A 55,003-nucleotide genomic window follows, 5' to 3' on the forward strand; every position below is an offset into this window, starting at 1 on the left:
TTTTCTGTTCAGGTGCTTACTTGCTGGGGTCGCAAACCTTCCACGTGCCGTCCTGGCGTTCGAGGTCGAACGTGCGCCACGACTGCTCGCCGGTGCTCGGCAAACTTGCCTGAACCTGAGCGATCGCGGTGTCGTCGGTGATGCGAACAGCGTCGACGGCTCCGACCTGCGGGATCGTCTTCTGTGCGACGGCATTGTCGTGGACCTGAGCGAACGCCGCGTCGGGAATGGTCCGGTAGTACTCGCCCAGCGCTCCACACGTCGACGTTCGCAGAGTCGCCAGATCGCCGGTCTGCAGAGCGTCGACGTACGTCGAGATGGCGGTCTGAACCTGCGCCTCGGGTGAGCTTTCGCCGCTACCGCTGTTGGACGAGACGAAGACTGCGATGCCGATTGCCGCGAGGACGGCGACGCCGGCCGCAGCCGCCGCGATGTACCAGCCCTTGCCGCTGCGCTTGGTCTTTTCCGGCGCGGCAGGCTCGATGCGAGTCGGCATCGGCTGGGCCGGAGGCGGGGTTGGCGCGACGCCCACCCGTTGAGGCGCGGCGCGCTGCTGCGGTTGAGGCGCGGCGCGCTGCTGCGGTTGAGGCGCGGCGCGCTGCTGCGGTTGAGGCGCGGCGCGCTGCGGCGGTGGTGTGGGGGCCTGCTGCCCCGTCGGGGGCGCCACCTTGGGAATGGCGACGGTTGCCGGTTCCGGCTTGGGCTTGGGTGCCGGTGCCGGTGTCGGTGTTGCCGTGGGTGCCTGAGTTGCCTTGGGGATCGCGACGGTTGGTGCGCTGGCGGCTTTGGCGTCGCCGTCCGCCTTCGAGCCCGTGCCTGCCTTCTGAATCGCCACAGTCGCAGGTTCGACCGGGGCCGACTTCTCCGGCGCACCGTTCGGGGCTGCGCTCTTTTTCGAGTTGTCGTCTTTCGAGTCCGGCACGGGTAACCCTTCGGTCTTATGCGGCAATGACCATGTCAGGGTAACGACCGGTATGTACCCGGCATAACTCCGACCGTCGGCGAGGCGGTCCTGTGGCGGAAAGGCGTAGCGGGCACAATGAGCGCATGACCCAATTCGGTGACCTGCTCGGACCCAAGCCCACTCTGCTTCCCGGCGACGACGACGCGGAATCGGCACTGCTCAACCACGCTGACCCGGCCCAGGTCGCGGCCGACCATCCCACTGCCTCCATCGCGTGGGCCTACCTCGCCGAGGCTTCCCTGGACAAGGGCGAAACCATCACTGCCTACGCCTACGCGCGTACCGGCTACCACCGTGGACTCGACCAACTGCGTCGTAACGGTTGGAAGGGTTTCGGTCCCGTGCCCTACAGCCATGAACCGAACCGTGGCTTCCTGCGTTGCGTCGCAGTCTTGGCGAAGGCTGCGAAGACGATCGGTGAAGCCGACGAGTACGCGCGTTGCCTCGATCTGCTCGAAGACTGCGATCCCAACGCCGCCGAAGCGCTTGGCCTCGGTTAGCAGTTTCCGCCCGAGCCGGGCCGGCATCAAGGACCGGGCTCGCAAATCGGTGCGTCGGCTTCAGACGTCGGCGCTACCGATCATTCAATGTGCCTTGGCGGCCGGATTAGCGTGGTGGGTTGCCACCACGGTGATCGGGCACCATGCGCCGTTCTTCGCGCCGATTGCTGCCGTGGTCTCGCTCGGTCTGTCGCTGGGTGCACGACTACGACGCTCGTTCGAGTTGGTTGCGGGCGTCACGGTCGGCATCGGAATCGGCGATCTGATCATCTCCGGTATCGGGAGCGGACCGTGGCAGATCAGTTTGGTCGTCGTGCTGGCGATGTCCGTCGCGGTGCTTCTCAACAGCGGGCCGATTTTCTCCATGCAGGCGGGAAACTCGGCTGTGCTGGTGGCGACGCTCATCCCGCCGGGTGGCAGCGGCGGTCCGGATCGCATGATCGATGCCCTGGTCGGTGGTCTGGTGGGCATCGCGGTGGTCGCGATCATCCCCACCCACCCGGTACGACGCGCACGCAAGGATGCAGCATCGATCCTCGGAACAGCTTCCGAGGTACTGCAATTGGTGGCAGACGGCCTCGTCGCGAATGACCCGGACCCGATCGTGAAGGCACTGCAGAAGGCGCGCGCAACTCAAGGCGCCATCGACGGGTTGCGCAGTAATCTTCTCGGCGGGCGCGAGATCAGCCGAATCTCCCCGCTGTACTGGAACAGTCGACCTCGCCTCGAAAGGCTCATGGCAACAGCCGATCCCATCGACAACGCGTTGCGCAACATTCGAGTGCTCGCGCGTCGTTCGTTGACGTTGGTCAGAGATGACGAGATTCTCGATCCCCGTTTGGTGGCTCAGGTCGAGCGCTTGTCGAAAGCCGTTGAAGTGCTGAAAGACATGATCCTGGCGGAGCCGGGGGAGCAGCCCGATCAAGCCGAGGCAGCGCGTGTCCTGCGCTCGGTGGCCAAGGAACTGAAACCTGCGATTGTCGAGAACGCGGGCCTGTCCTCGACTGTGGTGTTCGCCCAGATTCGATCGTTGGTGGTCGACCTCCTGCAGGTCGCGGGCATGAAGCGCATCTCGTCGATCGCCACACTGCCGCCGACTGTGCCGCACCCGGCGTACGAGCCGGATCACTGACCTCTGCCCTTTCCCGCTCACTGAGCAACTCATTGTATGTATGCGAATGTATGCATATGCTCTGAGAAGGACTTGGGAGGGAACAGGACAAATGGGAGCAGGGCACGGCCATTCGCATGGCCACTCGGCGGCAGATTCGGTCGGCGTAGGACCGTCACCGCAGCGCATCAGAAAAATGGCGATCGCACTTGCGATCCTCGTCGCGTTCCTCGTGCTCGAAGCCACGGTCGGCATCCTGATCAACTCGTTGGCTCTGCTTGCCGACGCCGGTCACATGCTTACCGACGTGGTGGGTATGGCCATGGGACTGACCGCGTTGCTACTTGCGAAGAAGGGCAGCACCACCGCGGCCAGGACCTTCGGTTGGCATCGCGCCGAAGTGTTGACCGCCATGGCCAACGCGGTGATGCTGCTGGCCGTCGCGGCCTGGGTCTTCTACGAGGCAATCGGTCGGATCGGAAACGAACCCGAGATCCCGGGCGGCGCCCTGATCATCACTGCGGCTGCCGGTCTGGCCGCGAACATCGTCGTGATGCTGATGCTGCGCGGCGACTCCAAGGACAGCCTGGCCGTGCGCGGCGCCTACCTCGAAGTGCTTGCCGACGCCGTCGGTAGCGTCGGTGTTCTGATCGCCGGTGGCCTTGTCCTGCTGTTCAACTGGACGTGGGCGGACGTCGTCGTCGGTGTTCTCATCTCGCTGTGGGTGGTGCCGCGTGCGATCAAACTGGCCGCAGCATCGCTGCGCATTCTGACACAGGCGTCGCCGGCCGACGTCGACGTCGAAGCGGTCGAGGCCGACCTGGCCGCGCTGCCGAGCGTGATGGGTGTTCACGACCTACATGTCTGGACTCTCACCACCGGCATGGATGTCGCCACGGTCCACCTGACCAGTGACGCGAATTCGTCGAACGTTCTGGAATCCGCGCGCACCGTCCTCGAGAGTCACGGTCTTTCCCACGCCACCGTCCAGGTGGAATCGTGTGCCAACGGCGAGCACTGCGAGAAGAACGTCACTTGGTGAAGCGGGTGATCTCCTTGCCCGGCTTCCAGAGGTCTACGTACATGTGCTCGTCGTCGACAGTCGTGTGCACCACCTCGTCGATGTCGAGAACGAAGAGGTGCAGGGGCTTCGGAACCTCGTAGGTGTAGCTTGCCAGCACGGCTTCGAACTCGTCGCCGGTCACCTCGCGTGCGATTCCGGCGATCTTCGCATCGCCGCCTTCCATCGTGTGCTCGCCGGGATTGCTGTGGAGGGCGTAGCGCCCGTCGCGGATGAGGTCCTTCGCCTTGAGCGCGCCGAACATCGAACCGAGCACCAGACGCCCGTCGAGGATTTCGACTTCGGTGCCGCTTGCCCTCGGTGAACCGTCCTTGCGCAGCGTTGCGAGGACATGATGCTTGTGGGCCTCGAATCGCGCTTGGACCGCGTCGGCGAGGGTGGGAACTTCTTCGGAGAACTGCTTCCAGGTGACCATGACGGTCATTGTGCACCCCTATTCCTGACAACTTCTGTCAGTGATTCTCGGTAATGTTCGCGTCATGAGATCCGCGCGGTTGCTCCAACTCATGTTGCGTTTGCAGGGCAGTCGTGGCGTCGTTGCCGATCAGTTGGCCGACGAGTTCGGTGTATCGGTGCGGACGATCTACCGCGACGTGGCCTCGTTGTCGGCTGCCGGAGTGCCGATCTGGACCGAGAGCGGACCGGGCGGTGGCGTCCGTCTGCTCGACGGTTGGCAGTCCAAACTCTCCGGTATGACGGACGACGAGACGTCCGCGCTCATGCTGTTGGGTGTGCCGTCCATCGCCGCGGATCTCGGGCGATCCGACGCCGTCGGTTCGGCGGGGGCCAAACTGCTCCGCACCCTGCCCGGACCGCTGCGCGAGAGCGCGCGCCTGTGGCAGGACCGAATCCTGGTCGACGTCCCAGGCTGGTTCGGCGGCGTCGACGACATCTCCGCGCTTCCGATCGTCACATCTGCCGTGCTCGACTCGCGTCGGCTGCGGTTCATCTATCGCGATCGGGAGCGGACGGTCGAACCGCTGGGGTTGGTCATCAAAGCCGGCGTTTGGTACCTCGTGGCGGGTTTGAACGGACGTACCCTCTCGTTCCGGGTAGGCCGCATCAAAAACGCCGTGGTCGAAGATGATTCGTTCGCCCGGCCGTTGGATTTCGACCTGGCGTCGTGGTGGGCGGCGTCGATGGCCGAGTTCGACCGGTCGCTGCTCCGTTTCCACTGCCGAGTGCGGGTGTCGCCTGAGGGAAGGCGCCGGCTCCCCGATGTGGTGGGCGAGCTTGCCGCTGCTGTCGAAGTGGGACCAGAGGACAACGACGGATGGGTGAGTGCCGAGCTGAAACTCGAGAGCGAGGATGTCGCGCTCTCACAGTTGATCGGGCTGGGCGTAGACGTCGAGGTGCTCGAACCCTCGTCCTTGCGTGACGGGATGCGCACCGTGGCGGAGCGGATGCTTCTCCGCCACGGGTAGGTGATCAGGCCGTCGCAGAACGCTTTGCCAGCAGACGGGTAATACCTAGTTGAGCTGCAACGATGATCGCACCAACCACCAGGCCAAGCGCTGCCGACGCAAGTGTGTTGACGATCCACGCCAATACACCGCCGACTCCGGCGATGTCACTGACTGCTTCTTCGCCATGATGAACGGCATCGTAGAGCGGGTGGAAGCCCAGTTCGTCGATGCCGACCAACAAGATGTGGCCACCGACCCACAGCATCGCGGCGGTACCCACCACCGAGAGCACTGACATCACGTGAGGCATGCCGCGAACCAGGCCTCGGCCGACCTTGTGGGTGAAGCCCGATGACGTCTCGGCGATTTTCAAGCCGATGTCGTCCATCTTCACGATCAGTCCGACGACGCCGTAGACGACCACGGTGATGACCACGGCGACGACGGCGAGAATTACCAACCGGCTCCAGAAACCTTCGCCCGCGATGGTGTTGAGTGCAATCACCATGATCTCGGCGGACAGGATCAGGTCGGTGCGCACGGCGCCCGAAACCACAGCCTCTTCGTCGCGCGGATGCTCGCCGGCCGTTTCGTGGTGGTCACCGTGGCCGAAGATTGCACCCCAGATCTTGTGCACTGCTTCGTAGCTGAGGTAACAGCCGCCGACCATCAACAGGGGAGTCAGCAGCCAGGGAAGGAACTGACTCAGCAACAGAGCGATCGGCAGAATGATCAGCAGCTTGTTGCGCAGCGATCCGATGGCGATGCGCTTGATGATCGGTAATTCGCGTTCGGCCGCGAGCCCGCGGACATACTGCGGTGTGACGGCTGCGTCGTCGATGACTACGCCCGCAGCTTTGGCGGTCGCCTTACCGGTTGCGGCGGCGACGTCGTCGATCGAGGCGGCTGCCATACGAGCCAGGGCTGCCACGTCGTCGAGCAGGGCGAAGAGTCCGCCGGCCATCACAGACCTCCAGTGGAATCAGTGGAAAAAGGTGGCCGGACCGAACCGGTGACGCAATTACTTGATCGCACGAGGTCTCTATCCATGGTCGTCGTAGGTGAGGTCAGGTCACCTGGAACGATACCGGGGGCATCCGTCAGGGACGACCTCGCTCGGTCGATTGCCCTTCGTCACGAAAGGTCTTCCCGACCCGGTGCTCGCATGTAAGACTGCACAGAAGATCGATCGAAACGGGGCACTATGCGTGAACCAGACACTGCACAGGTCGCCAAGACTTTCGACGCAATGGCGGCGCACTACGACCGACAGATCGGGCGCTTCGAACGCTTTGTGCTCGGTGACGCCCGGAAATGGGCTGTGGACCAGGCCCATGGGCGCGTGGTCGAGATCGCCGTGGGAACCGGGCTGAACCTGCCTCTCTACGGGGATGACGTCGATTACGTCATCGGCGTGGATATCTCGAGTGCGATGCTCGATCAGGCCAGGATGAAAGTCTCCGAGGGGGTGAAGACCGAAGTCGACCTACGTCTCGGCGACGTGCAAGCACTCGATGTTCCCGACGAGTGCGTGGACACGTTGGTGTCCACGTACGCCTTTTGCACGATCCCCGATCCGGACCGAGTTGCGAGCGAAGCATTTCGGGTCCTGGTGCCTGGAGGTCGGTTCGTTCTCGCGGAGCACGGGCCGAGCAAGAACATTGTTGCGCGCACATTGATGAAGGCCGTGGAACCGCTTTTCGTACGGTTCGGTGCTGATCACCTCACCCGCGAACCGGTCGGATACCTCGAAAACGCAGGCTTCCTGATCGACGAGGTGCAGCGCAGCGGACGGGGCGGAATCGTGTTTCGGGTGGTGGCGCGGAAGCCGGATCCCGAATGGACGGCGCTCGGTCACTGACGTCCGAGCACCGTCCATGGAGTTTGCTCAGCCCAGGCGCTCCAGGATGGTCGCGTTGGCCAACCCACCTGCCTCACACATGGTCTGGAGCCCGTAGCGCGCGCCGCGCTGTTCCATCGCATTGACCAGGGTGGTCATGATCCGCGTTCCACTGCCGCCCAGCGGGTGACCGAGTGCGATGGCGCCGCCGTGGACGTTCACCTTGGACAGGTCGACGCCGGTGTCCGCTGCCCACGAGAGGACCACTGGGGCAAAGGCCTCGTTGACCTCGAACAGGTCGATGTCCGAAACCGTCAACCCCGCACGGGCCAGGACCTTCTGCGTAGCCGGGATCACCGCGGTGAGCATGTATAGCGGATCGTCGCCGGCGACGGCGAAGCTGTGCAACCGTGCCTTCGGGGTGAGGCCGAGTTTCGCGGCGATCTCACTGGTCGTGATCATCACCGCCGAACTGCCGTCCGAAAGCGGGCTGCTGTTGCCCGCGGTGATGGACCAGTCGATCTGCGGGAATCGCTGTGCGTAGTAGTCGGATTCGAAGGCGGTCCGTAGGCCGCCAAGGGTCTCGACCGTGGTGCCGGGGCGGATCGCTTCGTCGACCGACAGCTGCGGGAGCGTAGCGAGTTCCTTGGTGAAGTACCCACTCTCGGTTGCCAGCGCAGCTTTCCGATGACTCGACGCCGAGAACTCGTCCAGTTGGGTACGGCTCAGTCCCCACTTGGCGGCGATCAATTCGGCGCTGATGCCCTGCGGAACCAGACCGTCCGGGTAACGCTCTTCGAAACCTACCCCGAGTGACTCGCGCCCGACGCTGCTCGAGCCCATCGGCACTCGGCTCATCGACTCGACTCCGGCAGCGACGACGATGTCGTATGCCCCGGCGATGACACCCTGAGCGGCAAAATGAACCGCTTGTTGGCTACTTCCACACTGTCGGTCGACCGTGGTCCCCGGAACCGACTCGGGGTAGCCGGCGGCAAGAAGTGCAGTGCGAGTGACATTCTGGCTTTGCTCGCCGACTTGACTGACCGCACCGCCGATGACGTCGTCGATCAGTGCGGCATCGATTCCGGTTCGCTCGACCACCGCTTTCAGGCTGTGGGCGAGCAGGTCGACGGCATTGATGCCGTGCAGTGCGCCGTTGGCCTTTCCCTTGCCGATCGGAGTGCGAACGGCTTCGACGATAACTGCGTCTCTCATGACAAATTCCTTTCAGGGATGGCGGATTCAGCGGAGACAACTGGGGAGGGTGCAGTAGCCGGGGTCATTCCCAGTGATGCCAGTGCAGAGGCAAGCGCGACAGCGAAAATCACCCACCAGGCCTGACGGAAAGTGTCAGGGGCGACGGAGGAGCCGAGAACCGCGATCAGAACGCTCACGCCGAGAACGGTTCCGATCTGTCGGCTCATGCTGATGATTGCGCTACCGGTGGCTGATCGAGCCGGCGCCAGATCTGCGGTGGCCTGGGACAGAATGGTCGGGAGGGCAAGGCCGACGCCGATTCCGGCGATGATCCAGCCCGGCAAGAGTCCGGTCGCGTAGTTGGGCGTTGAATCGACCGAGACGAGGACCAACACCGTTCCGACAGCCCACAGAATGCTGCCGAGTGCGGCGACGCGTCCGGCCGAGTACCTGCGCGAAAGCGACCCTCCGGCGATCGCGAACAGTGGAACCAGAAGTGGACCCGGCGAGACGGCGAAGCCGGTTCGCAATGCCGAGTATCCCCAAACTTCTTGCAGCCAGAGGATGTTCGAGAGCAGGCCGGCAGCAAATGCCGCACTGAACAAGATGGCGGTGACGTTGGACCAGGCAAATGAGCGGATCTTCAAAAGGTCGGGAGCAATCAACGGAGTGCGATGGCGAGAGTTGCTCCACCAGAACGAGAGTAGGGTGACGGCGGCGACGGCGAAGGCTATCAGAACGCGGCTGTCGGTCCATCCCCAGTCCGGACCCTGGACGAGAGCGAGTGCAAGAGAGCCGATTCCGACTGTGAGTAGGGCGGCGCCGACGAAGTCGATTCCGGCATCGGGTTCTTTGTGTGTCGTATCCGGGACGAGTCGGACTGCCAAGTAAAGCAATACGATCCCCACCGGAACGTTGATCAGGAAGACCCAGCGCCACGACGCTTCGACGAGAATCCCGCCGACGACAGGGCCGAATGCCGCTGCTGCCGCACCGGCCGCCGCCCAGATGCGCACGCCGGATTGGCGTTTCGCAGCCGGAAGTGCGCTGATCAAGAGGCCGAGGCTGGCCGGGGTGAGCGCTGCGGCGCCGACTGCCTGGACGATGCGGAATGCCACCAGTGCCCACAATGACGGACTGAAAGCGCAGGCGGCGCTGGCGAGGGTGAACAGCGCGAGGCCGGCGATGAAGGCGCGCTTGTGCCCGATCCTGTCCGCCCAGCGTCCGAGGGGTATCAACAGTGCGGCGTAGACGATCGCGTAGCTGTTGAGGATCCAGCTGAACTCGCCGAGCGAGTGACCCGGGTAGCTCTTGGCGATGTCGCCGAAGGCCACGTTGACCACAAAAAGATCGAGGCTGGCGACAAACGGCGCCCCCGACAGTATGGCGAGGAGGGGTCCGGTCCGCACCGGCTGGCTATGAAGTTCCATAGTCAGCAATCTAGACTCTGGCTATGGTTATGGCAAGCCAGGGGGTATGGTGAATTGCATGGACGCTGTACGACTGACCGGAGTGCTCGAAGATCGCGACGCCTGGCGGGCCACGCACTGTTCGATCGGGCGGGCCATGGAAGTGGTCGGCACTCGCTCGGCAATGCTGATTCTGCGAGAGGCCTATTACGGCACAAAGCGATTCGACGACTTCGCGTCGCGAGTCGGCATCACCGAGGCGGTCGCGTCGGCGAGGCTGAAAGAACTCACTGAGGCGGGCCTCTTCGAGCGTGTGCCGTACAAGGAACCTGGAAAGCGGACGCGGCACGAGTACGTGCTCACTGAGAAGGGTCGTGACCTGCTGCCGGCAGTTCTGGCGCTGATGCAGTGGGGGGACAAGTACCTGCACGGCGGAAAAGGTGGACCGTTGGAGGTGGCGGACGACGCCACCGGCGAGCGCGTTCGCGTCGAGGTGCGCAGTGAGTCGGGACGTGAAGTGCCTTTGGGGGAGTTGCGGGTATCTGTCAACAAATCGCGCGGGCGATAGCTTTTGGCGCGCTCGAATATTCATGTACTTCAACGGGTCTCGAGTGTTCTTTGCTTTTGAAGTTGTCCGTTATGTCTCTGGTTATCGAAAGTATGTTCGATTAAACTTTGGGTATGGACAGTCGGGATGCGTGGCAGCTGGATGGTGAGGGCCTCAAGAGTGAGGTTCTGGATCTGGTGCGTGTCCGGCATGAGTTGCAGTCGCGGATGGTGTTGTTGATCGTGGAGATGTTTTCCCGTGAGGTTCTCGGCGGGAAGGGTTTTCGGGCGATTGCGCAGTGGTTGCATGGTTCGACGAATTTGGAGATCGGTGAGTGCAGTCTGCTGGTCAGCTTGGCGCGGTTGCTGTTGCTCGAACCTGTTGTGGCGGATGCTTTTCACCGCGGCGATGTGGATGCGTTGAAGGCGCGTCAGGTGGCGTCGTTTTGTCAGCATCCGCCGAAGAACATGACGCCGGCGGATGTGGACAAGGCCCTCGGGATTCTGCTTGACCTGGCGTCGAAGAACATTGCGGATTGTGATGCGGTGCGGGCGGCGATTCGGCGGATCGAGAAGCAGTACGGAAAACGCGAGGACGGTGTTCCGGTGGGGGAGGATTCGGAGCGTAATGAGTTCTATGCCTCGAAAGGCTTGTACGGGCGGGTGTCGGTGAAAGGTGATCTGGATGCCGTGAACGGTGCCCGTCTGATCACGTTGTTGTCGAGTTTGTCGGCGCCGACGCCGGAGAAAGACGGAGTCAAAGACGCCCGTACTCCGGCGTTGCGGCGGGCGGACGGGTTTTGCGAGTTGTTGCGGCGGTACGAGCGGGCGGGGTTGGGTCCGATCGAGGGTGGGGTGAAACCGCACATCACGGTCACGGCCAGCGCAAAAGACATGACCGACCTCAAAGCCTTGAAGGATCTACTGCCGTCCACTCAGGAACTCGGGTTCGCGTGGACGGATTGGGTGGGCCCGATCAGCATCGACACTGCACGGATGTTGGCGTGCGATTGCACGGTCACCCGGATTTTGTTGGATGAGAACGGGGTTCCGCTCGAATGTGGCAAAGAAGCGAGGACCGCGACGGTTCCGCAGGGGCGAGCGTTGGCCGTCCGTGATGGTGGGTGTGCGTTTCCGGGGTGCGGGACACCGCCGGGGTGGTGCGATGCTCACCATATCGTTCACTGGAATGATGGCGGCCCAACAGATCTCGACAACCTGATTCTGTTGTGCGGTCATCATCATCGGACACTGCACCACACCGAATGGCGAGTCGAGATCGGCCCGGATCGGAAGACTGTGTTCTATCCGCCGATGTCGATCGATCCGTTCCAGCATCCGATCGGCGGGAACAGTCCACCGACAGCAGCCTGAACCGCGACAAATCAAGACGCGAGCACCGGGGCACAATCATGCCGCGGTGCTCGAGCCTGCGTTCTGGAGTCTTGGTGGCTGGGCCTCAGCTCAGTGACTTCTTGAACCCGACATGGGAGGCGACAAATCCGAGTCGCTCGTAGAAGTCGTGAGCTTCCTTGCGAGTTTGATCCGAGGTGAGCTGCGCCAAGAAGGCGCCGCGCCGGGCACCTTCTTCGCAGGCCCATCGGATCATCGAACTGCCGATGCCCTTGCTGCGGAAGTCCTCGTGCACGCGAACGGCTTCGATCTGCAGGCGAGTCGCGCCCATCCGGCTCATACCCGGAATGAAGGTCAATTGCATTGTGCCGATTACAGCGTCGCCGACCAGAACGGTGACGAGGAGTTGCGCCGGATCCTCGTCGATTCGTTTGAAGGCGTCTTCGTAGATCGTTCGGGCTTCGGGGTTGGTCGTCTCCCGGGTGCTCCCGATCGGGTCGTCGGCGAGCAAGTCGATCAGTGCTTCCACGTGTCGAATCTCGGCCCGCGTGAGGGTGTATTCCACTCCGCCGGACTGAAATGACGTCGCAATCATCGATGCTCCCCTGAAGAAGAATGAATGTCTGAAATGTCAGACTCTCACGAGTCTCCTCCAGCGCACTCGATCACGTCCAGAAACGCATGAGGGCGTTACCGAGCATGGCGTAGTAGTCGGACACCCCGCTCAATTCGAAGATCCAGTAGATCGCGTCGAAGAAGACGACATTGATCTGCGGGACAAACAGGAGCGCAACCAACAGGAGCAGCCCGTACGGCTTGAACTGGTCGAGTTGGTGCCGTGTGTTGGGTGCGAGGTAGGGCTCCAGTGCGTTGTAACCGTCCAGACCGGGGACTGGTAGCAGGTTCAAAACTGTTGCCATGACCTGCAAGAAGGCCAGGAAACTGAGGCCGGCCCAGAACGTCAGATGCTCGGCCGATGAGCCGTACGTACGTATGACCACGAGGAGGATCACCGCGGCGACGGCGTTCGTGAACGGACCGGCGAGCGATATTCGGGCCTGCACCTTGGGCGGGAACATCCCGGTGCGCAGGTACACGGCGCCGCCGGGAAGCCCGATGCCGCCCAACGCGATGAACAGCACCGGCAGTCCGATCGAGAGCATCGGATGGCTGTACTTGAGCGGGTTGAGCGTCAGGTAGCCACGAGCCTCGACGTCGGTGTCTCCGTGACGCCACGCCAGATACGCATGGGCGAACTCGTGCAAGCACAGCGTGACCACCCAGCCGGCAACCACGAGGACAAAGACACCCGCGCGGCCCGCGATGGAACCCCACGTCGAGTTCCAAGCGACGACTCCGGCGATGACGGTGACGGCAACTACGCCGAGGAAGACGGGGCTGGGTCTAACCGCCGACCGTGCTGCTCCGGTTCTCACCTGACCAACAACCAAGTCTTGTCGTGCCGGTAGAAGGTCGAACGCTTGAGATCGCGCGGGTTGGGGACACCGTCGCGAACCAGGCGAGCTGCGGGCGATCCCAGCTGAATCGCTCGGCCTTCCAGCCAGCGTCGTCCGCTCCATCGACTCTTACGATCGACAGATGCCTTGATGCCGGGGAGCTTGGGGCTCGGCACTATCCGGATGCCAGGGACTGTGCCGGAGAACAGTTTGTTGTCGTCGACGTAGGCCTCGCCGATCAGTTCGTCGGCATCGGTTGGACCCGTGACGGTTGCTGCACCGACCAGCGCGATTCCGGCGTCGTCACGAATGAGCGGCACGGTGTGGACTGTGCCTTTCAACGCCGTGCGCGCAGCCCGTGCACCGGTCGCAAGTTTGTACGCGTCGGTTGCATCGGACCTGTTCTCGGTGACGTAGGCGAGTTCGACGTTGAGTCGCTCGAGTCGCATCAACCGCGTCAATGCCGCGGCAAACGCGCCGTCGTTACCCACGACGATCAAGCGCGGCTCCGTCACGACCTGCAGTTGGGACAGTGCCTCGTCGAAGTCTTGCTTCTCCGGAAGCTCGGGGACAGTGAACGACGTGAGTTCACCCAGGGGGAGTGGAACCGGCGAATCGCCACATTTGAGCACCACAGGGGTCAAAGCCACTCCTAGCTCGATCAGACTTCTTCTCGGGTAGTGGGACCTCGCCACCCTTCCCCGAAATGGCCGTCCGAATCACTGCCGACGATCTTAGTGCGAGTGTCTGTGTCGGCTCGCAATCGTGATGGTCACCGGCCAAATTCTGGACCGTCAGGTCTGCTCTGGTGCTCTGGGCTAGACTGCTCCTTCGGTCACTGCAACAGTTCGGCGCTGCATCATGTGCGCGGAAGCCAGGCAGTACCAATGCGGCGGGACAACTGCTGCACGTCGACCGTAGGAGACAACGTCATGCCGGCAATCGTCCTGATCGGCGCCCAGTGGGGCGACGAAGGTAAGGGCAAAGCTACAGATCTACTGGGCGAGCAGCTTCAGTGGGTCGTGCGATACCAGGGCGGTAACAACGCCGGACACACCGTGGTTCTGCCGAACGGTGACAAGTTCGCACTGCACCTCATCCCGTCCGGAATCCTCACCCCCGCCGTCAACAACGTCATCGGTAACGGTGTCGTCGTCGACCCGGGTGTGTTGTTGACCGAATTGGCAGGCCTGGAAGAGCGCGGCGTGGACACGTCCCGCCTGCTGCTTTCTGCTGATGCGCACCTGATCATGCCGTACCACGTGGCCATCGACAAGGTCACCGAACGCTTCCTGGGAGCGAAGAAGATCGGCACGACCGGCCGCGGTATCGGCCCGTGCTACCAGGACAAGATCGCCCGTGTCGGTGTCCGCGCCGCGGACGTCCTGGACGAGAAAATCCTGACCCAGAAGGTCGAGGCAGCACTCGAATTCAAGAACCAGGTGCTGGTCAAGATCTACAACCGCAAGGCACTCGACCCGCAGCAGGTCGTCGAAGAGGTACTGACGCAGGCCGAGGGCTTCAAGCACCGCATCTCGGACACGCGCCTGGAACTCAACCTCGCCCTCGAGCGCGGTGAGACTGTTCTGCTCGAAGGTTCGCAGGGCACTCTGCTGGACGTCGACCACGGCACGTACCCGTACGTGACCTCGTCCAACCCCACTTCGGGTGGCGCGGCAGTCGGTTCGGGAATTGGTCCCACCAAGATCACCACGGTCCTCGGAATTCTGAAGGCGTACACGACGCGTGTCGGTTCCGGTCCGTTCCCGACGGAGCTGTTCGACGATCACGGCGCATACCTGGCCAAGCAGGGCGGCGAGGTCGGCGTCACGACCGGACGCGCTCGTCGCACGGGATGGTTCGACGCTGTCATCGCGCGTTACGCGACGCGCGTCAACGGCATCACCGACTACTTCCTCACCAAGCTGGACGTGCTGAGCAGCCTCGACACCGTGCCGATTTGTGTCGCATACGAGGTGGACGGTGTCCGTCACGACGAAATGCCGATGTCGCAGAGCGACATTCACCACGCCAAGCCCATCTACGAAGAGATGCCTGGCTGGTGGGAAGACATCTCGGAGGCTCGCACCTTCGAGGAACTGCCGCAGAATGCGCAGAACTACGTGCTTCGACTCGAAGAGCTTTCGGGTGCGTTCATTTCCTGCATCGGTGTCGGCCCCGGCCGCGACGAGACGATCGTCCGGCGCGAGATCGTCCGCTAGTTCGCTTCGTCGAAATCCCCGTTCCTGCAAGCAAGAGCGGGGATTTCGTGTTTCAAGCCAACTTCGACAGGTGTGCGGTAACGGTCTTCCACGGCGCTGTCGAGAGGATGTAGGTGTCGAACTGCTGCGCCAATTGGTGGTAGGCGTCGATGGCACCGTCGAGTGGGTCCATCCGAGAAAAGATATGCGGCGCCTCGCCGGAGACACTCTGGGTACGCAAAGAGTCCAGTTTTATGGAACTGGACTGAGATCAGTGAATTCTTCCCCTTGATCACAATCGCATAGAGGTCTGACAGGGATGTTCTCGCAGTCTGCAGTCGCGTCGTGGAAGATACCGCCGAGGGGTGCTGCCAGGCGAAACTGCTCGACGCGAATGTAGGTACCTTCACCTTCAGCGGGCGCGAAGAAGTAGACGAGTGCCACGAAGAGTCCGATGCCGATGAGGGTTGCGAAGGTAGTCATGGACATATGATCAACTCGACTGGTATTGAAATACATAGCCAAGTTGTCGATACTGGACTGCATGATGACCCGAGTTCTTGGTGCCCGTTCGCTCGCGCGTGATCTCGGATCCTGGCAGGAGGAGTCCGGACGCAGGCCGGCGTACCGTGCGCTTGCCGACGGTATCCGCCTGCTCGTGCACGACGGTCGCGTTCCGCTCGGCGTCGCGCTGCCCAGTGAGCGCGAACTTGCGACGGTGCTCGAACTCAGCCGAACCACGATCACGTCGTCCTACTCGGTGTTGCGCGACGAGGGGTACCTGATCAGCCGGCAGGGTTCGCGGAGCACGGTGGCCTTACCGGCCGGTGCTCAGCCCAACGGGTTGATGTTCCGCTCCCATCAACCGGGGCCCAGTGGACCCGTCGTCGATCTCAGCTATGCCGCGATGGCAGCTCCCGCGGCTCAAGTCGAACTTGCGTATGCGTCTGCGCTGCGAGAACTTCCGAATTTCCTACCCACGCACGGGATGGAACCGGTCGGAATCGGCGACTTGCGTGACGTGATCGCGCAGCGTTACACAGCGCGAGGTCTGCCCACCACCGCCGAACAGATCATGGTGACCTCGGGCGCGCAGCACGCGCTTCGGTTGCTGCTCTCGGTGCTCACCTCGCCCGGCGAGCGAGTGCTGGTCGATCATCCGACGTATCCCAATGCGCTGGAAGCAATTCGGCGAAACGGCGCTCGACCGGTCCCGGTGCCGGTGCGGCCGGAATTCGCGGCAGCCGGAGCCTGGGACCTCGACGGGATTCGAAGTGCAGCAAGGCAAACCGCTGCCAGAATGGCGTACCTGATTCCCGATTTCCACAACCCGACCGGACTCTGCATGGATTCTGCCGGGCGCGCCGAACTTGCGAAGATCGCGCACGAAACGCGGATGACTCTGGTCGTCGACGAGACGATGGTGGACCTGTGGCTCGACGCACCACCGCCGGCGCCGGTCGCCTCGCACGGGCGAGGCTCCGCGAAAACCGAAGTGGTGACGCTCGGTTCGACGGCGAAGTCGCTGTGGGGTGGACTGCGTGTCGGCTGGATTCGCGCCGACGCCGCCCTCATCACACAGTTGGTCGGAGCGCGTGCCGCGATCGATCTCGGTACTCCCGTCATGGATCAGCTTGCGGCCGCCTACCTGCTCGCCGACGATCGCTCGCTCCTCGAACAGCGTCGCGAAGTTCTGCGTGAACAGCGCGCAGTACTCCTTGGTGCAGTGGCGGAGCGTCTGCCGGACTGGCTCCCCACCATCGGCTCCGGCGGAATGTCGGTCTGGATGCGTATGTCTGCGCCCGTCTCGACGGCGTTGGCGGCGGTGGCACCCAACTTCGGAGTGCTCCTCGCTGCCGGCCCCCGCTTCGGCGTCGAAGGCGCGTTCGAACGATTCATCCGCGTGCCGTACGCGCGTTCTCCTGAGGACCTCGTTCGCGGCGTTGCGTCCATCGCCGCTGCATACGACACTCTCGCGACGGATCGCGACGCGGCCGACCAACGAATGGTCGTCGTCTGAGAACTGGGTACACACACTGAAAGAGGTGTGTAACCAGGAGGTCAGGCATGACGGTCGTAGACGGCACAGGCGCTGCGGGAACGAGTGCGGCGGAGGCGCTGGCAGAACGATTGTTCGCGGCTACACTCGGCGCGTCGGAACTGCAGGCTGTGTATCTGGGCGACCGGCTGGGCTGGTACCGCGCGCTGAGCGATCACGGTCCGCTCACGTCGACGGAACTGGCGGACCGGACAGGGACGGTCGAAAGATATGCGCGGGAGTGGCTCGAGCAGCAGGCCGTGGCCGGATATGTGGACGTCAATTCAGATGCCAATCGCCGGTACAGCCTGTCGCCAGCCCACGCCGAAGTGTTGGTCGATGATGAAAACCTGCTGTTCCTGACACCGTTGGCGAGGCTGTTCGTCGCGACGACGGGGTCGATGCCACGTCTACTGGATGCCTATCGCCACGGCGGCGGAGTGACGTGGGAATCGATGGGACCCGACGCTCGCGAGGGTCAGGCACTGCTGAACCGGCCGATGTATCTGCAGCAGCTCTGTCAGCAGTTCCTGCCGGTAGTCACCGACTTGCATGCCGTTCTTTCGGACGGCGGGCGGGTCGCCGATCTCGGAATGGGGGAGGGCTGGTCGTCGATCGCGCTCGCCCTCGGCTACCCGAAGATCGAGGTGCACGGCTTCGACGTCGACGCGGCTTCGGTGAACGCCGCCCGTCGTAACGCCCACGATCGTGGGGTGGAGGACCGCGTGCATTTCTCTTTGGTCGACGTTGCCGGCCAAGTTCCCGAGACGGGCCGAGCCGATGCCGGGACCTACGATGCCGTCTTTGCTTTCGAGTGCCTGCACGACGTACCGGATCCGGTGGGATTTCTGTCCACGGCTCGGGCGATCGCCCAGCCGGGCGCTCCGGTGATCGTGATGGACGAACGAACGGCGGATGCGTTCGATCCCGAGGCGGGCCCGATCGAGCAATTGCTGTACGGCTTTTCGCTGACCTGTTGCTTGCCGGACAGTCTTTCGCATCCGGGGAGCATTGGCACCGGGACGGTCATGAGGCACTCGACACTCGAAAGCTATGCCAAGGCAGCAGGTTTCGAGCGGGTGGACGTGCTGCCGATCGAGCACGAGATGTTCAGGTTCTACCGGTTGGGCTGACGCCCGTGCGCGGTTAGGGAGCCTGGGGACTCCTTAACCGCGCACGGGGCCGAAGGCCCTAGGTCCAGACCGTGTCGATATCCGTCGCCTCACGCGCCGGGGCGGCGGGCGTCGTGGTGGGCGTGCGCGAGAAGCGCGGCGCCGGTGCGTGCTGGGTGACGCCGTCGAGCTCGATGAGCGAACCACGAGCCGCGATGTGTTCGTTCGACGGTGCCTCGGCGAACGTCAGGACCGGCGAGACGCAGGCGTCCGTGCCGAGGAAGATCTTGGCCCACTCGTCGCGTGTCTTGGACAGGAACTTTTCGGTGAAGAGCTTCTTCATGTCGTCCCACTTGGACGTGTCCATCTGGTGGGGGAGCGTCGCGGGATCGAGTTCGAGGCCCTCGAGCAGCAGTGCGTAGAACTGCGGTTCGATGGATCCGACGGCCATGTACTTGCCGTCGGAGGTCTCGTAGGTGTCGTAGAACGGGGCGCCGGTGTCGAGGAGGTTGACGCCGCGCTCGTCGGACCAGACGCCGCGACCGCGGAATGCCCACATCATGTGTGAGAGCGCCAGGGTGCCGTCGACCATCGCCGCGTCGACGACCTGGCCCTTACCGGAAGTCGAGCGCTCGACGAGAGCCGACAGAATGCCGAAGATCAGGAACATGGAGCCGCCGCCGAAATCGCCGACCATGTTGAGCGGCGGAACGGGGCGTTCACCCTTGCGTCCGATGGCGTTGAGGACACCCGTCAGTGAGATGTAATTGATGTCGTGACCTGCTGCGTTGGCGAGCGGGCCTTCCTGGCCCCAGCCCGTCATGCGGCCGTAGACGAGACGCGGATTGCGCTCCGACACCACGTCGGGTCCGAGTCCCATACGTTCCATGACGCCGGGGCGGAAGCCTTCGATCAACACGTCGGCGCGGCCCAGGAGATCGAGCACCTTGGCGACGTCTGCCGGGTCCTTCAGGTTGGCCTCGACGATGCGGCGGCCGCGCTTGATCTGGTCGGTTGCGTTCGAGTCCTGCGGGATCTGCCCTGCGCGCTGCACGATGACGATGTCGGCGCCCATGTCCGCCAACAGCGTCGCGGCGTGCGGGCCCGGTCCCAGTCCAGCGAATTCAACGATCCGAATGCCCGCGAGCGGGCCCTTCTTCTCCACAGCTTCTGCAGACACACGCACTCCCAATTCAGACGGTGACAACACTTCTGACCCGACGGTAACCTGTCGGATCGATCAGGTGTGCTCCGGGGCACTGTGTCCGCCGAGGGAGGCGCCGATCACTAGACGGCGGCACCCTCGAACTGGGCGTTGTAGAGACGGAAGTACGCGCCCGCTGCTGCGATGAGTTCGTCGTGTGTGCCCTGCTCGACGATCTTGCCCGCCTCCATCACGACGATCAGATCGGCGTTGCGGATAGTGGACAGTCGGTGCGCGATGATGAAGCTGGTACGCCCGACGCGCAATGCGGACATTGCTTGCTGCACAAGTTGTTCCGTACGTGTGTCGACCGAGCTGGTCGCCTCGTCGAGGATCAGCAGCGACGGCTCCGACAGGAAGGCTCGGGCAATCGTGATGAGCTGCTTCTCGCCGGAACTGATGTTCGACGCTTCCTCGTCCAGCACGGTGTCGTACCCGTCCGGGAGCGTGTGGATGAAGCGGTCGACGAAGGCAGCACGTGCAGCTTCGTGGATCTCGTACTCGCTGGCGTCGAGTCGGCCGTACGCGATGTTGTCGCGGATCGTGCCGCCGAAGAGCCACGTGTCCTGCAGAACCATGCCGACGTGCTTGCGCAGGTCTGCGCGACGCATGTGCGAGATGTCGACGTCGTCGAGAGTGATTCGGCCCGAGTCGACTTCGTAGAAGCGCATGAGCAGGTTGACCAGGGTGGTCTTGCCGGCGCCGGTCGGTCCGACGATGGCGACCATCTGCCCGGGCCGAGCCGTCAAGTACACGTTCTCGATCAGCGGCTTGTCCGGCTCGTAACGGAACGAGACGTTCTCGAACTCGATGTGACCGACATTGCGATGGCGTCCGGCAGGCTCGGGGAGTAGCGGCACGTCGATGTCGGGTGACTGCTCGGGCTCGTCGAGCAGCTCGAAGACCCGCTCGGCCGAGGCTGCTCCGGACTGCAGACTCGTCGACATGGACGCGATCTGCGTGAGCGGCTGACTGAACTGACGTGAGTAGACGATGAACGCCTGAACGTCACCGAGCGACATGTTGCCGCTGGCGACCTTGAGCGCGCCGACCACCGCGAGCAGCACGTAGGTGATGTTTCCGACGAAGTTCATGACCGGCATGATCAGGCTGGAGAGGAACTGTGCGCCGAACGACGCGTCGAGCAGTTTCTTGTTCTGCTCGGCGAATTCACGCTCGGCTTCGGCCTGGTGTCCGTACACGCGAACCAGATCGCGACCGCTGTAGTTCTCCTCGATCTGTGCGTTGATCTTGCCCGTCTCGGTCCACTGAGCCTTGTACAAGACCTGTGCGCGCTTGGCGACCCTGGCGACGAGCAGTACCGATATCGGCACGGCGATCAGCGCGATCAGGGCGAGCATCGGAGAAATGACGAACATCATCGTCAGGACACCGAGGACGGTGAGCACCGACGTCAGGAGCGAGGTCAACGTCGACGACAACGTCGACGAGATGTTGTCGATGTCATTGGTGACGCGGCTGAGGATCTCGCCGCGGGGCGTCTTGTCGAAGTACGGGAGGGGGAGACGGTGAAGCTTCGCCTCGACCGAGGCGCGCAGGTTGTAGATGGTCTTCTGGACGATGATGTTGAGGAGGAATGCTTCCAACCAGGCCAGCAGCGACGAGAGCAAATACACGCCGATCGCGAGCATGACGACGTTGCCGATGGCGTCGAAGTTAAGACCTACGCCGGGAACGACGTCGGTCGAGTTGGCGACGAGGTCGGCGAACGTCGAATTTCCCGATGCCCGGATCGCCTCTGCTGCCTGATCGCGGGTCAGTCCGGCGGGCAGGCTCTTGCCGATGAACCCGGCGAAGATGAGGTCCGTAGCGTGACCGAGGATCTTCGGCACTGCGACGGAAAGTGCGATGCTGGCGATTGTCGCAACGACGACACAGAAGACCGCAAACTTGTGCGGCTGCAGAAGTGAGAGAAGCCGCTTCATCGTCGCCTTGAAGTGGCGTGGCTTGGTGTCCGTCGCGGTCAGCGCGGGCTTCGGCTCTTTGTCGGGATTCTCCGGGTTGCTCGACTTCGCCTCGCCGTCTGTGGATTCCGGTTCGCTCGGGATCTTGGCGAACACCACCGTCGGCGCATCGTCGAAGTACTGGCTGTTGGGACTACCCCATGTCGGGTCCTGCGGGCTGGTCATGCGCTCATCTCCGCGGGAATCTGGGAAGCCACGATCTCCTGGTACGTCGGACAGTTGGCCAAGAGGAACTGATGGTCGCCGAGCCCGACCGGAGCGCCGTCCTCTAGAACCATGATCTGGTCGGCATCGATGATGGACGCGACGCGTTGCGCGACGATGATGACCGTCGAATGAGTCGACACCGTGCGAAGTTCGCGCCGGACTGCAGCGTCGGTGTGCATGTCGAGTGCGGAGAACGAATCGTCGAACACGAAGATCCGGGGTCTGCGGACCACAGCTCTGGCGATGGCGAGACGTTGGCGTTGTCCGCCCGAGAGATTGCCGCCGCCCTGGGCGATCGGAGACTCGAGGCCGTCGGAAAGTTCCCGGACGAAGTCGTCCGCTTGAGCTATGGCGAGGGCTGCCCAGATGTCTTCGTCGGTGGCGGTCGGGTTTCCGTAACGGATATTGCTCGCGATCGTGCCGGCGAACAGGTAGGCCTTCTGCGGCACGTATCCGAAGTTTGCGAAGAGTTCGTCCTGGTCCCAGCCGCGGACGTCCAAGCCGTCGACCAGGACAGCGCCGGCCGTGACGTCGAAGAGCCGGGGGATGAGTGAGACAAGGGTCGATTTGCCACTGCCGGTACTGCCCACGATCGCGGTGACCGTGCCTGGCATGCATCGCATCGAAACATTCGACAGGACCGGCGTTTCTGCTCCCGGATACGTGAATCCGGCTCCACCGAACTCGACAACACCATAGGGACTGGTGGGGCGCAGAGGCTGGGCGGGCGCAGGCACGGTCGGCTCGGTGTCGAGCACCTCCGTGATGCGGTCGGCGCACACGGCCGCGCGCGGAATCACGACGGCCAACATGGTTGCCATGATCACGGACATCAGGATCTGCATGACGTAGGCGAGGAAGGCGCTGATCTGCCCGATCTGCATGTCTCCGGTGTCGACCAGGTGCGCGCCGAACCACAGCACCGCGACGCTCGACAGGTTAGCGATCAACATGACGGTGGGCAGCAGAACCGCCTGGTATCGACCGATGAGGAGCGAGGTGTCGGTCAGTTCTTTGTTGGCTTTGTCGAAGCGGATCGTCTCGTCAGGTTCGCGTACGAAAGCGCGAATGACACGCATACCGGTGAGCTGTTCACGCAGTGATCGATTGATGTTGTCGATCCGCGTCTGCATCGTCCGGAAGTGCGGGATCAGCTTGGCGACCACGACCGAGACGGTGATGCCGAGCAGTGGGACCGAAATCGTCAGGAGCCAGGACATCTGCAGGTTCTCGCGCAGCGCCATGATGATGCCGCCGATACACATCAGTGGGGCACTGACGAGCATCGACGACGTCAGCATGACCAGGGCCTGGATCTGCAGGACGTCGTTGGTGTTTCGTGTGATCAGCGTCGGCGCACCGAAGCTGTTGAATTCGCGATCCGAGAAACTGCCGACGGCCTTGTAGAAGGCGCCTCGAACGTCGTGGCCGAAGCCCATCGACGATTTTGCGGCCAGATAGGTCGACGCGACCGACGCGATGATCGACGCAAGCGAGACCAGAAGCATGATCCCGCCGGTGGACATGATGAATCCGGTATCGCCGCGGGCGACGCCGTCGTCGATGATCCGCGCGTTGAGCGTGGGGAGGACCAACGACGCGATGGCCCCGAAGAGTTGAAGTGCGAGGACTCCGGCAAGCAACCAGCGGTACGGCGGTAGGTACGCCTTGAGGAGTTTTGCTAACACGACGGTTCCCGGTGAGTTGCGTGGGTTGCCGCTCGTTCGCGATTGATCACACGCACACGGTATGACAGATCGCGGTCGAGGTCGGCACCGACTCTGACGATTGCATCCTTTTGTCCTAATTGACTGTGATGTCGAACACACTTGAGTTCGAGATCGGATTCAGGTCACATCGCCTGAACTGCGGATTTACATACTGGCCCAATGTGTCACGTTCTTGTTTGAACAGAAACAAACTGGACGTACGTATTTAGCTTCGCTAAAAAGGGGCGGAGCGAACAAAACGTGCGCCGCGTCATAGATATTCATGCAAGGAGTCACACATGGGATCCCTCGGAAACCTTCTCAAGGCCAACGGCATGGGCTGGGGCCTTCTCCAGCTTCTTCCCCTGGTCAACATGCTCAAGACCATCCAGGGGCTGGATTCGGCCAGTTCGAACTCCTGACGTTCGACTATCTGACGTTCGAACACCGGCATCTTCGAAACAAGCACAGGAGTAATCGCATGACCTCGATCCAGAATCTCGACGCCTTCCTCAAAAGCGTCCTCGCGTTCGTGACCAAGCTCAATGCCGGATCGGCAGATTCCTCAGGTTCGGCCGGTTCTGCCGCCTAGTAGTTCTCGGTCCCCAACCCTTTCAACTGCATCCCGAGAAAAGGAGACCCGACATGGGTTCACTCGAAGACTTCAGCGGCGTCGTCAAGACGTTCATTCCGGTCCTCAAGGACCTGTTCACGGCTCTCGGTGGTGGCTCACTCACCCCCGGGGCCGGATCGGCAGCTGACAAGTAAGTCCCGTTTGTCCGAAAGTGTGGCTCGTAGTTGTCTGCGGGCCACACTTTTTCCGTAAACAATGTGAGCTAGATCACATTTCGAATCGATCTGATTTGCTGATTTGCCTGCTGAACTGCACTTATATCGAAAGGTGTTACGGAGAGTTTACGAGAGTAGCTATCTGATAGCTAGACAAGCGCGAGTAGGCCGTCTATAAATGCACACAGCGCCAAGGTAGTGCGCTACATCACAGCTCGGGATGTTGTTCGGGGGCGGTTCCGCTTTCCGTGCGGCAGGAGTTCCCGAATCATTCCGGTCACCGCCTGCGGCCGGTCTGGCGCTGGAACATCACACCACCTCACATACAGGAGAAACTCCTATGTTCGGATCACTCAGCACCCTCGGACCCCTGCTCACCGCGCTCGGAGCTTTCCTCAAGTCCGTTCCCACCGAATCGCTGTCCGGCGAGGGCAAGGGCTCGGGCTCGTCCACCGGTTCGCTTTCGGGTCTCTCCAGCGGATCCGCCGAATAGTCGTCCCTTTCCGGCAGGTCCAATCGGCTCTGCACTCCGGATTGCATTGCAGGTGCCCTCTGTCCACTCTCGTGGTCGGAGGGCACCCGTATTTGCGGGGGCTTTCGTAGTTGGTGTTTCGGCGATTGAACGAAGGCCAGCGGGTGAGGGCACCTGCGTACGATGGTTCGACGACATACAGACATACCGTCGACGGCATGCAAACGTGTCGCGACGTCCAGTGCTCCTGTCTTTCGAGGTAGCCGACCGCGAGGTGACGCATGGCAAGGAAAAGTCGCTTTCTGCGCCTGCTCCTCGTGCTGGCCGTCGTGCTTGTGGCTTCGTTGATCGGAATCCTCACACGCCCACCGGGTTTGCTCGCGACGTTCTGGTGCGCGAACGCCATTCTGCTGGGGATGATGGTCAGATGGCCGGTTTTGATCGAGTGGCCGACGTGGATCGCCGCGGCGGTCGGATACGTCTGCGCTGACCTGGTAACCGGCAACTCCCTGTCGCTCGCACTGCAGTTGAACGGGGCGAATCTTGCCGGAGTCACGGTCGGAGTCCTTGTTCTGCATTACCTGAAACGCACTCCGTTCCGCTTGGTCGATTCGCAGTCGCTGGTGTGGATGGTTTTCGTCTCGTTCGCGGCGGCGACTACAACCGCAGCCACAGCGGGCGCCTTGGGCCAAGTGCTGGGTGGGCAGTCGTTCACCTACACCTTTGTGCACTGGGGCAGTACGGAGGTGATGGCGTACCTGCTCGTTCTTCCACTCATCCTCACTTTCACGATCCCCGCGAGCCTTGCCGAGTTCCGCCGCACACTGACTGTCGAAACCGTGGCCACGATGAGCGTTCCCCTGCTGGCCACCGCTGCCTGCGTGCCGATCGCACTCAACATCGAAGGACCGATCGCGCTGGTCCTGCCTATCCCAGCTCTACTTTGGTGCGCGACCCGTATCTCGGTTCCGAGCACGGCGTTCGTTTCCGTGGTCTGGTCGGTGTGGTCGCTGATGATGGCGGGTAGCGGTCGACTCGACATCGGCGACCAAGCCACCTCGAGCTGGAACGAGGACGTCATCACGTCCATTGCGGTCACCTTGATCGCGTTGGGGCCGATCGCGGTGGCCTGCGCGACCGAGGAACGTCGTGCTGCCGAGCGCGAACTATTTCTCGCGGTCGAATTCGACCACTTGACCGGGGTGCTCTCGCGGGGTGCCTTTCTCGGACATGCGGAATCGGAACTTGCCGATGCGGCCCGCACACAGTCTCCGGTCGGCCTGCTGATGCTTGACCTGGACCACTTCAAGAGCATCAACGACACTCACGGACATATGACCGGTGACAGCGTTCTCGCGAACTTCGCCGAACGGGCCGCTGCCCGATTGTCCGACGGAGATCTGATCGGAAGGCTCGGCGGCGAGGAGTTCGCCATTCTGCTTCCGGACTGCAGCTTCACGCGAGCAGTCGACGTCGCCGAGGCCGTCCGCGGCGCGCAAGTCGAGTACTCGGCCGAATCAGACGTGACGAGCACCGTCAGTGTCGGAGTCGCGTGGGTCGATCATGCGACGCCGACGTTGACCATCCTCATGAGCGTCGCGGACGAGGCTCTGTACGACGCCAAGCGTGGCGGGCGCAACCTCGTGAAAGTGCGCCAGGTCGGCAACGACGCATTGCCGCAACAGAATTCCGAGCCGGACACGGTCACCCGCACCTATCGCAAACCTGCCGTACCACGAACGATCAGGCAAGGTTTTCACCGCGAAGGCGTGGTGGACGGCCGATAACTGCGCTGACCTGCATCGGGATTGGCATATAGTCGCACCCATGCAGCTTGATTCGACGCCTTCGCACCTGCCGACACTTCCACTCCGATTCGGGACTCCACTGACCGAGAACTCCATCCGCGTGATGATGTTGGGATCAGGCGAGTTGGGCAAGGAAGTTGTCATCGCGTTGCAGCGTCTGGGCGTCGAAGTGATTGCGGTGGATCGGTATCCCGACGCCCCTGGGCACCAGGTGGCTCATCGCGCTCATACCGTCGACATGACCGATCCGGAAGCGCTGCTTGCCGTCATCGAGTTGGAAAAGCCTCACTTCGTCGTTCCCGAGATCGAGGCCATCGCGACGGATGCGCTTGCACTTGTCGAACAGCGTGGAGGCGCAGTGGTCATTCCCACTGCGAGGGCCACTCAGCTCACGATGAATCGTGAGGGGATTCGCCGGCTCGCAGCCGAGGAGCTGGGCCTGCCCACTTCGCCGTACGCTTTCGCGGACTCGCTTGCCGAAGTACAGGCAGCGACAGACCGAATCGGTTTCCCGTGCGTCGTCAAGCCCGTCATGTCCTCGTCAGGGAAGGGGCAGTCGACTGTTCGATCCGCCGAAGATCTCGGCGCGGCCTGGGATTACGCGATGGCCGGAGGCCGTGTGAATCACGGCCGGGTGATCGTCGAGGGTTTTGTCGATTTCGATTACGAGATAACCCAATTGACGGTTCGTGCCGTCGGCGACAGCGGTCAGGTCGAGACATCGTTCTGCGAGCCTATCGGGCACCTGCAGGAGGCCGGCGACTACATCGAATCGTGGCAGCCGCAGCAGATGTCCGCGGTTGCCCTCACCTCGGCCCGAGACGTCGCCGAGAAGGTGACCACAGCGTTGGGCGGGCGAGGTATCTTCGGCGTCGAACTTTTCGTGAAGGGCGACGACGTCTTCTTCTCCGAAGTGAGCCCACGGCCGCATGACACCGGATTGGTGACTCTGCGTACGCAGCGACTTTCCGAGTTCGAACTGCACGCCCGCGCGATCCTGGGCCTGCCGGTCGACACGACACTCACGACTCCAGGAGCGTCGGCGGTGATCTACGGCGGTGTGGAGGCAAAGGGGATCGGATTCGACGGTGTCGCAGAGGCTCTCGCGGTTCCCGAGACGGACCTGCGGCTCTTCGGCAAGCCGGAGAGCTTCACGCGTCGTCGCATGGGTGTTGCGGTGTCGACGGCCGCTGATGTCCCGACCGCACGCGCCCGTGCCCGCGAAGCCGCGTCGAAAGTGCGTCCCGTCGGATGAGTCCAGTGGCCGAGGTCCTCGTCGGGCTGGTCATCCTGGTCGGCCTGATCGGAGTCGTCGTTCCGATCCTCCCGGGGACACTCCTCGTTTTCGGCGCAATTCTGGTGTGGGCGATCATGACCGGTGGCGCGACGGCGTGGACGGTGTTCGCATTGGCCACGCTGGCGCTGGTGGTCACCGGGATCGTGAAGTACACGTGGCCCGGCAAGCGGATGAAGTCCGGGGGAGTGCCCAACCTGTCGGTGGTGGTCGGCGGCGTCGTCGGCATCATCGGGTTCTTCGTGATCCCGGTGGTGGGGTTGTTCCTCGGATTCATCGTCGGAACGTATTTCGCGGAACTAGCGCGGCTGCGCCGCTACGACATCGCTTGGTCGTCGACGCTTCACGCGGTGAAGGCAGTCGGATTGTCGATGCTGGTGGAACTGTTCGGAGCACTGATCGCCGCGGGGCTGTGGCTGGGCGCCGTCGCGTTCACCTGACCGCAGCGGTACCAGGAGCGGGCGTTGTCGCACATGACCGCGTCCAGGTCGTCGCCGACAGCGTCGGCGATCACGTCCAGGTCATGAACCTCGAAAGCTCGACGTGCCCGTGTACCGGGTAGATCGGTACCGAACATCAGCGCAGCGGGGTTGACCGCGTGGATCTGGCGCAGCACGTCGCTGACGTCCGAGATAGTGGTGCGGCCGAACCCGGTGGCTTTGACGCGTACGCCTCGGTCGACGAGGTTGAGGAGATACGGTAGTCCCCGGGTGGACATTCCCAAGTGGTCGATGCTCACCGCGGGCAATTTGGCGAAAACAGGTTCCAACGACAGCAACAGTGTGGCATCGACGTAGAACTCGGCGTGCCAGCCGACCAGATCGAATGCGCGGTTGGCAAGATCGGCGAGCAGACGCAGGTCGGTGGCGCCGCGGCGCAGGTTGAACCGGACGGCGCGCACCCCCAGTGCGTCCAGGGCGACGATGTCTTCGTCCGTCGCATCGAGTGGTAAAGCAGTGACGCCCACCCAGCCTTCGCCCAGTTCGGACAGTGCGGCCTTCAGGTATTCCTGGTCATTACCCTGGTACGACGCCGTCACGACAGCCCCGCCGTCCACACTCAGACCCTTCAGAGAGGCAACTCGTGCCCGGTAATCGGCCACGGTGAAGGGCTCAGGCAGGTACCCGTGATTCTCGACCAGCGGGAAGCGCGGGTCGATGATATGCACATGGGCGTCAAACACGGAGTCTATTTTGCCCTGTTGTCTTGGGTCCCTGCACACACCACCGGCCCGATGTGACCTGGGTCGCGTCGGGCCGGTGGATGGCTTGTGTTCAGTTACTTCTGTGCACTCAGTTGGTGCGGTCGGGCTCGGAAGCCTTCAGCATGTCGTGACGCTCGACGACCTTGATGCGCTCACGGCCCTCGGGCTCACCCAGGCTGCGCTCATGGGCGTCGAGGCGGTACCAGCCCTGCCACGTCGTGTACGGCACCTGCTTGCCTTCGAGGAACTCGATGACTGCGTTCTCGTCGGGGTTCGCGGCGCCGGCGAAGTTGACGGAATCCTCGAGGAGGTTCGCGACGGTTTCGTTGGCGTCACCCTTGGTGTGGCCGATGAGGCCGACGGGGCCGCGCTTGATCCAGCCGGTGACGTACGTGGCCGGCATGAACCGGGCGGCGCCTTCGGCGTTGTCGTCGGCGACGACGCGGCCGGCGTCGTTGGGAACGGTGCCTGCCTGATCGTCGAACGGCAACTGTGTGACGTTCTGTGAGAGGTAACCGACGGCGCGGTACACGGCCTGGACGTCCCAGTCCTTGTACGTGCCGGTGCCCTTGACGTTGCCGGTGCCGTCGAGCTGGGTGCGCTCGGTGCGCAGGCCTACGACCTTGCCGTCTTCGCCGAGGATCTCGGTCGGAGATTCGAAGAAGTGCAGGAACAGCTTGTGGGGGCGGGCTCCGACGTCGCGAATTGCCCAGTCCTGCAGGGTGTTCGCAACCATGTCGACCTGCTTGGAGTTGCGGCGAGCCTGCTCGGAACCCTCGTCGTAGTCGATGTCCTCGGGGTCGACGATGACCTCGATGGTCGGCGAGTGGTCGAGTTCGCGCAGTTCGAGAGGAGTGAACTTGGCCTGGGCCGGGCCGCGGCGTCCGAAGACGTGAACCTCGACGGCCTTGTTGTTCTTGAGGCCCTCGTAGACGTTCGCGGGGATCTCAGTGGGCAGCAGTTCGTCGCCGGTCTTGGCGAGGACGCGGGCGATGTCGAGTGCAACGTTGCCCACGCCGAGGACGGCGACCTTCTCGGCTTCGAGCGGCCACGTACGCGGTACGTCGGGGTGGCCGTCGTACCAGGAGACGAAGTCGGCCGCGCCGTAGCTGCCGTCGAGTTCGATACCCGGGATGCCGAGTGCGCGGTCGGCGTTGGCGCCGGTGGAGAAGATGACTGCGTCGTAGAACGACTGCAGGTCGTCGAGGGTGATGTCGGTGCCGTAGTCGATGTTGCCGAGCAGGCGTACCTGAGGCTTGTCGAGCACCTTGTGCAGGGCGGTGATGATGCCCTTGATGCGCGGATGATCGGGCGCAACGCCGTAACGAATCAGGCCGAAGGGCGCGGGCATGCGCTCGAAGAGGTCGATGCTGACGCCGCGGCCGGAGACTGCGGTGTCGGATTTCATGAGGGCGTCGGCGGCGTAGATGCCGGCGGGGCCGGCGCCGACGATCGCGACCCGGAGTGGGCGGTTGGAGTCAGTCATCGTGAGGACAGCTACCTTCTTCGAAGTTCGGACAACATATCGACAAGTATCCAATTTAGCCGAACCTAAGCACAGTGCCTCGGTTGCGGCCGAACGGATCCACACTCTCACTCGATCGGTTGTGGGTAAACCTATTCTTTCTTCCCATTCTCCCGTTGTCTCGGGTATTCGGGGTAGGGGCCTGATCCTTGGCGGGCCACAATTCCAAGTTGTGGGGGAGTATTGGCACTATGAGTGACGAGCTTCGCGAATCCGACAACATCGATGGCAAGAAGGCGTCTGCGGGGCCATTTCTCTTGGCTGTCGCCATCGTCGCCTTGATTCTGGGTGGCATCTTTGTCGCGTCGTGGATTTCGCCGGCGGAGGAGAACGTCACCGAGTCCGACCGTGTCAGCCGTTCCGTCACCGACTACGTCGATGCCGAGAACCGAGATGATGCGGAAACGATCAAGACCCTGACCTGCGCGAGCTTCAATTCGAGCACTGGTCCGCTGGCCGGCGTGGACGGGACCGTCGAACTCAAAGGTGTGGACAAGGTCGAGGTCAACGGCGATCGCGGCAGGGCCGACGTGACAATCACCGGTGGCGGAGCGGGCGATCGAGTCTCGACTTGGGCACTGACCCGTGACGGCAACCGCTGGGTCGTCTGTAACTGACGGCCCACTCAGGCGCTCACGGCAGTCTTGTGAAAACATGGACTACGTGAGTTACGCAGGCGATCTGACGCCGGAGCAAGCCTGGGAGCTGCTCCGCGAAAACCCCGACGCCGTGCTGGTCGACGTGCGGACCGATGCGGAGTGGAAGTACGTCGGTGTCCCCGATGTTTCCTCCCTCGGCAAGCAGGCCGCACTGATCGAATGGGTGAGCCACCCGACCGGCGCGCGCAATGACAACTTCGTCGACCAGTTGAAGGAAGCCGGCATCACCGCCGATTCCTCCGGGTCGGAGCGTCCGGTGATCTTCCTGTGTCGATCCGGACAGCGTTCCATCGGTGCGGCGGAAGCTGCGACTGCGGCGGGCATCGGCCCGTCGTTCAACGTGCTCGACGGGTTCGAAGGCGCATTGGGTGCCGACGGACATCGCGGACTTGTAGGTTGGCGGGCCATCGGTCTGCCGTGGAGGCAGCAGTGAGCGGAATTCCCCAGGGTGGCGCATTTCAACGAGCGCTGCCGGACGACGTCGGTCTCGGCACTCTCGGTGTTCGCGGCGGACTGATGCGTACCGGGTTCGAGGAGACGTCCGAAGCGCTGTTCCTCAACTCCGGATTCGTTTACGAGAGTGCAGAAGCCGCCGAACAAGCCTTCACCGGCGAGGTGGATCACTTTGTCTACTCCCGCTACGGCAACCCGACGGTCAAGATGTTCGAAGAACGTCTGCGTCTGATCGAAGGCGCGGAAGCCTGCTTTGCGACGGCCAGCGGAATGTCGGCCGTCTTCACGGCGTTGGGTGCGCTGTTGGGCAACGGCGACCGACTGGTTGCCGCGCGCAGCCTTTTCGGATCCTGCTTCGTGGTGTGCAACGAGATCCTCCCGCGCTGGGGCGTCGAGGTCGTTTTTGTCGACGGCGAGGACAACGCGCAGTGGGAAGAGGCGCTGTCCGTGCCCACCACGGCGGTGTTCTTCGAGACGCCGTCCAACCCGATGCAGTCCCTCGTCGACGTTCGGCGGGTGTCGGAGCTTGCTCATGCAGCCGGGGCAAAGGTAGTGCTGGACAACGTCTTCGCCACACCGCTGCTGCAGCGTAGCCTCGATTTGGGCGCCGACGTCGTTGTGTACTCCGGTACCAAGCACATCGACGGTCAGGGCCGCGTGCTCGGCGGCGCGATCCTCGGAACCGAGGAGTACATCAGCGGTCCCGTTCGAGAACTGATGCGGCACACCGGACCTGCGCTCAGCCCGTTCAACGCCTGGACGCTACTCAAGGGTCTCGAGACGATGCCGGTCCGCATTCGGCACTCCGTGGCTTCGGCCCTCGAGATCGCAGAATTCCTCGAAGGGCACTCCGGCGTCAAGTGGGTCAAGTACCCGTACCTGACTTCGCACCCACAGCACGAGCTCGCGAAGTCTCAAATGAGCGGCGGTGGAACCGTTGTCACGTTCGAGCTCAACGCCCCCGACTGTGAGGGCAAGAAGCGGGCATTCGAGGTTCTCAACGGCCTGCGCGTCATCGACATCTCCAACAACCTCGGTGACTCCAAGTCCTTGATCACCCATCCAGCCACGACGACGCACCGGGCCATGGGGCCGGAAGGCCGCGCAGCAGTGGGTATTACGGATGGCGTCGTGCGCTTGTCCGTGGGGCTCGAGGACACTGCCGATCTGTTGGCTGATCTGAAGCGCGCGCTGGGCTAGTCGCGCCGCAACCGCGGAGACTTCCGATGGCATTGCCATCGGAACTCTCCGCTCAGGTTGGCGCCAATTGTTGGGTGACCAGGCTGAGGCCGGCCATGGTCAGGGTTCCGCCTGCACTGAGTGGGTCGTTCGGAAGGATGGTGAACGCCACGGTTACCAAGACGTCTTGGCCGTTCTGTGCAGAGGTGAGGTCACTGCGAATCTTGGGAGTCAGTGTGCTGTCGTACAAGTCGACGTTCGCCTGCGTTGTTACGTAAGTTCTGAATGCGTTGACGGTAGATGGCAGAGTGCCGCCGGCAAGTGATGGGTCCGCGGTCACCGATGCTCGCAACCGAGGGCCGGTAGCCGAAACCGGTGAATGGCAGTAATAGACGTAGTCGTAGCCGGTTCGAAGCCTGAACGAAGCAATATCGGCAATCGGGATATAGGGGTTCGGGTTGGGTTCTGGGGCAGAGACTCTTTCGGACCACCCGCTCGCGCCATCTTTGATACACGCCCCAAGTGACAGCGTGCCTGCCGTGACCTTCGCGCCCGACAGTGTTTCCTGGTCGACCCATTTCGCGAGTGAGTTCCCCCCACCGAGCATGACCACCAGCGCGACAGTCGCTGCGAGCGCGCCCTTTATCTGCCTCTGCATCAGGGCACCAAATCCTCGATCTCGGCCGGAAGGTCGCCCGGTGCGCTCTGTCGCAACCCCGTTCCTGCTGTGAATTCCACGAACTCAGCGCCTTTCGTGTCGATGATCCACAACTGGTTGGTACCTGAGAGCCAGTGCAGTACATCGGTCGATTCGATGGACGTGCGATAGATCCGAGTTCCGAGCGCGTCGTACACGTCAAGGAAAATACCTGTGTCGCTATGGATTTTGCGGGCGGTGTATGAGTCCCGACCTGTTGAGACGAGGTCGGATCCGACCTGTGTTTCAGTCGGGGGGGCAGTTGTTGTCGTGGTGATCTCGGTAGTGGTACTGATTTTCGGTGTTGTGCTGATGGTTGTGGTCGGTGTCGTTGTGGTCGACGCGGACGTTGATGGAGTCGGTTCGGTGGTACCTGTGGTGGTGGTTGCCGTCGGTGTTGTTGTTGCCGGAGCCGTGGTTGCGGTCGACTGAGTCGATGTTGGTGTGGGAGCACTGGCAGCCACTCTGGTGGCGGCGCCGGTTCCAGAAATCGTGGAGCCGCAATATGTTCCACCGAAGAGAAGGCCTTTGGTCAGCGTGAAACCCGTCCATGTAGGGGCCGTCAGTCCGCTTTCAATCGAGTAAATCCGTACTGTAGAGGTGCCGCTCAGATCTAGAAGTGCGGGTGGGAGAGTGATGTCAACGGTGGTGGCGCTCTGCGTGTTATCGCTATAGGTGGTGCCGTCGGGCTTGAGCACCAGAACACGATAGGTGTAGGTTCCCGGTCCAGGCGCCGTCCACGTAATTCGAGCACTGGAGGCAAGAAGGCTCGGTGAATAGTTCTCGCATGTGAAGGTCTGGACTGTGGCGAACTGGCCGGTCTTTGCGGTTGCGGTGTCGGTGATCGTGGCGGCGGTGTTGCCGATCGGTGACATCGCCAGCAGTGCGCCCAGTCCCGAAGCTGTAACGAGGATCATTTCCCTTCGCCGCCAGGGTGCTGTGAGGATGCGTGACGAGACCTGCGTCCAACTCGAACGAGGCGAGTTATGCTCGGGTGCAGTCGGAGCGCCATCGGGTATGTCGGTAGCAGGCATGCCGCCGTTCGGTGGACCTTCGCCGCGTGGCGCCGGACGAAATGCGATCATCAACAGGGATCCGGCAAACAACCCGCCGGCGAAGATTCCGATCGGACCGGACAGCCACGCCAGTACGTAGCCGACTCGACTCATGCTGAATACAACCAGGTCTGCGTCGGCTACCGCGTATGTTTCTGTATCGGGGGCATCGTTGGCGTCACCTTTGAGTGTCAGCGACGACAGATTGTTGTCCAGCTGATCGATTCCGTACACGCGGTGAGTGAGTCTCTCGCCACCGCTGGTGGTGACACTGACGACGTCGCCAACCGACAATTCGGATACCGGTTGGGATTTCACAAATGCCAACGAGCCCGTCGGTATTGCGGGAGACATCGAGCCGGATCGAAAGACGACGGGTTTGATGCCGAGTGCCAATGACAGTGCTGTGGCGACGATGCACAGAACTCCGAGGACGGCGCCTGTGGTCAGAGCAGCTTGCTTGAAGCGATTGATCGCGTCCGGGCGGTTGGGATGTGACATATCGATTCAGACCGCCGTTCCCGCGATGTTGAGTTGCGTATAGGGGAGGTTTCCGCCTCCCGGAGTACCTGCGGCCAGAGTCATTTTCACGCACAGAATCCTGCTGGCCCCAGCGGCCAGCGTTATCGGGTTTGCGAGGAGCGCCGCTGTACTGCCACCGCCGACCAGCGCGAGCTCTGCCTTTTGCGCAGTGCCGGAGCACGCCGATCCAGAGGATGTGCTATCCAGATACACCGAGATTTTCAGCGCCGCAGCGAAACTCGGCGGAGTCGATGCGGGAGACTGGGCCGTGATGCCGAGAGAGGCACTGAAGGACCCGGTGTTCTTCACGGTCAGACTCTGTGTCACAGCGGTTGTGGATGTCATGGCGCTCGACGACAGGCTGATGGTGATGTTCTTTGCCTCGGTCACACCAGTGCTCGATGCGACCAGGTTGACGGTTCCCGCGGAGAAGTCTCCTGACGTGGATGTGGCTGTTGCACCCCAGGCCGCCATGGTGCTCAACGTGCCGACTCCGAGCACCATACCGAGTGAGAGCAGCGCCCGAATACGAGTGCTTCGGGCTCCGGAAAAACGCTGACGCAACGAGCTCTCATTGCCCGCCATGGTGCACACCATCTTTCGTCGACCTAGTTGTTTCCGGATTTGCGGTGTCAGCTGAATCGTCTGGTGCGGATCCTTGTGACTCGCTCCGATTCTTGTTGCGAGAGCGCACACTTTCACGTGTCCCGCTGGCGATCATGTACAACGCGTACACCCCCAGCGTGCCGACCGTAACGGTGAGGATGACCTTGCGCTGGTCGCCGGTCAGCCAACTGTTGACGTGACCAAGATAGGGGACCGAATACCACACCTTGCCGCGAATCTGTACCGGGAGCACCGGCTTCTCGTCGGGGGTGTTGTTGGCGTCGCCCTGCGTGATGAACGTGCGTTCGCCTTTGGTGTTGATGCTCATCGAAATGATCCGATGCGTGACAACAGTCGGCTGGCCTGATTCGAGTTGGTAGGTGATGGGCATTCCGACGGTCAGATCGCCCTCGTCCACAGGTTTGACAATGATGAGTGTGCCCGGTTCGTAGGTAGGACGCATCGAGCCCGTGAGGATCGTAAATCGATGTGAGCCTGTGACGATCGGTATCACGATCGTGACGACGATGACCGCGCACAGAGCGAACAGCAAAACCCAGGTCACAACCGAGCTGACCCACCACAGCGGGCCGGTCCGTTCACGTCGATGGGAGTGTTTCGTGTTCATTCGCTTGTCGCCTGTCATCTTGATCGAGTCCTACACCTGAACTGCTGTGAAGGTGAAAACGAGCTTGGTCGACACCCCGCCCGCTGTGGTTCCTGTCATGTTCACCGACGCGCGCATGCACCAGACCGTGGAACTGCCATTGGCCAACGAGATCCCGGGGTTCGCGGGCACCGGATATACGGCGCTTGTTGCCGGTCCCGAATAGACAGAGGTTCCGGCAACGGGTGAGCCTGTTGATACGTTGTTCGGGCAATCCGTGGTGCTCAACACGGTCGATATCTTGAGGTCGAGAACAGGATTTGTGTTGGTGGCAGTCACGGAAGCCAATCTGAATCTCAGACCGGAAGCGTTGGTTGCCGGGTTCAGGATGGTCAGCGGCATCTGCACGGCGGTTGTAGACGTCATCCCAGTCCCCGCGAACGTGCTCCAGGTGTAGGTACTGGCGGCGTTGGCAGCCGTAGAACCCACCTTGAGTGCGAACGTGCTACCACCGGCGGTCAGTACGTCGTTGCTGATCGGGGCAGCGGACTTCCAAAGCGCGCCGGTGCCTTGCGCTGATGCGAACATCAACACAATCACCGACGCGCCCGCAAGGGCTCCCCAAGCTCTCCCCTTCATCGATCGTTTATGCCGGGATGGCTTGCTGTTGCAGCTTGATGGCGAGGTTCGACAAGTTGACCGACGCGCCCTGAGCCACAAGAAGCTGAACGTCAGCGAAGGTCAATGTGACCTTCACCGTCACAGGTTTGCCGTTGTCGGCTTCGGTCAATGGGGATGCAGCCGTGACTACGGTGCCGCCTACGGTCACCACCGTGGTTGCCGTGATGTTGTCTTTGAGTTGATTCGCGGTGGCTCCTGGAGCTGCCGTCGTGCCGGCTGTGATGGTGCTCGTGTCCGCCGCGATAGTGGCGGCGAGGCGATCGCCGTCTGCGGTGATCGAAGTTGTGCAGTCGAACGTGAGCACTTCTGTCGGCACAATTCGCCATGCGGTGATATCCGTGATCGGCTTCACCGTGGGGTTCGTGGACTGCCATCCCGTTCCGGATACCGGGGCGCAGGGAGCGAGCTGCAACGTGCCCGCTGTGACAGCGCCGCCGCCGCCGACTACTTCGCTGTCACTCCACATTGCGAGCGAGCCCGCTCCACCGAGGAGGAGGGCACCGGCCGCCGCAGCAGCGATCGCGCCCTTGGTCTGCTTCTTCATGAAAATCTCATTTCATGTCTGGGACCCGAAATGGGTCGTTCAGACATGAGTATCAGCCATGGCAAACGATTCGTTACTACTTTTCCAAAATTTCTTTTTCGACTGTGATCCACATTGTCCGGGGAATTGAAAGTGGCTCTGACCTGCGGATAACTATCAGTATGTAATTTTGGTGCGAAGAAAACCGTTTGTTTGTCCAGTTGGACAAACGGGACGAGTCGGATCCTGGCAAACTCGCTGTTTTTACCAGTTAATTACCAACTTTCCATTCTTTTGACAATTCCTTCAATTGTTTGCGTTGCTACGGAATGGATCGGTTGTCATTCCGACCAAATCCGCGACCGACTCGAGGACGATGGTCGGGCGGTACGGGTAGAGCTCCACCGACGCGCGGGTCGAGATTCCGGTCATCACCAGAATCGTCTGCAGTCCGGCTTCGAGGCCGCAGACGATGTCGGTGTCCATGCGGTCGCCGATCATCAACGTGTTGGCCGAATGTGCGCCGATGGACCGCAGGGCGGACCGCATCATCAAGGCGTTGGGCTTGCCGACGTAGTAGGGATCGCGCCCGGTTGCCTTGGTGATGAGAGCGGCGACCGAGCCCGTGGCCGGGAGAGAGCCGTCGCGCGACGGTCCGGTGGCGTCGGGGTTGGTGGCGATGAACCGCGATCCACGCTCGACCAGGCGAATGGCCGTGGTGATCGCCTCGAAGGAGTACGTGCGCGTCTCGCCGAGGACGACGTAGTCGGGGTCGCTGTCCGTCAGGACGTAGCCGATGTCGTGCAGTGCAGTGGTCAGGCCCGATTCACCGACCACGTAGGCGCTGCCGCCCGGACGCTGGTTGGCCAGGAAGGTCGCGGTAGCGAGCGCTGACGTCCAGATCGACTTCTCCGGGATGTCGAGTCCCGAATTGAGGAGGCGTGCTCGCAGGTCACGCGGGGTGCGGATGGAGTTGTTGGTGAGCACCATGTACGGAATGTCGTTCGACGCCAGTTCTGCCAGGAACGTGTCTGCTCCGGGTATCAAGTGCTCCTCGTGGACGAGAACCCCGTCCATGTCCATGAGGTAGGTCCAACCGGTCTGATCGTCTGTTCTGGTCATATCTCCAGTATGTGCGGGTGCCGCCCGATGTGGGCGGTCAAGCGAGAAGACGCCACAAGCCGATCAGGCCGACGACGACAATCGTGTATCGCAGTGCAGTGGGGGACAGGCGTCGTCCGTAGCGGGCGCCGAGAACGCCGCCACCGAGTGAGCCGACAGCGATCAAACCTGCTGCTGCCCAATTGATCTGGTCGAAGGCCAGGGTGATGTACATTCCGGCCGCGACGATGTTGACGAGCAGTGAGAGCAGGTTCTTCGCGCCGTTCATGCGCTGGAGGGTTTCCGGGAGGATGGCACCCATCACACCGATGAGGAGGATGCCCTGCGCGGCGGTGAAGTAGCCGCCGTAGATGCCGACGGCAAAGGTGCCCGCGGTCAGGAGCATCAGCCTCTTGGTGGACAGCGTCGTCTCTTCGGTGGAACGCTTCTTCGCCCACGCCTGGATACGTGGCTGGAGGAGGACAAGTGCGAGAGCCAGGATCAGCAGCACCGGAACGATGGTCTCGAACAGTTTCTCGGGTAGGTGCATGAGCAACCACGAACCAAGGAGTGCGCCGGCGAGCGACGCGGGAATCTGCCACTTCAAACGATCCCACTGCCCGGACAACTCACGCCGGTATCCCCACGTGCCCGAAACCCCGCCGGCGACGAGCCCGACTGCGTTGGACATGGTCGCGGTCACCGGCGGCATCCCGAAGGCGACCAGGGTGGGAAACGTGATCAGCGTTCCACTGCCGACGACGGCATTGATCGCGCCCGCACCGATGCCGGCCAACAAGATGAAGAAAGCGTCGATTCCACTCACTCCGCAGACGGTACGGCAGAGGAAAAGTCAGTCCGGACGGCGGTCCCGGTCTCGATTCGAACACTCCATTGAACACGGCGACCAAGGTTTCGGACACCGTTGAAATCAGTGCGATTTCAACATGAAGCAACCTTCATTTCCCTTGCAGTGCAGGGAAATACAACATTTGACGACTCGAGATTTCGCGTCTAGTCTTTGCTCACCATCCAGAGCGACCGAGAGACCTGGCTCGTCGACGTCGCAGCAACCCCCCGAGTGATCGGGAGCGGGTGCTACCGCCAGGACCGATGGAAGGCATCACATGGGTTCCACTTCGCACGCTGCGCACAGGCGTCGTCACATCGATCTGTGCCGCACCGCTTCGTGTCACTGTCTCTGACCTCACTGTCACCGACCGAACTGTCGTCGTCTTCGCAACTCGAGTACGCCACCTCGAGAACACAGCTGCGTTCCCATTCCCCGAAAGGTCTATTCGTGATGTCCACTCCGTCAGGTAGTGCGCCGTGAGCGCGCCCACCGATGTCCGCCCCGAAAAGTCGGTGGCCGAGCCGCAGCTTCCCGACTCGGAACTTGTCGTTGCTCGTACCTGGCACCCGTTGCGCTGGGTGATCAGCGCGGTCGTGCTGGTTTTGCTTGCTCAATTCATTCACGGACTCGTCGTCAACCCCGGCTGGGACTGGCCGACGTTCGCGCAGTACTTCACCGCGAAATCGGTGCTTGCCGCGTTGTGGATGACGATCAAACTGACCCTGTGGGGGACGATCCTCGGATTCGGGCTCGGTGTTTTCCTGGCACTCGGCCGGTTGTCGAAGAACCCGGTCCTGCAGGTGATCGCCTGGACCTACATCTGGGCCTTCCGCTCGATTCCGCTCATCGTGCAGCTGCTCTTCTGGTTCAACATCACGTACCTGTACCAGACCCTTTCTCTTGGAATACCTTTCGGACCGGAGTTCTTCACCTTCCAGGTCAGCGGTGTGATCGGCGGATTCACTGCAGCAGTCATCGGTTTGGCACTGCACCAGGCCGCGTACTCGGCCGAGATCATCCGCTCCGGAATTATCTCGGTGGATCACGGTCAGATCGAAGCAGCTCACTCGCTCGGTATTCCGCGCAGTCGCCAGTTCTTCAAGATCATTCTCCCGCAGGCGATGCGGGCGATCCTCCCCAATGCCGCCAACGAGGTCATCGGACTCTTCAAGGGAACGTCCATCGTCTCCACCATGGCGATCGCCGAACTGTTCTACCAGGTGCAGGTCATCTTCGGCCGCAACGGGCGAGTTGTGCCCCTGCTGATGGTCGCCACAATCTGGTACATCATCCTCACGACGTTGCTCTCGATCGGTCAGTACTACGTTGAGCGCCACTATGCACGGGGATCCGCTCGCGCCCTTCCGTTGACTCCGATCCAGAAGGCGCGCAAGAAGTTCGAAGAGATTCGTGACGCGCGTCTCGATATTCCGAGAGGTGCGACCCGATGACCGCAGAATTGGCCGAAGAGACGGTGTACGCCGTCGAAGCGCGCGGAATCCACAAGTCGTTCGGCACGCTGGAAGTACTTGCCGGCGTTGATCTCCTGGTTCGCAAGGGCGAAGTGACCGTCATTCTCGGACCGTCCGGTTCCGGTAAGTCCACCTTGCTGCGCACCCTCAATCACCTCGAGAAGGTCGACCGCGGGACCGTACGGATCGACGGAGAACTGATCGGATACCGGCGCAAGGGAAATCGACTTCACGAACTGCGTGACCGCGAGATCCTGAAGCAGCGTTCACATATCGGATTCGTGTTCCAGAACTTCAACCTGTTTCCGCACCTGACCGCGCTGGAGAACGTGGTGGAAGCACCGCTCTCGGCCCAGAAACGAGACCGTGACGAGGTCTACCGCGAAGCCCGCGCTCTGCTCGAGCGAGTGGGAGTGGGAGACAAGGCAGACGAGTATCCCCGCCAACTCTCCGGTGGCCAGCAACAGCGCGTAGCGATAGCGCGAGCGTTGGCACTGCGTCCGGCTGTGATTCTCTTCGACGAACCGACGTCGGCGCTCGATCCCGAGTTGGTCGGCGAAGTCCTCGAAGTTCTTGCCCAGCTTGCCCGCGACGGCGCCACCTTGGTGATCGTCACGCACGAGGTCGGATTTGCTCGGGAGGTGGCGGACACCGCGGTCTTCATGGACGGCGGCGTCATCGTCGAACAGGGCCCGCCGTCGCAGGTGATCGACAATCCGGTCCACGAACGGACCAAAGCGTTTCTCTCCCGCGTCCTCTGACGCGACCCAGACTCATTCCCGGAAGGAAAAATTGATGTTCTCCCCATCCCGTCGCGCGACATTTCTGATCTCGGCTCTTGCCACCGTCGGACTGCTCAGCGCTGCGTGCAGCAGCGCTGACGCCGAGTCCGACGGCGCCCAGGTCACCGCGGCCGCGGGTTACAACCTCACCGCCGACCAGAATCGCATCACCACCGACAAGGTGGATGCCATCGCCGCCGAGGTTCCTCAGGACATTCGTGATCGCGGCACGCTGCGAGTCACCGGTAGTGCCGGTTCCGCTCCGCCGCTTCGCTTCTACGCCGACGACGACACCACCCTCATCGGCTCCGAGACCGACTTCGCCTACCTGATCGGTGACGTTCTCGGTTTGAAGGTCGATCTGCAGACAGCAGACTGGGCACAGAACTTCGTCCGCATCGACTCCGGGGAAGCCGACGCTTTCCTCTCCAACGTGACTGTCACAGAGGAGCGTAAGGAGAAGTACGACTTCGCCACCTACCGACTCGACACCCTGGCCTTCGAAGCGAAGAAGGGCGCCGGGATCTCCATCAAGGAACCCAAGGACGTCGCCGGCAAGAAGATCGCCGTCTCCTCTGGTACCAATCAGGAAGCGCTGCTGGTCAAGTGGAGTGAGCAGAACGTCGCGGCCGGCCTGGCGCCCACCGACATCTCCTACTACCAGAACACCACCGACTACTACCTCCCCTTGCAGTCCGGCCGAATCGACGCCTACTTCGGCCCGAACCCGTCGTCGCAGTTCCACGCCAAGCAGTCGGGTGAAACCGAGGTTGTCGGTGAGTTCTCCGGTGCCGGCGACACTTTGCAAGGACAGATCGCGGTGCTGGTGAAGAAGGACAACGGGTTGATCAAGGCCGTCAACGACGCGATCAACCACACGATCGAGAACGGTACGTACCAGCAGATCCTCGAGCGTTGGAACATCACCAGCGAAGCCGTCGACAAGTCTCTGATCAACCCGCCCGGCCTTCCCAAGACCAAGTGAGCTCTCGTCCATGAGTGAGATTCTCGATGTGATCGTCATCGGCGGAGGACTCGTCGGGTCCTCCGCCGCATGGCGGCTCGCGGCGCGCGGACACAGCGTCGTACAGCTGGAACAGTTCGGGCCGGGGCACAAGCACGGTGCATCGCACGGTACTTCGCGCATCTACCGTCAGGCCTACGACAATCACCTGTACACAGGATTGGCGGCCGACGCGCTGCCACTGTGGCGGGAGTTGGAGTCCACCACGGACATCGGGTTCCTGGAACTGACCGGTGCCGTCGATCACGGTCTGCCGCAGGCAGTGCAGTCCAAGGCGCAGATATTGGTCGAGGCCGGCATCAAGGGTGAGATCCTCACTCCTACAGAGGCGTCCGCCCGCTGGCCGGGGTTGCGATTCGACACCACCGTGCTCCATCACCCCGATGCAGGCCGGTTGCACGCGGACCGCGCCGTGACCGCGCTGAGAGCGGGAGCGGTGTTCGCCGGTGCCGAGGTCCGTCACGACGTTCGGGTATTGGCACTCGCGCGAGCGTCGTACGGCGTGGACGTGGTGACGGACGGCGGAACGCTCGCGGCTCGTCAGGTCGTGATCGCGGCTGGGGCGTGGACTGTGGACCTGATCGCAGACAGCGGACTCGGTTCCGAGATCGTGCTCCCGACGCTGCGCACGACGCAGGAACAACCGGCCCACTTTGCACCGCTGGACCCGGGAGTCGAGTGGCCGAGTTTCGTTCACCACACGGGTGCGCAGTTGGAGACCGCGGGGATCTACGGACTCGGTTCCGAGGACGGCATCAAGATCGGCGAACACGCGACCGGGCCGGTCGTGACTCCACAGACCCGCGACTACACCCCTGATGTCGACGGAGAGCAACGATTGGTCGAGTACGCCGAGTCGTGGTTGCCCGGCGTTGATTCCACCCAGGTCGAGTCGATCACGTGCCTGTACACGAGCACGCCGGACAGTAACTTCGTCATCGACCGAGTCGGCGCCGTCACGGTCGCGGCGGGATTCTCGGGTCATGGATTCAAATTCGGTCCGGCCCTGGGGGAACTTGTATCGAACCTCGTCGAGGGAACCGCTCTCGCTCCGGAAGTTTTTCGGCTGGGGGAGCGTTGACCAGATTCATGGAGGAAAGTGTTGTGGCACTGGAGCTCGGGACCCGTCAGGTCGAGGGCATCGGCGCGGTAGAGGTCTACTCGGTATCGCAGGACGATCCCTTGGCGGCTCCACTGATCGCGGAATTGGCGCTCGAATACAGCTCGCGATACGGCGGAACTCGCGAAGCGATGCTCGCGGATCTCACCACGTACCCGGCAGAAGAATTTGCGTACCCGCAGGGGGCGCTCCTGGTGCTCACCCACGAGGATGTGCCGATTGCCGGTGGTGCATTTCGCCAATTCGATTCCACCACTGCCGAATTGAAGAGAATCTGGACATCGGTCGACTATCGGAAGCGTGGTCTCGGCAAGGTCGTCGTTCGCGAGTTGGAACGAGAGATCGAGCTTCGCGGATACAACCGGGTGTTCCTGACGACGGGCCCTCGGCAACCGGAGGCTGTCGCGCTGTACCTGTCCAGTGGATACACACCGCTCTACGACGCTTCACTCTCGCCCGAAGAAGTGGGCGTCCACCCGTTCGAGAAACAACTTCGGGTGCTCGAAAATGTGACCCGAGCAGCAATTCCTACCGACCGGGTTGACAACACCCGGGTTTAGCCTCGTACACTTGCGAACGACCATCCAGAGCGACCGAGAGACCTGGCTCATTGAAGTCGCAGCAACCCCCCGAGTGATCGGGTGCGGGTGCTACCGCCAGGACCGATGGAGGAACACGAAATGAAGGCAGTCGAAGGCGGTTTCGATACCGCCTGGTCGCGTCGTCACGTAGACCTGTGCCGCACCGCGGGATCTTTCTGTACCAACTGACCTCGGTCAGTCATTCACACTCAGGCGAGTCGTCGACAAGTCTGTTTTCTCTTCTCTGCACAAGTGATTCGCGCTCGATCGCCTTCTCGGAGCTTCTTGCTTCACGGCGATGGGTGCGCTCTTCGGCATGCCTCTTTAGGAGTTCTTGGTGTCTTCGCCCTCATTCGGTGCCCGCAAACGCGCGACCGTCATTGCCGGTATCGGTGCTGTCTCGGTTCTCGGGACCGTCCTCGCCGGCTGCAGCAGCGACGGAAGCGGCAGCGGTGCCGACGCGGGTCCCGCGCAGTCCGGCGGAACCCTTCGTTACGGCCTCTCGCAGGCGCCGACGTGCGCCGATCCGGCCCAGGCCGGCAGCAACCAGACCGTGTATGTCACTCGCACCGTGGTGGATTCGCTGACCGATCAAAATCCCGACTCCGGCGAGATCACCCCGTGGCTCGCCAAGAGTTGGGAGATCAGCCCCGATGCCGCGAGCTTCACGTTCGTCCTTCGCGATGATGTCACTTTCAGTGACGGCACACCGGTGACGGCGGATTCGGTCAAGAAGACCTTCGACTCGGTCAAAAACCTCGGACCGAACGCGTCGTTGGCGAAGAGCTACCTGTCCTCCTACACGGGTACCGACGTCGTCGACGCCCACACGGCGAAGATCAATTTCTCCGGGCCCAATGTTCAGTTCCTGCAAGCAACTTCGACGCCGCAGCTCGGAATCCTCGCCGATTCCACCACCGCACTGGCATCCGAGCAGCGCTGCCCCGGTGCAGCGGTGATCGCCTCCGGTCCATTCGTGTACACCGACTGGCAGCAGGACAAGAGCGTCAAGATCGCCAAGCGTGCGGGATACAACTGGGCGTCGGACGCAGTCGCGCATCAGGGCGAGGCCTACCTCGACGGCGTCGATTTCACCGTGGTCCCCGAATCCGGCGTGCGCGCGGGCAGTGTGGCTTCCGGCCAGCTCGATGCGGTCAGCGACGCGCTTCCACAGGACGCACCGCAGATCGAGGGCGCCGGTGGACGCATCCTCACCCGGCCCAACCCGGGCGTGAGCTTCTTCTTCCAGCCCAATGTCAGTCGTGGAGTACTCGCTGATCAGGCCGTCCGCCAGGCCATCATTCCGGCGATCAACCGCCAAGAACTCGTCGACACCGTTCTTGATCCGTCGTTCTTCCCGGCAACGAGCCCGTTGGCTCACACCACTCCGCTCTACAGCGACGAATCCAGTGTCGTGACCTACGACGCGGACAAGTCGGCGAAGCTTCTCGACGCAGCCGGTTGGAAGGCCGGAAGCGACGGTATCCGCGAGAAGGACGGGCAGAAGCTCACGTTCAGCGTCACGTTCAGCCCGGTGTTCTCGGGTAATCAGGCCATTCTCGAGCTCGTGCAGCAGCAGCTCAAGAAGGTCGGCGTCGACCTGCAGCTCAATCTGGTCTCGAACGGTGAATGGACCGAGAAGGGGGTGTCGGGTGACTACGATTCGCTGTACTACAACAGCACTCGGGCCGACGCCGACATCCTGCGGGCGTCGTTCAGCACCGAGGGCCGCAACCTCAATCGTCGCGGCGCAGATCCGGAGCTCGACAAGGTTCTCACCGACCAGCTCGCAGCCACGGACAACGGTCAGCGCGGCGAACTGGTCTCCACCGCTCAGGAATTGATCCTCGACCGTGGGCTCTCCATCCCCACGATCGAGCTCTCGCAGGCCATCGGCGCCGGATCGAGTGTTCAGGATCTGAACTTCGAAGCCTCGTCACGCCTGCAGTTCTACGACGCATGGTTGTCGGGTAAGTAATCATGACTCGATACGTACTCACCCGACTGGGCCAGGCCGCGGTTGTCCTGTGGGCCGCCTTCACTATCTCGTTCGTGATTCTGTTCCTCCTGCCGAGCGATCCGGTCAGCATGGCTGCGGACTCGTCCGGGCAGGGTGTTGCAGTGGATCAGGCTGCGCTCGATCAGCTTCGGGCACGATACGGCTTGGACCAGTCGGTGTGGGTGCAGTACTGGACGTCGCTGACCAATGCTCTTCGCGGCGATTTCGGTACGTCAATCTCCACCGGTCAGTCGGTAACGGATGCCATCTTCTCGGCATTGCCGAGCACCCTGGTGCTGGCAACCACGGCTTTGGTTCTCGCCGTGCTGTTCGGAGTGGCGATCGCGTTCTTCGCTACCTACACCCGCAAGCGGTGGCTGGCGAACCTGTTGTTCTCGCTGCCGCCTCTGGGAGTGGCTGTGCCCACCTTCTGGGTGGGTCTGATCCTCCTGCAACTCTTCTCGTTCCGTCTGCACATCTTCCCGGCATTCGGGGACAAGGGATTCGCAACGGTAGTTCTCCCGGCGTTCACGCTGGCGATCCCGACCGGCGCGGTGATCGCGCAGGTCCTCACGACCAGCCTGCAGTCGACGCTGCGTTCGCCGCACGTGGAGACCGCCTATGCCAAGGGCGCCAGCCGTTGGCGCGTGCAGACCCGTCACGCGTTGCGACTGGCGAGCATTCCGGCATTCACCATTGCCGGAGTGCTGGTCGGAACTTTGCTTGCTGGTTCGGTGGTCGTGGAAACGGTGTTCTCCCGCGCGGGCGTCGGCCGTCTGACCCAGACGTCGGTGATGGCGCAGGACATCCCGGTGGTACAGGGCGTCGTTGTGTTCGCCTCCCTGGTCTTCGTGCTCGTCAACCTCGCGGTCGACCTCTTCTACCCCCTGATCGATCCACGAATCATTCAGGCGAAGAAGACACATGCCGAAAACTCGAATACCGAAAGCTCGACCGATCTGGAGCCGGCCCATGTCTGACACATTGATCGAACCCTTACTCCTCGATCCACGCGTCGAGGCCAAGGCACCAGTCGTTTCGCGCCGAAGGTCGACTGCCGTCGGTTTGATCCGTAAGCCCGGTCTGGTCATTCCGGTGCTGATCGTGCTGCTTGCCATCGGCTTTGCCGTCGCGCCTGGGTTTTTCGCCAGCGGTGATCCGTTGTCCGGCGTCCCGGCGGACAAACTGCAGGGACCGAGCTTGGCTCACTGGTTCGGAACCGACAACCTCGGGCGTGATCTGTACACACGCTTCGTACACGGCGCCGCGCTGTCCCTGACCGCGACTTTGGTAGCGGTGGGAATCGCGTTGGTGGCAGGATCGATCATCGGTTTGCTTGCGGGATTTGTCGGCGGAGTCGTCGACGCAGTTCTGATGCGCATCGTCGATGTCCTGCTGTCCATTCCGGCGCTACTGCTCTCGTTGGCATTGGTGACCGCGCTCGGCTTCGGCACCATCAACGTCGCCATCGCTGTCGGCGTCAGTATGGTCGCCAATTTTGCGCGAGTGATGCGTGCCGAAGTGATGCGGGTGCGCGGCGCTCAGTACGTCGAGGCCGCGTTCAGTTCGGGCGTGCAGTGGCTCGGTGTCCTGCGTCGGCACGTGCTGCCCAACTCGTACGCGCCCGTGGTCGCGCTTTCCGCAGTCGAGTTCGGGCAGGCAGTTCTTGCAGTGTCGGCACTGAGCTTCTTGGGATTCGGCGCGGTTCCGCCTACCCCGGAATGGGGATCGCTGGTGTCCGAGGGGCGCAACTTCCTCGCCAATGCCTGGTGGATGACAACACTTCCCGGTCTCGCGATTGTCGCCGTGGTCATCTCGGCGCACCGTATCGGCCACGAGATCGAAAGGAGCAACCGGCGATGAGCGCGACAGAGGAACAGTTGCTTTCCGTCACCGACCTGCAGATCTCCTACGGCAACGAGCCCGCGGTGTCCGGTGTGAGTTTCACCGTCGGCCGCGGCGAAGTGGTTGCGGTGGTGGGGGAGTCGGGTTCGGGAAAGTCGACGACGGCCCACGCGATACTGGGCCTGCTCGCCGGTAGCGGCCACGTCACGGGCGGAAGCGTCGAGTTCGAAGGCGACAGAATCGATTCGTACCCCGACCGCGCGTGGCAGAGAATCCGCGGCGCTCGTATCGGTCTGGTGCCGCAGGATCCGACGACCTCGCTCAACCCGGTGACTCGGATCGGCGACCAGGTTGCAGAAGTCCTGCGGATCCACGGCCTCGCCGACCGGCGCACAGCGCGGTTGGACGCCGTCGCCGTGCTCGAGCGCGCGGGTATCGATCGCCCGGAGATCCGGGCACGCCAGTATCCACACGAGCTGTCCGGCGGTATGCGGCAACGAGTTCTGATCGGTATCGCTCTTGTGGCGAACCCGGCCCTCATCATCGCCGACGAGCCGACCAGTGCTCTGGACGTCACGGTTCAACGACGCATTCTCGACCATCTCGACGAGCGAATCGCCGAATCCGGTGCCGCCGTGCTTCTGATCACGCATGACCTGGGTGTGGCCGCAGACCGCGCGGACCGGATCCTGGTGATGCAGGGGGGCAGAATCGTCGAATCCGGCCGCACCGCAGATATTCTGGGAGATCCGCGAGACGAGTACACGAAGAAGCTGCTGAACTCTGCGCCAAGCCTGTCCTCGGGACCGGTCGATCGCCCAGTCCGTCAGGACACGAGCCCGCTGCTGACGCTGACCGGAATCACCAAGCGTTTCAACGTCGGCCGCGGGAGTTCGATCACCGCGGTGAACGAAGTATCGCTGACTGTTCCGAGGGGCCAGACGGTGTCACTGGTGGGGGAGTCAGGTTCCGGCAAGTCGACCACCGCCCGCATTGCCGTGCGATTGGAGCAGGCGGACGCCGGCACCATCACCTTCGACGGACAGGACATCACGAAGGTCAAGGGCAGCGGCCTGCGCGAGCTGCGTCGAAAGATTCAGCTCGTGTATCAGAACCCTTACGCGTCACTCGACCCGAAATTGTCCGTCCAAGACATCGTGGCAGAGCCGCTGCGGGCCTTCAAGGTTGGAGGACGCAGCCAGCAGCAGAGCCGTGCCGCCGAGCTGCTCGATCAGGTTGCACTGCCCGAGCAGTTCCTGGGCCGCAAGCCGGCCGAACTCTCGGGCGGCCAGCGTCAGCGGGTGGCGATCGCTCGCGCGCTCGCTCTGAAGCCGGATCTACTCGTTCTCGACGAGCCGGTATCCGCTCTCGACGTCTCGGTTCAAGCGCAGATCCTGGCGCTACTCGACGATTTGCAGCGAGAACTGGGCCTGACCTATCTCTTCATCTCCCACGATCTGGCGGTAGTTCGCCAGATCAGCGACGTAGTCGGCGTCATGCAAGCTGGGCGATTGCTCGAAATCGGCACTACCGCCGAGATTTTCGACAATCCCCGAAACGAGTACACACGCACACTTCTCGACGCGATCCCCGGGCGGGATCATTCGACAGGAAAGGCCGAACATGTCCGAGCGTAGTTCCGGAGCATTCCTGGTCGGCCTCGAATTCGAGGGCACCGGAGCTCATCCGTACTCCTGGCGACGCGAGGATTCGCGCGCCGAAGATCTGTTCACGCCGTCGTACTGGGTGGACCTGGTGACCGCCGCGGATCGGGGTGGGGTGGATCTGGCGTTCCTCCCCGATTCTTTCGGGCTCCAATCCGAAGGCCAGCACGCTGTGCGGGGGAGGTTGGAGGCCGTGGCAACTGCGGCGAGGCTGAGTGCTGTCACCTCGCGCATCGGCCTGATCCCCACTGCGACGGTCACGCACACCGAACCGTTCCACATTTCCAAGGCCATTGCGAGCATCGACTACTCGTCTGCTGGGCGGGCCGGTTGGCAGGTCGCGGTGTCCGACACCACCGAGCAGGCAGCGTTGTTCGGCCGAAAGGCAGTGCAGGGTCCGGAGTCCGCGTGGGAGGAAGCGTCCGAGGCGGTCGAGGTGATCAGTCGGCTGTGGGACAGCTGGGAGGACGACGCCGAGATACGTGATGCTGCGAGCGGACGATTCATCGATCGGGACAAGCTGCACTACATCGATTTCGAGGGAAAGAACTTTTCCGTCAAGGGCCCGTCCATCACCCCGCGCTCGCCTCAGGGGCAGCCGCTGATCTCCGTCGACGCGAGTCGACCGGAGGCCCGCGAACTCGCCGTTGCGCGCGGAGATCTGATTCGGATTTCGGCAACCGACCTCGGCGAGGCCAAAGCTACGGCCAAGCTGGTCCACACGAGTGCAGCTGCCCTCGGGCGCAGCGTCAGAGTGCTCCTCGATGTCGACGTGCTTCTCGGAGCCGATCGCGGTGCCGCCGACGACGCTTTGGCAGAACTCGAGGAATGGGCGGGAGTGCCGTATGTACCGCACTCGCTGTTCTATCGCGGTGACAGTGCGGGTTTGACTGCGTTGCTGCGTGAGATCGGTGGGCTTGCCGGGATCGACGGTGTGGTTCTGCGTCCCCTGGCGCTGGCCGCCGGAGTGGACAAGATCGCGACGGACGTGGTGCCAATTCTCAATCCGCGACCGAGTACGGCCCCGACTCTGCGCGAGCGGTTGGGCTTCGAGTTGCCCGTCAATCAGTTCGCGTAGCGCGAGTAGAGAACAGGAACACCGATGACACAGAACAGGATTCGCAAGCAAGTTCATCTGGGCGCTCATTTCCCCGGCGTGAACAACACCACGGTGTGGACCGATCCGGCGTCGAAGAGCCAGATCGAGTTCAGCTCCTTCGAGCATCTCGCACGCAGTGCCGAACGCGGATTGTTCGACTTCTTCTTCCTCGCAGAGGGTTTGCGCCTACGCGAGCATCAGGGCAAAATTCACGACCTCGACGTGGTCGGTCGCCCGGACACCTTCAGCATTCTCAACGCGGTTGCCGGTGTGACAACGCATCTCGGCCTGGCCGGGACGATCAACACCACGTTCAACGAACCGTACGAGTTGGCCAAGCAGTTCTCGACGCTCGATCATCTCTCCGACGGCCGCGCCGCCTGGAACCTGGTCACCTCCTCGGACGCCTTCACCGGCGAGAATTTCCGCCGCGGTGGCTACCTGGAGCATTCCGAGCGGTACGCACGCGCCAACGAGTTGGTCGACGCAGTACGGACACTGTGGGACAGTTGGCGCATCGGCCGTCCGATCGTCGACCGTGAACGCGGTGTTTTTGCCACCGACCAGCAGGTAGGCCAGTTCCAGCACTCCGGCAAGCAGTTCGACATCGCCGGACGCTTCGAAGTGCCGCGGAGTCCGCAAGGGCACCCAGTTCTGTTGCAGGCCGGTGACTCCGACGAAGGACGCGAGTTCGGCGCCGCCAAGGCCGATGCCATCTTCACCGGGCACGGAACCCTCGAAGCGGGCAAGGCCTTCTACGCAGACGTGAAGGGGCGCCTGGCCAAGTACGGACGCACGCACGCAGACCTCAAGATTCTCCCCGCCGCCACCTTTGTCCTCGGTGACAACGCAGCGGATGCACAGGAGAAGGCGTATCACATCCGGCGGCAGCAGGTCGGACCTCAGACTGCCATCGCTTTTCTCGAACAGGTTTGGGGCAGAGACCTTTCGCAGTACGACGCCGACGGCCCGTTGCCGAAGGAAGATCCGTCGGACGACGTCAACATCACTCGCGGACGCGTCCGTCACGTCAAGGATCCGCGAGCGGTCGCCGATCAGTGGCGAGCGAAGGCAGAGGCCGAAAACCTCAGCATCCGTGAACTCATCATCGAAGTGACTGCCCGCCAACAGTTCGTGGGCAGTGCCGCCGAGGTGGCTGCCGAGATCGACAGCTACGTCCAGGGCGACGCGAGCGACGGCTTCATCCTCGTTCCCCACCTCACCCCCGCGGGACTGGACGAGTTCATCGACACCGTCGTACCGGAACTGCAGGACCGCGGCAGTTTCCGGACCGAATACTCAGGAACCACCCTGCGCAGCCATCTCGGGCTGCGCCACCCGCACGAGCAGGCTGAAGGAGTCCGCGCATCATGACCGTTACCGACACGTCCACCAGCACCTTCACCGGCGATTGGAATGCCTGGCACGCCTCGCGCGACGCGACCTTCAGCGAACCACTCGGCTGGCTGAGCCTGACTGCGTTGCATTGGCTGGTGGACACCGATTCCACGTTCGCAGACCTTCCGGGTGCATGGCGCGCCGACGCGAATGCCGTGGTCGTCACCGCAACGGCGGCAGACGATCTCTCGATCGACGGTGTCGCAGTGGACGGTTCGTCCACCCTGAATCCGATCGAGGGGGCGCCGGGCCTGATCGTCAAGCAGGGCGAACGTCTGGTCGAGGTCATCCGCCGCACCGGCGAGGTAGCCCTGCGGATCCACGATTCGGCAGCCCCGGCATTGGCGCAGTTCAGTGGTATCCCGACCTTCGAGCCGAACCCGCAGTGGCGCATCGACGGTGTCTTCACAGCTTTCGAGGAGGCTCGCACGGTGACGACCGGTGCGGTCGTCGAGCGCCTCGAGCATCATCACGACGCTCGCGGAACCATCAGCTTCGAACACGACGGTGCAACGCATACGCTGATTGCGTTCGCGGGCAAGGACAACGGCTTTCACATCCTGTTCACCGACGCGACCAGCGGGGTGTCCACCTACCCGGCCGCACGCTCGTTGCACGTGAGCGCACCGGAACCCGGTGGCGCGGTAGTCCTCGATTTCAATCGGGCGTCGAACCTGCCCTGCGCCTTCACCGATTACGCGACGTGCCCCGTGGCCCCCGCCGAGAACCGCCTGGCGTTCGCGGTGGAAGTCGGCGAAAAGACACCTGACAGCCGCTCCGAAAGCGCACCGAGGTGAGCGCGCCGCTGTCCGTACTCGACCTCTCGCCGATCAGTGAGGGCGGAACGGCCCGCCAGGCTTTGCGGAACTCGCTGGACCTCGCTCGTTCTGCCGAAGCATGGGGATACAAGAGATACTGGGTCGCCGAACACCACTTCGTCGGTGTCGCCTCTTCGTCACCAGCAGTGCTTGTCGGGCTGATCGCGGCCGCCACCAACACCATTCGTGTCGGTTCGGCCGCCGTGCTGCTGGGCAACAACACGGCAGCTCAGGTGGTGGAAGCCTTCGGCACCGTCGAAGCTTTGTATCCGGGTCGAATCGATCTGGGTATCGGGCGCAGTGGTCAGCGCCGGGTGGAGGCACTTCGTGCCGTCGCTGCCGGGACGACTGCCCCCGCGGAATCGAAGCGGGAGAACGTCGTACGCGACGGTGTGGTGATCCCGGCGCCCTTCGATCCGACCGGGTTCCTCACGTCACCGAGATTGCAGGCGTCGTTCGAGGCCTTGGCGTTTCCGGGAGCGCAGGCGCCCGATTTCGAGCAGCAGGTCGACGACATACGCTCGCTCCTGAACGGAACCCACCGCACCCGCGACGGTATCGAATTGCACGCCAGTCCCGGCGAGAATGCCGACGTCGAACTGTGGGTGTTCGGAAGCAGCGCGGGCCCCAGTGCCGAACTCGCCGGACGACTCGGATTGCCGTTCGGTGCGAATTACCATGTGGCGCCGTCGAGTACGCTCGACGCGGTCGAGGCTTACCGTGCGGCATTCCGGCCGTCGGCAGTTCTCTCCGAGCCGTACGTCGTCGTGTCCGCGGATGTTGTTGCCGCGGAGGACGATGCGACGGCCAGGGAGTTGGCGTCGACGTTCGGGCACTGGACGCACAGCATCCGCAGCGGGCACGGAGCAATCCCGTATCCCGATCCGGAGACGGCGCTCCCACTTTCCGACGCCGACAAAGCAGTGGTGGAGGATCGGCTGATCACGCAGTTCGTCGGTTCGCCCACCACCGTCGCCGACAGGCTCGACAGTCTGCAGAAGCTCACCGGGGCAGACGAATTGGTGATCACCGGAGTGACCTATCGACACGAGGATCGTCTGCACTCGTACGAACTGCTCGCCAAGGAATGGGGACTACCCGCACTACTGGCAGCGTGAGGTTGCCTTGGTCCATTAGTGTCGAGTGATGTTTGCACCTCGAGATGCGCTTGCGGTTGCTCTTGACGTAGCGCGTGAGGGCATGGAGCTCGGGGAGATGCCGATCGGCGCAGTCGTGTTCGACGACGACCGTGTGCTCGGGCGGGCGTATACGCAAGAACGGGCACTCGGCCGACGGGTAGTCCATGCGGACCTTCAAGCGCTCTTGCAGGCCGACGAGGCTCTCGGGTTCGCTCGAGCGTCGGGTGAATTTGACATTGGCGGTCAATCTCGAACCATGTCTCATGTGTATGGGTGCCGCGATCACGCTCGGTGTGACTCGGGTGTGGTTCGCTCTCGAATCCCCGAACGACGGTGCGGCGGAACTCGTGCAGCTGTGGGCGCCGCCTGTGGAGCTTCCGTTTTTCTGTAAGCCGCGTGAAGTCCTCGGCGGCATCCGCCGTGACGAAGCGCGAAATCTGTTCGCTGAATACGCCACCGGCACCGGCCCCGCCGGGATGCGGGACTGGGCGCGCAGTCTCACCTGACGCCATGGCTTGTAAGGAGCGCCGTGAGGCTCACGCCCCGATAGCGCCCGCGATCATCGGCCACGATGCACGCATGTCAGCTTCGAAGAGTCCCCAGGTGTGGGTGCCCTCGGGGCGGAAGCTGAACGTCGCGGGAATGCCGAGTTGGTTGAATCGACCCTGCAATGCGGCAGTGCACATGTTGGTGATGCCTTCGAGCACAGCG

58 protein-coding genes, 1 pseudogene and 2 riboswitches (1 of these 61 cut by a window edge) are annotated in these 55,003 nt (G+C 62.5%); of the genes and pseudogenes, 36 read left to right on the forward strand and 23 right to left on the reverse strand.

Annotation, left to right across the window (positions count from 1 at the left end; all coding sequences use genetic code 11):
- Positions 1–16: 16 nt before the first annotated feature.
- Positions 17–922 carry a nuclear transport factor 2 family protein gene (locus ACFQ6Y_RS23325; RefSeq protein WP_378637709.1) on the reverse strand — a complete coding sequence of 302 codons (906 nt, stop codon included), beginning with the start codon at positions 920–922 and terminating at the stop codon, positions 17–19.
- Positions 923–1,047: 125 nt separating this feature from the next.
- On the opposite strand from ACFQ6Y_RS23325, the gene ACFQ6Y_RS23330 reads away from it, so the two are divergent.
- The 3 genes from ACFQ6Y_RS23330 (at position 1,048) to ACFQ6Y_RS23340 (ending at position 3,617) form a co-directional block, all read left to right on the forward strand.
- Positions 1,048–1,464 (forward strand): DUF3151 domain-containing protein, encoded by a 417-nt coding sequence (locus tag ACFQ6Y_RS23330; RefSeq protein ID WP_378637712.1) that lies wholly within the window; start codon positions 1,048–1,050, stop codon positions 1,462–1,464.
- Positions 1,451–2,596, forward strand: a complete 1,146-nt coding sequence (locus tag ACFQ6Y_RS23335; RefSeq protein ID WP_378536122.1) for an aromatic acid exporter family protein — start codon at positions 1,451–1,453, stop codon at positions 2,594–2,596. The genes ACFQ6Y_RS23330 and ACFQ6Y_RS23335 overlap by 14 nt, the downstream gene beginning before the upstream one ends.
- 91 nt (positions 2,597–2,687) lie before the next feature.
- Positions 2,688–3,617 (forward strand): cation diffusion facilitator family transporter, encoded by a 930-nt coding sequence (locus tag ACFQ6Y_RS23340; RefSeq protein WP_003944295.1) that lies wholly within the window; start codon positions 2,688–2,690, stop codon positions 3,615–3,617.
- Here ACFQ6Y_RS23340 and ACFQ6Y_RS23345 read toward each other — a convergent pair.
- The gene (locus ACFQ6Y_RS23345) at positions 3,607–4,071 is read right to left on the reverse strand and encodes a pyridoxamine 5'-phosphate oxidase family protein (protein WP_378638581.1); all 465 of its coding nucleotides are present in this window, start codon (positions 4,069–4,071) and stop codon (positions 3,607–3,609) included. The two genes, ACFQ6Y_RS23340 and ACFQ6Y_RS23345, sit on opposite strands and share 11 nt — an antisense overlap.
- Before the next feature lie 64 nt (positions 4,072–4,135).
- Here ACFQ6Y_RS23345 and ACFQ6Y_RS23350 point away from each other — a divergent pair, with 64 nt between their 5' ends.
- Complete coding sequence (locus ACFQ6Y_RS23350) at positions 4,136–5,080, forward strand: helix-turn-helix transcriptional regulator (protein WP_378637717.1); 945 nt, start codon at positions 4,136–4,138, stop codon at positions 5,078–5,080.
- Positions 5,081–5,084: 4 nt separating this feature from the next.
- Here the strand turns inward: ACFQ6Y_RS23350 and ACFQ6Y_RS23355 are convergent, their stop codons facing one another.
- Entirely contained in the window at positions 5,085–6,026 is a 942-nt protein-coding gene (locus ACFQ6Y_RS23355) for a DUF808 domain-containing protein (protein WP_378536126.1), read from the reverse strand.
- A gap of 240 nt (positions 6,027–6,266) precedes the next feature.
- Between ACFQ6Y_RS23355 and ACFQ6Y_RS23360 the strand changes: the two genes are divergently transcribed.
- Positions 6,267–6,923, forward strand: coding sequence for a class I SAM-dependent methyltransferase (locus ACFQ6Y_RS23360; RefSeq protein ID WP_378536128.1), 657 nt, complete (start codon positions 6,267–6,269; stop codon positions 6,921–6,923).
- A gap of 27 nt (positions 6,924–6,950) precedes the next feature.
- On the opposite strand, the gene ACFQ6Y_RS23365 is transcribed toward ACFQ6Y_RS23360, so the two are convergent.
- Together ACFQ6Y_RS23365 and ACFQ6Y_RS23370 are read right to left on the reverse strand one after the other, a co-directional pair.
- Complete coding sequence (locus ACFQ6Y_RS23365) at positions 6,951–8,120, reverse strand: thiolase family protein (RefSeq protein WP_378637722.1); 1,170 nt, start codon at positions 8,118–8,120, stop codon at positions 6,951–6,953.
- Positions 8,117–9,532: an MFS transporter gene (locus ACFQ6Y_RS23370; protein WP_378637726.1), complete on the reverse strand. Its 1,416-nt coding sequence runs from the start codon at positions 9,530–9,532 to the stop codon at positions 8,117–8,119. Before ACFQ6Y_RS23370 ends, ACFQ6Y_RS23365 begins: the two co-directional genes overlap by 4 nt.
- Positions 9,533–9,590: 58 nt before the next feature.
- On the opposite strand from ACFQ6Y_RS23370, the gene ACFQ6Y_RS23375 reads away from it, so the two are divergent.
- Together ACFQ6Y_RS23375 and ACFQ6Y_RS23380 are read left to right on the forward strand one after the other, a co-directional pair.
- Positions 9,591–10,079 carry a winged helix-turn-helix transcriptional regulator gene (locus tag ACFQ6Y_RS23375; protein ID WP_378637729.1) on the forward strand — a complete coding sequence of 163 codons (489 nt, stop codon included), beginning with the start codon at positions 9,591–9,593 and terminating at the stop codon, positions 10,077–10,079.
- Positions 10,080–10,192: 113 nt separating this feature from the next.
- Positions 10,193–11,431 (forward strand): DUF222 domain-containing protein, encoded by a 1,239-nt coding sequence (locus tag ACFQ6Y_RS23380; protein WP_378637734.1) that lies wholly within the window; start codon positions 10,193–10,195, stop codon positions 11,429–11,431.
- Between the two features lie 85 nt (positions 11,432–11,516).
- On the opposite strand, the gene ACFQ6Y_RS23385 is transcribed toward ACFQ6Y_RS23380, so the two are convergent.
- From ACFQ6Y_RS23385 to ACFQ6Y_RS23395, 3 genes are all read right to left on the reverse strand, one after another.
- Positions 11,517–12,005, reverse strand: coding sequence for a GNAT family N-acetyltransferase (locus ACFQ6Y_RS23385; RefSeq protein WP_378548875.1), 489 nt, complete (start codon positions 12,003–12,005; stop codon positions 11,517–11,519).
- Between the two features lie 70 nt (positions 12,006–12,075).
- Complete coding sequence (locus ACFQ6Y_RS23390) at positions 12,076–12,846, reverse strand: site-2 protease family protein (RefSeq protein ID WP_378548878.1); 771 nt, start codon at positions 12,844–12,846, stop codon at positions 12,076–12,078.
- On the reverse strand, positions 12,843–13,517 hold the full coding sequence (locus tag ACFQ6Y_RS23395) for a hypothetical protein (RefSeq protein WP_378637739.1): 675 nt from the start codon (positions 13,515–13,517) through the stop codon (positions 12,843–12,845). Before ACFQ6Y_RS23395 ends, ACFQ6Y_RS23390 begins: the two co-directional genes overlap by 4 nt.
- 282 nt (positions 13,518–13,799) lie before the next feature.
- Between ACFQ6Y_RS23395 and ACFQ6Y_RS23400 the strand changes: the two genes are divergently transcribed.
- Positions 13,800–15,089 (forward strand): adenylosuccinate synthase, encoded by a 1,290-nt coding sequence (locus tag ACFQ6Y_RS23400; RefSeq protein WP_003944351.1) that lies wholly within the window; start codon positions 13,800–13,802, stop codon positions 15,087–15,089.
- Positions 15,090–15,320: 231 nt separating this feature from the next.
- Here the strand turns inward: ACFQ6Y_RS23400 and ACFQ6Y_RS23405 are convergent, their stop codons facing one another.
- On the reverse strand, positions 15,321–15,551 hold the full coding sequence (locus tag ACFQ6Y_RS23405) for a hypothetical protein (protein WP_378537205.1): 231 nt from the start codon (positions 15,549–15,551) through the stop codon (positions 15,321–15,323).
- A 61-nt stretch (positions 15,552–15,612) separates the two neighbouring features.
- On the opposite strand from ACFQ6Y_RS23405, the gene ACFQ6Y_RS23410 reads away from it, so the two are divergent.
- Both ACFQ6Y_RS23410 and ACFQ6Y_RS23415 read left to right on the forward strand, forming a co-directional pair.
- Entirely contained in the window at positions 15,613–17,088 is a 1,476-nt protein-coding gene (locus tag ACFQ6Y_RS23410; protein WP_378637743.1) for a PLP-dependent aminotransferase family protein, read from the forward strand.
- 47 nt (positions 17,089–17,135) lie between these two features.
- On the forward strand, positions 17,136–18,239 hold the full coding sequence (locus ACFQ6Y_RS23415) for a class I SAM-dependent methyltransferase (protein ID WP_378637747.1): 1,104 nt from the start codon (positions 17,136–17,138) through the stop codon (positions 18,237–18,239).
- A gap of 58 nt (positions 18,240–18,297) precedes the next feature.
- Here ACFQ6Y_RS23415 and ACFQ6Y_RS23420 read toward each other — a convergent pair whose 3' ends face one another.
- The 3 genes from ACFQ6Y_RS23420 to ACFQ6Y_RS23430 form a co-directional block, all read right to left on the reverse strand.
- On the reverse strand, positions 18,298–19,398 hold the full coding sequence (locus ACFQ6Y_RS23420; protein WP_378537213.1) for a CaiB/BaiF CoA transferase family protein: 1,101 nt from the start codon (positions 19,396–19,398) through the stop codon (positions 18,298–18,300).
- 107 nt (positions 19,399–19,505) lie between these two features.
- Positions 19,506–21,572, reverse strand: a complete 2,067-nt coding sequence (locus tag ACFQ6Y_RS23425; protein WP_378637752.1) for an ABC transporter ATP-binding protein — start codon at positions 21,570–21,572, stop codon at positions 19,506–19,508.
- Positions 21,569–23,302, reverse strand: coding sequence for an ABC transporter ATP-binding protein (locus ACFQ6Y_RS23430; protein ID WP_378548893.1), 1,734 nt, complete (start codon positions 23,300–23,302; stop codon positions 21,569–21,571). Before ACFQ6Y_RS23430 ends, ACFQ6Y_RS23425 begins: the two co-directional genes overlap by 4 nt.
- 320 nt (positions 23,303–23,622) lie before the next feature.
- Between ACFQ6Y_RS23430 and ACFQ6Y_RS23435 the strand changes: the two genes are divergently transcribed.
- The 6 genes from ACFQ6Y_RS23435 (at position 23,623) to ACFQ6Y_RS23460 (ending at position 28,126) form a co-directional block, all read left to right on the forward strand.
- Entirely contained in the window at positions 23,623–23,745 is a 123-nt protein-coding gene (locus tag ACFQ6Y_RS23435) for a hypothetical protein (RefSeq protein ID WP_378537223.1), read from the forward strand.
- A 223-nt stretch (positions 23,746–23,968) separates the two neighbouring features.
- Positions 23,969–24,091 (forward strand): hypothetical protein, encoded by a 123-nt coding sequence (locus ACFQ6Y_RS23440; protein ID WP_378637757.1) that lies wholly within the window; start codon positions 23,969–23,971, stop codon positions 24,089–24,091.
- Positions 24,092–24,452: 361 nt separating this feature from the next.
- Positions 24,453–24,605: a hypothetical protein gene (locus ACFQ6Y_RS23445; protein WP_378537228.1), complete on the forward strand. Its 153-nt coding sequence runs from the start codon at positions 24,453–24,455 to the stop codon at positions 24,603–24,605.
- A 260-nt stretch (positions 24,606–24,865) separates the two neighbouring features.
- Complete coding sequence (locus ACFQ6Y_RS23450) at positions 24,866–26,371, forward strand: diguanylate cyclase (protein ID WP_378637760.1); 1,506 nt, start codon at positions 24,866–24,868, stop codon at positions 26,369–26,371.
- A 40-nt stretch (positions 26,372–26,411) separates the two neighbouring features.
- Positions 26,412–27,647 carry a formate-dependent phosphoribosylglycinamide formyltransferase gene (gene purT / locus ACFQ6Y_RS23455; RefSeq protein WP_378637763.1) on the forward strand — a complete coding sequence of 412 codons (1,236 nt, stop codon included), beginning with the start codon at positions 26,412–26,414 and terminating at the stop codon, positions 27,645–27,647.
- A complete protein-coding gene (locus ACFQ6Y_RS23460; protein WP_378537237.1) occupies positions 27,644–28,126 on the forward strand; it encodes a DUF456 domain-containing protein in 483 nt (160 codons plus the stop codon). Before purT ends, ACFQ6Y_RS23460 begins: the two co-directional genes overlap by 4 nt.
- On the opposite strand, the gene ACFQ6Y_RS23465 is transcribed toward ACFQ6Y_RS23460, so the two are convergent.
- Both ACFQ6Y_RS23465 and ACFQ6Y_RS23470 read right to left on the reverse strand, forming a co-directional pair.
- On the reverse strand, positions 28,030–28,869 hold the full coding sequence (locus ACFQ6Y_RS23465) for an amidohydrolase family protein (RefSeq protein ID WP_378637765.1): 840 nt from the start codon (positions 28,867–28,869) through the stop codon (positions 28,030–28,032). The two genes, ACFQ6Y_RS23460 and ACFQ6Y_RS23465, sit on opposite strands and share 97 nt — an antisense overlap.
- A 109-nt stretch (positions 28,870–28,978) precedes the next feature.
- Positions 28,979–30,376 (reverse strand): FAD-dependent oxidoreductase, encoded by a 1,398-nt coding sequence (locus ACFQ6Y_RS23470; protein ID WP_230816290.1) that lies wholly within the window; start codon positions 30,374–30,376, stop codon positions 28,979–28,981.
- 230 nt (positions 30,377–30,606) lie between these two features.
- On the opposite strand from ACFQ6Y_RS23470, the gene ACFQ6Y_RS23475 reads away from it, so the two are divergent.
- The 3 genes from ACFQ6Y_RS23475 to ACFQ6Y_RS23485 are packed head-to-tail and all read left to right on the forward strand — an operon-like array spanning position 30,607 to position 32,727.
- Complete coding sequence (locus ACFQ6Y_RS23475) at positions 30,607–31,032, forward strand: hypothetical protein (RefSeq protein ID WP_378537244.1); 426 nt, start codon at positions 30,607–30,609, stop codon at positions 31,030–31,032.
- Positions 31,033–31,078: 46 nt separating this feature from the next.
- Positions 31,079–31,507 (forward strand): rhodanese-like domain-containing protein, encoded by a 429-nt coding sequence (locus ACFQ6Y_RS23480; RefSeq protein ID WP_230816478.1) that lies wholly within the window; start codon positions 31,079–31,081, stop codon positions 31,505–31,507.
- Positions 31,504–32,727: an O-succinylhomoserine sulfhydrylase gene (locus tag ACFQ6Y_RS23485; RefSeq protein ID WP_378637768.1), complete on the forward strand. Its 1,224-nt coding sequence runs from the start codon at positions 31,504–31,506 to the stop codon at positions 32,725–32,727. Before ACFQ6Y_RS23480 ends, ACFQ6Y_RS23485 begins: the two co-directional genes overlap by 4 nt.
- Positions 32,728–32,779: 52 nt before the next feature.
- Here the strand turns inward: ACFQ6Y_RS23485 and ACFQ6Y_RS23490 are convergent, their stop codons facing one another.
- The 8 genes from ACFQ6Y_RS23490 to ACFQ6Y_RS23525 all read right to left on the reverse strand — a co-directional run bounded on the left by ACFQ6Y_RS23490 (position 32,780) and on the right by ACFQ6Y_RS23525 (position 39,324).
- Positions 32,780–33,364, reverse strand: a complete 585-nt coding sequence (locus ACFQ6Y_RS23490) for an alternate-type signal peptide domain-containing protein (protein WP_378637771.1) — start codon at positions 33,362–33,364, stop codon at positions 32,780–32,782.
- Positions 33,364–34,959: a signal peptidase I gene (locus ACFQ6Y_RS23495; RefSeq protein ID WP_378637774.1), complete on the reverse strand. Its 1,596-nt coding sequence runs from the start codon at positions 34,957–34,959 to the stop codon at positions 33,364–33,366. Before ACFQ6Y_RS23495 ends, ACFQ6Y_RS23490 begins: the two co-directional genes overlap by 1 nt.
- Positions 34,960–34,965: 6 nt before the next feature.
- Positions 34,966–35,565: a hypothetical protein gene (locus tag ACFQ6Y_RS23500; RefSeq protein ID WP_378637777.1), complete on the reverse strand. Its 600-nt coding sequence runs from the start codon at positions 35,563–35,565 to the stop codon at positions 34,966–34,968.
- Positions 35,552–36,214: a signal peptidase I gene (locus tag ACFQ6Y_RS23505; RefSeq protein ID WP_378637780.1), complete on the reverse strand. Its 663-nt coding sequence runs from the start codon at positions 36,212–36,214 to the stop codon at positions 35,552–35,554. The genes ACFQ6Y_RS23500 and ACFQ6Y_RS23505 overlap by 14 nt, the downstream gene beginning before the upstream one ends.
- A 30-nt stretch (positions 36,215–36,244) precedes the next feature.
- Positions 36,245–36,832: a hypothetical protein gene (locus ACFQ6Y_RS23510; RefSeq protein ID WP_144245898.1), complete on the reverse strand. Its 588-nt coding sequence runs from the start codon at positions 36,830–36,832 to the stop codon at positions 36,245–36,247.
- 7 nt (positions 36,833–36,839) lie between these two features.
- Entirely contained in the window at positions 36,840–37,418 is a 579-nt protein-coding gene (locus ACFQ6Y_RS23515; RefSeq protein ID WP_378637784.1) for an alternate-type signal peptide domain-containing protein, read from the reverse strand.
- Positions 37,419–37,703: 285 nt separating this feature from the next.
- Positions 37,704–38,519: an HAD-IIA family hydrolase gene (locus ACFQ6Y_RS23520; RefSeq protein WP_378537262.1), complete on the reverse strand. Its 816-nt coding sequence runs from the start codon at positions 38,517–38,519 to the stop codon at positions 37,704–37,706.
- 37 nt (positions 38,520–38,556) lie between these two features.
- Positions 38,557–39,324, reverse strand: coding sequence for a sulfite exporter TauE/SafE family protein (locus tag ACFQ6Y_RS23525; protein ID WP_317552607.1), 768 nt, complete (start codon positions 39,322–39,324; stop codon positions 38,557–38,559).
- A 199-nt stretch (positions 39,325–39,523) separates the two neighbouring features.
- A riboswitch (SAM riboswitch) is annotated at positions 39,524–39,618 on the forward strand.
- 7 nt (positions 39,619–39,625) lie between these two features.
- On the opposite strand from ACFQ6Y_RS23525, the gene ACFQ6Y_RS23530 reads away from it, so the two are divergent.
- From ACFQ6Y_RS23530 to ACFQ6Y_RS23610, 17 genes and pseudogenes are all read left to right on the forward strand, one after another.
- The gene (locus ACFQ6Y_RS23530) at positions 39,626–39,703 is read left to right on the forward strand and encodes a putative leader peptide (protein ID WP_378537806.1); all 78 of its coding nucleotides are present in this window, start codon (positions 39,626–39,628) and stop codon (positions 39,701–39,703) included.
- Positions 39,704–39,827: 124 nt separating this feature from the next.
- On the forward strand, positions 39,828–40,802 hold the full coding sequence (locus ACFQ6Y_RS23535) for an amino acid ABC transporter permease (protein WP_378537264.1): 975 nt from the start codon (positions 39,828–39,830) through the stop codon (positions 40,800–40,802).
- On the forward strand, positions 40,799–41,584 hold the full coding sequence (locus ACFQ6Y_RS23540; protein ID WP_020968833.1) for an amino acid ABC transporter ATP-binding protein: 786 nt from the start codon (positions 40,799–40,801) through the stop codon (positions 41,582–41,584). The genes ACFQ6Y_RS23535 and ACFQ6Y_RS23540 overlap by 4 nt, the downstream gene beginning before the upstream one ends.
- A 34-nt stretch (positions 41,585–41,618) precedes the next feature.
- Entirely contained in the window at positions 41,619–42,590 is a 972-nt protein-coding gene (locus ACFQ6Y_RS23545) for an ABC transporter substrate-binding protein (protein WP_378637787.1), read from the forward strand.
- Positions 42,591–42,600: 10 nt separating this feature from the next.
- Positions 42,601–43,710: an FAD-dependent oxidoreductase gene (locus tag ACFQ6Y_RS23550; RefSeq protein WP_378637790.1), complete on the forward strand. Its 1,110-nt coding sequence runs from the start codon at positions 42,601–42,603 to the stop codon at positions 43,708–43,710.
- 8 nt (positions 43,711–43,718) lie between these two features.
- A complete protein-coding gene (locus ACFQ6Y_RS23555) occupies positions 43,719–44,309 on the forward strand; it encodes a GNAT family N-acetyltransferase (protein ID WP_378637793.1) in 591 nt (196 codons plus the stop codon).
- A gap of 17 nt (positions 44,310–44,326) precedes the next feature.
- Positions 44,327–44,421, forward strand: a riboswitch (SAM riboswitch).
- Positions 44,422–44,429: 8 nt separating this feature from the next.
- Positions 44,430–44,519, forward strand: a complete 90-nt coding sequence (locus ACFQ6Y_RS23560) for a putative leader peptide (protein ID WP_310504006.1) — start codon at positions 44,430–44,432, stop codon at positions 44,517–44,519.
- Positions 44,520–44,667: 148 nt separating this feature from the next.
- Positions 44,668–46,308 carry an ABC transporter substrate-binding protein gene (locus ACFQ6Y_RS23565; RefSeq protein WP_378637796.1) on the forward strand — a complete coding sequence of 547 codons (1,641 nt, stop codon included), beginning with the start codon at positions 44,668–44,670 and terminating at the stop codon, positions 46,306–46,308.
- A 2-nt stretch (positions 46,309–46,310) separates the two neighbouring features.
- The gene (locus ACFQ6Y_RS23570; protein WP_378548945.1) at positions 46,311–47,309 is read left to right on the forward strand and encodes an ABC transporter permease; all 999 of its coding nucleotides are present in this window, start codon (positions 46,311–46,313) and stop codon (positions 47,307–47,309) included.
- Positions 47,302–48,192, forward strand: coding sequence for an ABC transporter permease (locus ACFQ6Y_RS23575; protein WP_378637799.1), 891 nt, complete (start codon positions 47,302–47,304; stop codon positions 48,190–48,192). Before ACFQ6Y_RS23570 ends, ACFQ6Y_RS23575 begins: the two co-directional genes overlap by 8 nt.
- On the forward strand, positions 48,189–49,811 hold the full coding sequence (locus ACFQ6Y_RS23580) for a dipeptide ABC transporter ATP-binding protein (protein ID WP_378637802.1): 1,623 nt from the start codon (positions 48,189–48,191) through the stop codon (positions 49,809–49,811). The genes ACFQ6Y_RS23575 and ACFQ6Y_RS23580 overlap by 4 nt, the downstream gene beginning before the upstream one ends.
- Positions 49,798–50,916 carry an LLM class flavin-dependent oxidoreductase gene (locus tag ACFQ6Y_RS23585; protein ID WP_378637805.1) on the forward strand — a complete coding sequence of 373 codons (1,119 nt, stop codon included), beginning with the start codon at positions 49,798–49,800 and terminating at the stop codon, positions 50,914–50,916. Before ACFQ6Y_RS23580 ends, ACFQ6Y_RS23585 begins: the two co-directional genes overlap by 14 nt.
- 24 nt (positions 50,917–50,940) lie before the next feature.
- Positions 50,941–52,311, forward strand: coding sequence for an NtaA/DmoA family FMN-dependent monooxygenase (locus ACFQ6Y_RS23590; RefSeq protein ID WP_378637809.1), 1,371 nt, complete (start codon positions 50,941–50,943; stop codon positions 52,309–52,311).
- The gene (locus ACFQ6Y_RS23595; RefSeq protein ID WP_378637813.1) at positions 52,308–53,132 is read left to right on the forward strand and encodes a DUF1684 domain-containing protein; all 825 of its coding nucleotides are present in this window, start codon (positions 52,308–52,310) and stop codon (positions 53,130–53,132) included. Before ACFQ6Y_RS23590 ends, ACFQ6Y_RS23595 begins: the two co-directional genes overlap by 4 nt.
- A complete protein-coding gene (locus ACFQ6Y_RS23600; RefSeq protein ID WP_378637817.1) occupies positions 53,129–54,271 on the forward strand; it encodes an LLM class flavin-dependent oxidoreductase in 1,143 nt (380 codons plus the stop codon). Before ACFQ6Y_RS23595 ends, ACFQ6Y_RS23600 begins: the two co-directional genes overlap by 4 nt.
- A 97-nt stretch (positions 54,272–54,368) precedes the next feature.
- A pseudogene (locus tag ACFQ6Y_RS23605) lies at positions 54,369–54,452 on the forward strand (nucleoside deaminase); the annotation flags it as partial.
- 64 nt (positions 54,453–54,516) lie between these two features.
- Positions 54,517–54,798, forward strand: a complete 282-nt coding sequence (locus ACFQ6Y_RS23610) for a nucleoside deaminase (protein ID WP_378638603.1) — start codon at positions 54,517–54,519, stop codon at positions 54,796–54,798.
- A gap of 30 nt (positions 54,799–54,828) precedes the next feature.
- Here the strand turns inward: ACFQ6Y_RS23610 and ACFQ6Y_RS23615 are convergent, their stop codons facing one another.
- Positions 54,829–55,003, reverse strand: partial view of an alpha/beta hydrolase gene (locus ACFQ6Y_RS23615; protein ID WP_378548960.1) — the end only. 767 nt of this gene lie beyond the right edge of the window; 175 of the gene's 942 nt are visible here — the last part of the coding sequence; its start codon lies beyond the right edge, outside the window — the gene reads right to left on this strand; it ends in the stop codon at positions 54,829–54,831.

Source organism: Rhodococcus sp. NPDC056516, assembly GCF_042794655.1.
Taxonomy (GTDB): Bacteria; Actinomycetota; Actinomycetes; order Mycobacteriales; family Mycobacteriaceae; genus Rhodococcus_F.

Excerpts from the sequence above, each read along its gene's own strand:
- ACFQ6Y_RS23330 (WP_378637712.1), top strand. The coding sequence starts at position 1,048 with ATGACCCAATTCGGTGACCTGCTCGGACCCAAGCCCACTCTGCTTCCC.
- ACFQ6Y_RS23340 (WP_003944295.1), top strand. The coding sequence starts at position 2,688 with ATGGGAGCAGGGCACGGCCATTCGCATGGCCACTCGGCGGCAGATTCG.
- ACFQ6Y_RS23345 (WP_378638581.1), bottom strand. The coding sequence starts at position 4,071 with ATGGTCACCTGGAAGCAGTTCTCCGAAGAAGTTCCCACCCTCGCCGAC.
- ACFQ6Y_RS23350 (WP_378637717.1), top strand. The coding sequence starts at position 4,136 with ATGAGATCCGCGCGGTTGCTCCAACTCATGTTGCGTTTGCAGGGCAGT.
- ACFQ6Y_RS23355 (WP_378536126.1), bottom strand. The coding sequence starts at position 6,026 with ATGGCCGGCGGACTCTTCGCCCTGCTCGACGACGTGGCAGCCCTGGCT.
- ACFQ6Y_RS23360 (WP_378536128.1), top strand. The coding sequence starts at position 6,267 with ATGCGTGAACCAGACACTGCACAGGTCGCCAAGACTTTCGACGCAATG.
- ACFQ6Y_RS23365 (WP_378637722.1), bottom strand. The coding sequence starts at position 8,120 with ATGAGAGACGCAGTTATCGTCGAAGCCGTTCGCACTCCGATCGGCAAG.
- ACFQ6Y_RS23370 (WP_378637726.1), bottom strand. The coding sequence starts at position 9,532 with ATGGAACTTCATAGCCAGCCGGTGCGGACCGGACCCCTCCTCGCCATA.
- ACFQ6Y_RS23375 (WP_378637729.1), top strand. The coding sequence starts at position 9,591 with ATGGACGCTGTACGACTGACCGGAGTGCTCGAAGATCGCGACGCCTGG.
- ACFQ6Y_RS23380 (WP_378637734.1), top strand. The coding sequence starts at position 10,193 with ATGGACAGTCGGGATGCGTGGCAGCTGGATGGTGAGGGCCTCAAGAGT.
- ACFQ6Y_RS23385 (WP_378548875.1), bottom strand. The coding sequence starts at position 12,005 with ATGATTGCGACGTCATTTCAGTCCGGCGGAGTGGAATACACCCTCACG.
- ACFQ6Y_RS23400 (WP_003944351.1), top strand. The coding sequence starts at position 13,800 with ATGCCGGCAATCGTCCTGATCGGCGCCCAGTGGGGCGACGAAGGTAAG.
- ACFQ6Y_RS23405 (WP_378537205.1), bottom strand. The coding sequence starts at position 15,551 with ATGACTACCTTCGCAACCCTCATCGGCATCGGACTCTTCGTGGCACTC.
- ACFQ6Y_RS23410 (WP_378637743.1), top strand. The coding sequence starts at position 15,613 with ATGATGACCCGAGTTCTTGGTGCCCGTTCGCTCGCGCGTGATCTCGGA.
- ACFQ6Y_RS23415 (WP_378637747.1), top strand. The coding sequence starts at position 17,136 with ATGACGGTCGTAGACGGCACAGGCGCTGCGGGAACGAGTGCGGCGGAG.
- ACFQ6Y_RS23425 (WP_378637752.1), bottom strand. The coding sequence starts at position 21,572 with ATGACCAGCCCGCAGGACCCGACATGGGGTAGTCCCAACAGCCAGTAC.
- ACFQ6Y_RS23435 (WP_378537223.1), top strand. The coding sequence starts at position 23,623 with ATGGGATCCCTCGGAAACCTTCTCAAGGCCAACGGCATGGGCTGGGGC.
- ACFQ6Y_RS23440 (WP_378637757.1), top strand. The coding sequence starts at position 23,969 with ATGGGTTCACTCGAAGACTTCAGCGGCGTCGTCAAGACGTTCATTCCG.
- ACFQ6Y_RS23445 (WP_378537228.1), top strand. The coding sequence starts at position 24,453 with ATGTTCGGATCACTCAGCACCCTCGGACCCCTGCTCACCGCGCTCGGA.
- ACFQ6Y_RS23450 (WP_378637760.1), top strand. The coding sequence starts at position 24,866 with ATGGCAAGGAAAAGTCGCTTTCTGCGCCTGCTCCTCGTGCTGGCCGTC.
- purT (WP_378637763.1), top strand. The coding sequence starts at position 26,412 with ATGCAGCTTGATTCGACGCCTTCGCACCTGCCGACACTTCCACTCCGA.
- ACFQ6Y_RS23460 (WP_378537237.1), top strand. The coding sequence starts at position 27,644 with ATGAGTCCAGTGGCCGAGGTCCTCGTCGGGCTGGTCATCCTGGTCGGC.
- ACFQ6Y_RS23470 (WP_230816290.1), bottom strand. The coding sequence starts at position 30,376 with ATGACTGACTCCAACCGCCCACTCCGGGTCGCGATCGTCGGCGCCGGC.
- ACFQ6Y_RS23475 (WP_378537244.1), top strand. The coding sequence starts at position 30,607 with ATGAGTGACGAGCTTCGCGAATCCGACAACATCGATGGCAAGAAGGCG.
- ACFQ6Y_RS23490 (WP_378637771.1), bottom strand. The coding sequence starts at position 33,364 with ATGCAGAGGCAGATAAAGGGCGCGCTCGCAGCGACTGTCGCGCTGGTG.
- ACFQ6Y_RS23495 (WP_378637774.1), bottom strand. The coding sequence starts at position 34,959 with ATGTCACATCCCAACCGCCCGGACGCGATCAATCGCTTCAAGCAAGCT.
- ACFQ6Y_RS23500 (WP_378637777.1), bottom strand. The coding sequence starts at position 35,565 with ATGGCGGGCAATGAGAGCTCGTTGCGTCAGCGTTTTTCCGGAGCCCGA.
- ACFQ6Y_RS23505 (WP_378637780.1), bottom strand. The coding sequence starts at position 36,214 with ATGAACACGAAACACTCCCATCGACGTGAACGGACCGGCCCGCTGTGG.
- ACFQ6Y_RS23510 (WP_144245898.1), bottom strand. The coding sequence starts at position 36,832 with ATGAAGGGGAGAGCTTGGGGAGCCCTTGCGGGCGCGTCGGTGATTGTG.
- ACFQ6Y_RS23515 (WP_378637784.1), bottom strand. The coding sequence starts at position 37,418 with ATGAAGAAGCAGACCAAGGGCGCGATCGCTGCTGCGGCGGCCGGTGCC.
- ACFQ6Y_RS23520 (WP_378537262.1), bottom strand. The coding sequence starts at position 38,519 with ATGACCAGAACAGACGATCAGACCGGTTGGACCTACCTCATGGACATG.
- ACFQ6Y_RS23530 (WP_378537806.1), top strand. The coding sequence starts at position 39,626 with ATGGGTTCCACTTCGCACGCTGCGCACAGGCGTCGTCACATCGATCTG.
- ACFQ6Y_RS23540 (WP_020968833.1), top strand. The coding sequence starts at position 40,799 with ATGACCGCAGAATTGGCCGAAGAGACGGTGTACGCCGTCGAAGCGCGC.
- ACFQ6Y_RS23545 (WP_378637787.1), top strand. The coding sequence starts at position 41,619 with ATGTTCTCCCCATCCCGTCGCGCGACATTTCTGATCTCGGCTCTTGCC.
- ACFQ6Y_RS23550 (WP_378637790.1), top strand. The coding sequence starts at position 42,601 with ATGAGTGAGATTCTCGATGTGATCGTCATCGGCGGAGGACTCGTCGGG.
- ACFQ6Y_RS23555 (WP_378637793.1), top strand. The coding sequence starts at position 43,719 with ATGGAGGAAAGTGTTGTGGCACTGGAGCTCGGGACCCGTCAGGTCGAG.
- ACFQ6Y_RS23560 (WP_310504006.1), top strand. The coding sequence starts at position 44,430 with ATGAAGGCAGTCGAAGGCGGTTTCGATACCGCCTGGTCGCGTCGTCAC.
- ACFQ6Y_RS23570 (WP_378548945.1), top strand. The coding sequence starts at position 46,311 with ATGACTCGATACGTACTCACCCGACTGGGCCAGGCCGCGGTTGTCCTG.
- ACFQ6Y_RS23575 (WP_378637799.1), top strand. The coding sequence starts at position 47,302 with ATGTCTGACACATTGATCGAACCCTTACTCCTCGATCCACGCGTCGAG.
- ACFQ6Y_RS23580 (WP_378637802.1), top strand. The coding sequence starts at position 48,189 with ATGAGCGCGACAGAGGAACAGTTGCTTTCCGTCACCGACCTGCAGATC.
- ACFQ6Y_RS23585 (WP_378637805.1), top strand. The coding sequence starts at position 49,798 with ATGTCCGAGCGTAGTTCCGGAGCATTCCTGGTCGGCCTCGAATTCGAG.
- ACFQ6Y_RS23590 (WP_378637809.1), top strand. The coding sequence starts at position 50,941 with ATGACACAGAACAGGATTCGCAAGCAAGTTCATCTGGGCGCTCATTTC.
- ACFQ6Y_RS23595 (WP_378637813.1), top strand. The coding sequence starts at position 52,308 with ATGACCGTTACCGACACGTCCACCAGCACCTTCACCGGCGATTGGAAT.